This window comes from Spectribacter acetivorans (assembly GCF_031846305.1).
Taxonomy (GTDB): domain Bacteria; phylum Pseudomonadota; class Gammaproteobacteria; order Nevskiales; family Salinisphaeraceae; genus Spectribacter; species Spectribacter acetivorans.
This window is the reverse complement of record NZ_JAVRHY010000008.1, coordinates 1-57,671: the sequence shown is the minus strand read 5'-3', so window position 1 is coordinate 57,671 and position 57,671 is coordinate 1. Positions and strand designations below refer to the sequence as shown.

Sequence of the window (57,671 nt, the reverse complement as noted above, 5' to 3'; positions counted from 1 at the left end):
TCGGCGTGGCCACGCGGATAGAATCGCTGGCGATGATTCCGATTCTGGCCCTCACCGCCGGCATTGCCCCGGTGGTGGGCCAGAACTGGGGCGCGGACCGTACCGAGCGCGTGGCGCGCGTGCTCGCGGTGGCGGCCGGTTTCTGCGTCGTCTGGGGGCTGGCCATGGCGGCCCTGCTGGCGCTGTTCGGGGCGCAACTGGCGTCAGTGTTCGACAGCCAGCCCGAAACCGTCGAGGCGGCGGCGCTTTACCTGTGGATCGTGCCGATCTCGTTCGCCGGCTACGGGCTGCTGATCTGTGTCAACGCCATGCTCAACGCCGCCGGGCGGCCGCTGTCGGCCACCACGCTCAGCCTCACCCGGGCATTCGGCCTGTACGTGCCGCTGGCCTGGATCGGCTCGCTGGTCTTCGGGCTATGGGCGGTGTTCGCGGCGGCGAGTGTTTCCAGTGTCTTGGCGGCGGTATTTGCCTGGTGGCGGGGGCGGCGGTTGGTGCGGATTGCCGCGCCGAGGGGCGATCGTGATGGGGATGAACTGGTTGAGAGTGTCGGGCCTCACTGATTTCCGCCGTAGAAGAATTTCGCCCTGAAGGGCGAGTCTCTTTTCTTTGCGTCGCCAAAGAAAAGAGACTAAAAGAAAGGCGACCCGGACCGCTTGTCCCCCGGTCAGCGAAGGCTGACCGGGGGATTCCCGCCCGACCGCCGGGGCATGAATCGGGCCGTGCCGACAGGACGTCGTGTCCTGAACGGTACTAAACGGGCCATCCGTGGCCCGTTTACCCGATGCCCCGGCGGTCGGGCGGCAAGCGCTAACGGGAGGGAAGAGGCGACCGCACCCGGCCCGCGTCAGCGGGGCGGAATCTTCTTGCTCACTCCGACGCTCCCCCGGTAAAGGGGCATGTCGCCGACCTAATTCGGCCCCGCCGGCGAGTCTCCGCTCTCGTCCCGGCAAAGCGCCGGCCGCATCATGTGGAAATAGGCCTCGCCGTGGACTTCCGCCATGTACTGGCGCTGGATCGAGTAGGCCTCGCGTTCCCGACTTATCTGCTGTGCGCAGGAGTAGTCCTCGAGTTCACCGCTGTGATGCTGCAGGTAGTGCACGAACTCGTGCACCAGCAGGCTGCGGGCGAAGGTGGACTCCAGGTCTTCCAGCCTGGTGTCGAGGTAGACCACGTCGGCATCGTTGTACCAGCCCATGACCCGGCATTCCTGACCCTGGCAGGCGTTTTCCACGAAGAAGGAATGCTCGCGGAATTCCAGCGCGGGCTGGGCGCCCGGATCGGCATATCCCGATAACAGCACCGCCCAGTTGAACAATCCGGCGATCAGTTCGGTCTTCATGGTCCGGCCTTGCTGGCAAACGTCTGCTCCATTACGCGGTCAAGAGCGCGGACGATGCAAGCGGGCATGAAAAAGCCCGCGCCGACGGTTGCCGGCGCGGGCGGAATCAAGCGGATAGCCGGTTGGCTAGCGGCTCTCGGTTGTTTCCGACTCGACAGTCGGGTCGGCCTGCGCCTCGTAGACGCTGCCGCGTGCCCGCCATTCGGTGCGCAGCCCCAGAATCAGGGACCAGCACATCAACAGCAGGATGATGGTGAATGGCAGACCGGCGGTGATCGAGGCCGTCTGAAGCGCGCCCAGACCGCCGGCTACCAGCAGCACTGCCGCCACCACGCCTTCCAGGATCGCCCAGAACACACGTTGGCCCACCGGCGGGTTCTCGTGGCCGCCGGACGAGATGATATCGATCACGAACGAGCCCGAGTCCGAACTGGTGACGAAGAACACGATCACGACGATCATCGCGAGGATCGAGGTCACCACGGCCAGCGGGTAACCCTCGAACAGCACGTAGATGGAGGTGTCGATGTTCTCGCTGACGGCGGCGGCGATGGTGCCGGCCCCGAACAGTTCGTTGTACAGGGCGGTGTCGCCGAACACGGTGAGCCAGAAGAAGCTCACCAGCACCGGTACCAGCAGCACGCCGGTAATGAATTCACGAATGGTGCGGCCGCGCGAGATGCGGGCGATGAACATGCCCACGAAAGGCGACCAGGCAATCCACCAGGCCCAGTAGAAGATGGTCCAGCTGTTCTGCCAGCCGCCGTTGTCGCCCTGGAGCCCTTCCGACCAGAAGGAGATGGACGGTAGCCGCTGCAGGTAGTTGCCCAGGTTCTGCACGAAGTTGTCGAGCAGGAACAGGGTCGGCCCCACCAGCAGCAGGAACAGCATCAGCAGGCCGGCCAGCACGATATTGAGCTTGGACAACTGCTGGATCCCGGCATCCAGACCGAGGACGACGGAAATGGTGGCCATGCCGGTCACCACCGCGATCAGCAGCATCAGCACCAAGCTTGATTGAGGGATGCCGAAAATGTGCTCGAGCCCGGCGGACACCTGCTGCACGCCCAGGCCGAGCGAGGTGGCCACGCCGAACAAGGTGGCCACCACTGCCAGGGTGTCGATGCTGTTGCCCATCCACCCGCGTACCCGGTCGCCGATCAGCGGGTAGAAGGCCGAGCGGATGGTCAATGGCAGATTCAGGGTGAAACCGAAGAAGGCCAGCGACAGTCCCACCAGGGCATAGACGCCCCAGGCGTGCAGCCCCCAGTGGTAGAAGGTGATGGTCATCGCATCCTTGGCGGCCTGCACATTGCCGTCCGGGCCGAGCGGATTGCTGTTGTAGTGGTAGATCGGTTCCGCCACGCCGAAGAACAGCAGGCCAATGCCCATGCCGGCGGAAAACAGCATGGCGAACCAGCCCCAGACGCTGAAATCAGGCTTGGCATCGGGCCCGCCCAGGCGGATCTTGCCGTAGCGCGAGAAGCCCAGGAACACGACGTAGCCCAGGAAGATGTTCATCGCCAGGACGTAGAGCCAGCCGAAGCGGTCCGACATGCCCGACTGGATGGTCGAGAACAGCGATTCCACCTGCTTGGTGTTGAGCACCGTGAGAAAGACGATGCCGATGATGATGGCGGCCGAGGCGTAGAACACGACCGGATGAATGATCATCCCGAGTGCGTTGGTCTCGTCGCGCTTGCCGCCGAAGCGCGCGATCTTGGGCAGCTTGCTCATGCGGTATTCCCCCATCTTTGGCGAGTTTTTCACCGTAACGCATTCCCGCCTACGACGCGAAGCGGCGGGATGATGCGTTATCCTCGGCGGCCGCTTGCCCCGCTTTTCCCCCGATGCGCCAGGATCCCTTCGCCATTACCGCCGTGCCGCCGATGATCAAGTGGCTGCTGATCGCCAACGGCATCGGTTTTCTGCTGCAGCTGAATTTCCTGCAGCCGATGATGGTGTACTTCGCTCTGTGGCCGCTCGGGGCGGGACCGGGCGTGCCGTCATTCGCCCCCTGGCAGCTGCTGACCTACGGCTTTCTGCACGGCAACTTCGCCCATCTGTTCTTCAACATGTTCGGGCTGTGGATGTTCGGGCGGGTGATCGAGGAGGTCTGGGGCCAGCGCCGATTCCTGATCTTCTTCGTGGTCTGCATCGTCGGCGCCGGCATCACGCAGCTGCTTACCCTCGCGCTGTTGTCGCCGGGACAGCCTCACCCCACGGTCGGGGCCTCCGGGGCGGTGTTCGGCATCCTGCTGGCGTTCGGGATGATGTTTCCCAACGCCCGGGTGATGTTGCTGTTTCCGCCCATTCCCATGACCGCGAAGTGGCTGGTGATCGGCTACGGGGGGCTGGAGCTGTTCTTCGGCGTGACCGGGACGGCCAGCGGCGTGGCCCATTTCGCCCATCTGGGCGGCATGGCCTTCGGCTTCGCGCTGATCATGTACTGGCGCAACCAGGGGCCGCGGGCCAGGCTCTAGGTCTGGCGGGGAAACGCGGTCAGCGGATGCCCGGCGGCGATGCTCGTATGCACGGCCGTGCCGGGCGCCAGCACCACCTCGTGATTGACCCGGGCCTTGAGCACCGTGCCCGAGTTCAGCCGCAGCTGGTACAGCCGGGTTTCGCCCTCGTAGCGGCCGTTCAGTACTTCCGCGTTGTGGTCGCCCTGCGTGCTCAGGGTCAGATCGTCCGGGCGCAGCAGCACATCCACGTCATCGGGTAACGACGGGCCGTCGGTGGCGCTGGCCCGGCCCAGCGGGGTGTCCAGCCGGCCCGCGGCATGCCGGCCCGGCAGGAACGCCGCCTCGCCGAGGAATTCCGCCACGAAGCGGCTGGCCGGGTCCCGGAAACAGGTTTCCGGCGGGCCCACCTGTTCCAGTCGGCCGTCGCGCATGATGCCGACGCGGTCGCCCACGGACAGGGCCTCGTCCTGGTCGTGGGTCACCCACAGGGCCGGCACGCCGGCAGCCTTGAGGGCGTCGCGGATCTCCCAGCGCAGGCTGGTCTTGAGCGCGGCGTCGAGATTGGACAGCGGCTCGTCCAGCAGCATCAGTGCCGGGGCGTGGGCCAGCGACCGGGCCAGGGCCACCCGCTGTTTCTGCCCGCCGGACAGGGTATCCGGCATGGCGTGGCGCACCGCGTCCAGCCCCAGCACCGTCAGCCAGTGCTCGGCCGGCGCCGTGTCCCGCAGGCGGAAGGTGACATTGCGATAGACGTCCAGATGCGGAAACAGGGCGAAATCCTGGAACACCAGGCCAGTACGGCGCTTCTCCGGCGGCACTGGATGATGGGCATCGATGGTCAGGCCGCCGATGCGGATACGGCCCTCGCCGGGGGATTCCAGGCCGGCCACCGCCCGCAGCACGGTGGTCTTGCCACAGCCGGTGGGGCCGACCAGGGTCACGATCTCGTTATCGGTCAGGGTCAGATCGATGCCGCGCACCGCCACCGTGTCGCCGTAACGCACCACCAGGCCATCCAGACTCAGCATGACCGCCCCCGCCTCATGCGCCGCGGACCTCCCCGGCCCGCTCCTCGCCGGTGAGCAGGGCCACCAGCGCCCCGGCCGAAATCAGCACCAGCAGCAGCGCCGGCACCGCCCCGCGGCCCAGGTAACCGGCCTCGTAGACCCGCCACAGATAGGTGGCCAGGGTCTCGAAGCCGGTAGGCTGCAGCAGCAGGGTGGCGGGCAGTTCCCGCATGGCTTCCAGAAATACCAGCGCCGCGCCGGCCACGATGCCCGGCAGTGCCAGCGGCAGCGTGATCCGGCGGAAGGCCTCGAACGGTGCAGCGCCCAGGCTGCGGGCGGCCGCGATCTGGTGGTGTTCGATGCGTTCCAGCCGCGTGCGCAGGCTGCCCACCGCCAGCGGCAGGAAGCGCAGGACGTAGCCGATCACCAGCAGCGCCAGGGTCTGGTAGAGCACCGACAGCTGCAGGCCCACGTAGACCAGCGCGGTGGCCAGCACGATGCCGGGCACGCCGAACCCCAGATGGGCGATACGCTCGAGCAGCCGCCCGCCCCGTCCCAGCCCGGCGGCATAGGCCACGGGCAGGGCCACCACCACCGCGGCGACGGCGGCCAGTCCGGCCGCATAGGCCGAGTGCCAGGCCAGCATCGGGTCGAAGTCACCCAGACCCTCGCGCCACAGGTAATGACCGAACACCAGCAGCGGCAGCGCCAGTGCGGCCAGCATCAGTAGCAGGCCGGCGGTCATGGTTGCGGCGCGCCAGCCCGCCCCGAGGTCCAGAGTCGCGGTCCGCGTGGGGCGTTCGCGCTCGGCGCCGAAACGGGTTTCCAGCCACAGGATCACGGCCACCAGCGCCAGCAGCTGCAGGGACAGCAGCGCTGCGCGATCCAGTCCGAAGGCGTTGTATTCCACGAAGATCATCCGCGTGAACGTGTCCAGGCGCAGAATGGCCGGGGTGCCGAAGTCGGAAAGGGTATACAAGGCCACCAGCAATGCGCCAGCGGCAATGCCGTTGCGCGCCCGCGGCAGCACCACGCTGAGCAGGGCCCGCCCGGGCGACAGGCCCAGGGTGCGGGCGGCATCCAGCATGGCGGGATTGAGATGGCGCAGGGCCGATCGCGTGGTTAGTAGCACGAAGGGATAGGTGTACAGCGTCATAACCAGCGTGGCCCCGGCCAGCCCGCGCACGTTCGGGGTGGCAGCGCCGGTCAGCGTTTCCAGCGTGCCGCCCGGGCCGAAGGCCGCGAAATAGGCGAAGGCGCCGAGGTAGCTGGGCATGGCCAGGGGCGCAGCCAGCAGCGCCAGCCACAGAGGGCGGCCGGGCAGCCGGATGTAGGTGGTAGCCAGGGCCAGCGGGACGCCCAGCAGGATGGCGCCGAACACGGTCAGTACCGTGAGCAGCACGCTGTTGATCACGATCGCCGCGTTGCTGGCATCGAATGCCAGGTCCGCCTGCAGGCCCAGCCAGGCCAGTACCGCCAGCGGGGCCAGCACCGCCGCCGCTACCGGCAGACTCAGCCAGTAGGACAGCGGTGTCTTCACAGCACGCCGGTATCGCGCAGCAATGCCAGGGCGGGCTTGAGTTCGGACAGGCGGGCCAAGTCCAGTTCCGGGGGCTGGATGGTATCCATGGACGGCAACCCGGCCGGCGGTGCCACGCCGGTCACCAGCGGAATCTCGTAGGCCTGTTCGGCGAGGAAGGTCTGGACCTCGCGGGTGAGCAGGTAGCGGGTGAAGTCCGCGGGCAGGGCCCGGTCCGACAGCAGTGCGGTGCCGGCGGCGTTGACCAGGCAGCCGGCGTCGTCGCGGGTGAAGCCCAGGGCCACGCTGGCGTCCGGGTCGCCCGATTTCAGCCGCAGGGTGTAATAGTGATTGGCCAGCCCCACGTCGACCTCGCCGCGGGCGGTAGCCAGCACCACGCCGAGTTCGCCGGCGTAGCTCTGCGCTTTCGACTTCATCGCCTCGAGCCAGCGTCGCGTGCGGGCCTCGCCTTCCAGCAGTCGCATCGCCGCGATGAATGCCTGGAACGCGGCGTAGGACGGCGCCCAACCAACGCGCAGGTCGCTGTCGGGCAGGTCCATGATGCGGTCCGGCAGATCCGAGGGCGACAGCCTGGCCGTGTTGTAGGGCAGCGACCGGATGCGCCCGGACAGCGCCGCCCAGCGATCGTAGCGGAACTCGGGCCGGATCTGGCCGCGGATGTCGTCGGGCACCCGGCGGCCCATGCCGGCCCCGTTAACCACCGCGAGCGAGGCCGCATCCACCGACCAGAACAGGTCCGCCCGCGGCCCGCCGGCACCGGCCTCGGCCACCAGCGTGTTGGCCAGGGCACTGGACGGGGCCCGGCGCAGCGCCAGATCCAGCGCCGGGTTGCGCTCGCGGATGGCGCCGACGATATCGGTGTACAGCCCGCCCTCACCGTGGCCGAGGTAGACGGTGAGCTTGCCGCTCAGCGCTGCCAGCGAGTCCGCCGACACGGCCGGGTTGTCGGCGGCCAGCAGCCGCGCCGCGGTGCCCCCCAGGCCCAGGGCCAGGGCGGCTTTCAGCAGCGTACGGCGATCCACTAGAAAACGTCCGGCTTGTCTTTGTCGCTGTCGGTCAGCATCTGCCTGGCGCGGTTCAGGCGTTCGCGCATGGTATCCAGCCGGGCGTTGACCGCCGCCATATCGGCGCCATCGTTCATCAGTGTGGGCAGATGGCCGTTGAAGTCCTCTTCCAGCGCCGCCACCAGCTTGGCGTCCTGCTCGATCAGGTCGCCCTCGAGATATTCGAAGCGCTGCAGGTAGGCCTTCTGGATCAGCGCCTGCGCCTGCTCGAGTTTGTCATCCTCGTACAGGGCGACGGCCTGCTCCAGCTCGTCGACGATGGTGTCCACGGCGGCCGGGCCGGTGGCACCATGCGACTCGTCGTGGCCATGCTCGTCGTCGTGGTGGTCCTCGGACGCCTGCCCGCCGCTGGCGGCGGCCCACTTCAGCGCGCCCAGGCCCTGATTGAGTGCCGCCTTGAGCTGGTCGGCCCGCGCCTCGACGACCGCGTCGTCGGCATCGTTGTCCAGCGCGTTGCGAAGCTGCGAGATACCGGCCCAGACCGGTGGATAAAGCGGCGTGGCCACTTCTTCGACCGCGCCGTGGATCTTCACCGCCTCCCACTGCTCGACCAGCGCTTCCATATTCTTGTCCCCGGCGGCCACGGCATCGATGGTGGCAGCCATGGCCTCGACGTCGGCCGCGTAGGTATCCAGATGGTCCTCGAAATGTTCGACGTGCTCGCCGTATTCGCCGTGGGCGTGGGCGGCGCCGACCAGACTCAGGGCCAGCAGCGGCGTGGCCAGGAAGCGCATGCGCGTGCGAGGTGACATGGATGAAGTCTCCGGTGTTGGGTATCCGTAGAAGATAACGGTTCTCATTTGTGTTTACAAATCAGGCGGGCCGTCTGCCCCGTAGAAGACACCCTGTTGCCGACCGGGTTCGCGGCTACCAGTACTGCTCGGTGGTCACGTGCCCGGTCTGCTTGCGGTTATTGGGCTGCAGGCCCCGCTCGCCCAGCACTCGAGCCGTGTCCTGCACCATGTCGGGGTTGCCGCAGATCATCACCTGAGCCTGATTTGGGGTCAGTGAGGCGCCGGCGGCCTGCTCCAGCTCGCCGCTGGCAATCAGCGCGGGAATGCGGCCCGCCAGCGCCTCGGGGCAGGGCTCGCGCGAGACCACGGGCAGATAGGTCAGCGCGGGCGGCAGGCTCTCGATCAGTTCGCGGTAGGCCAGCTCGGCGCGATGCCGGGCCGCGTGTACCAGCACGATCCGGCGGAATCGCTGCCAGGGTTCGTCGGTGCGCAGGATCGACAGGAACGGCCCCAGGGCCGTCCCGGTGGCCAGCAGCCACAGGCTGGGTGCGTCGGGCACCCGGTCGAGCGTAAAGCAGCCGGCGCCGCGCGGCGCCACCAGAATCGGGTCGCCGGGGGCCAACGCGTGGAGGCGGCTCGAGAACGGGCCTTCGGGCACCACGGTGGAATAGAATTCCAGCACCTCGTCCTGCGGCGGGTTCACGAATGAATAGGGGCGTGCGGTGATGTGGCCGTCGATGGCCTGGGCCAGCCGGCTGAACTGACCGGCCTGGAACGGCACGGCCGGGGCACGGACCCGCAGCGAGTGGTGGGTGTCCGTCCAGTGATGATTGGCGATGACTTCGCCTTCAATCCAGCGGGCCATGGAGACTCGGGCGTTGAAAGAGGCGCGTGGCCTGGAAGCCGCGGGAGTCTAGCATCCGGCCGCCGGGCCGGCTGCGATACCATGTGACTCGGGTATCACGCGAGCCTGTTCATGGTGCAAACGTCCATTCCCACGGCATTCGATGCCCGCGGCCACGATCACGCAGCCTGTGTGAACGCGGCACTGGATCACGCGGACCGTCTGTGCGCCGAGCGCGGCCTGCGGCTGACCCCGATCCGCCGGCGGGTGCTGGAGCTGGTGTGGTCCAACCACAAGCCGAGCAAGGCCTACGATCTGCTCAACCGGATCCGCGACGAACATCATGCCGCGGCACCGCCGACGGTATACCGGGCGCTGGATTTTCTGCTCGATGCCGGGCTGGTCCATCGCATCGAGTCCCTTAACGCCTTCGTCGGCTGTGACGGCGATCACGGCCGCGCCCCGCCCAAGTTTCTGATTTGCCAGGCCTGCGATCATGTGGCCGAGCTGGCAGGTGGCCATGTGGACGAGGCGATAGACCGGGCGACCGAAGCGGTGGGCTTCCAGGTACAGGGCAGCGTGGTGGAGCTGCGCGGCCTGTGCGCCGGCTGTGCGGCGCAACGGTAGTTTTCGACTCGCAAAAGACTCGATTCGCAAAAGACTCGACCCGCAAAAGAAACGGCGCCCGAACGGGCGCCGAAAACAACGGAGCGAACGAAACGCCGTTGTGGAGGGGGCGGGGCGCTAACCGGCGAAGGGCAGCCGGGCGGTCAGCCGGATATCGCGCCCGGGTGACAGGGCGTAGCCCTTGGAGGTGTCGAGAAAATCGCGGTAGTCCCCGTCAAGCAGGTTCGTCATGGCGACGTCCAGCTGGATCTGCGGAACGAGCAGGGTGGTGGGCGGTCACCCCGAGGGGGGCGCTGAGACCGAGCAGTGTGCCGGTCGCGCGCCGGTCGGCGTCTGGTGTCGGCTGCATGGAATGACTCCGTGCGGGCATGTCGGGTGCGTCGTCTCGCAATATGTAATAATATATCATTACATTTATGTCCCGGCCACCCCCATGCCAACCTGTCCCCTGGACAAGCTGGGTAGCGCGTTAAGCGGCCTCTGTCTGCTGCATTGCCTGGCCGGTCCGTTGGTCCTGGGTCTGGCGGCCGGCGCGGCGGTCGACCACCACGCACTGCATGGCCTGCATGCGGGCATGGCTCTGATGGTGGTGCCCGTGAGCGGCTGGGCCCTGATTGCTGGCGTTTGTCGTCATCGGCGCGGGGTGGTGCTGGTCGCCGGTGTGGCCGGGTTGGCCCTGATGCTGATGCCGATTGCGGGGCTGGAGGCCCGGCTCGGCCATGGCCCGGCACTGACCCTGACGGCCCTCGGCAGCGTGCTGTTGATGGCCGCCCACCAGTGGAATATGTGTCTGCGGCCCCTAGAGGCTGATAGCCGCCCTTAGGGTCATTATCAGCGCATCCGGCCGGCCACGGCCGCCCGGGTTGTCAATGAATTGCAGATCCGGCTGCAGCGCCAGCCAGTCGGCGGCCTGCCAGCGGTAGAAGCATTCCACCGCCAGTTCACCGCTGTCGGTGAATCCCGCGCCAGGCGCCTTGCTGAACTGCACAAAGCTGGCCATGAGTCCGGCGCTGTCATCCGGCCGGTCAGTCAGCGGGCCGTACCACTGCAGACCCGCGCCGGCATGGTGCTGCACCGGACTGACGTCGGCGTCGGCATACCCGTACTGGGCGAACAGTCCCAGCCGCGTCCGGCCGGCGGGTCCGGTCACAAGGCTCTGATCCAGCACCAGATAGATGCCTTCGGTACTCCATTGACGGCCACCACCGAAACGGTCGAAATCGCCGCCATGGCGCCAGGCCCCGATGCCCACCCGGCCCGGCCGCCCGGTGACCCGGTGACCCGGTGGTGAACCCCCGTTTCGACCACGCTGAACAGGCCATCCGGCGTTCCGAAAAACGTCGACGGGCCGCGGGTACCCGTGGCGACCCCGGCCTGGGTGGCGCCGTCGTATACGCCAACGCCAGCGTATGCACCTGATTTACCATGGTAGAAGAGGTTTACGCTGGTGGCGGGATCCGGATAGCTGGGAAAGCCCAGGATGGTTGGAGAAAACCCCGGCGAGGATTGGAGGAAGCCGCCGCCGTGCTCGACATAAGCGAACTCGCTGTTGGCATCGACCTTGCCAAACTTCAGCCGGAGTCGGCCGTCCAGCAGGTGATGTTGGTACCAGGCCTCGGTGATCGCGGTGAACCCGGCCGCATCGATGTTGGAAAAGCCCTGGAAATCGCCCACCAGCCGGGTACCGTTGTCGCCGGTCTGATGCATGGCGCTGACATGCAGTCGGCCGCCCGGTTGGTCGAACAGCGTCCGGGAGTCGATTTCGAAACCCGCCGTGAGTAGCAGGCGGGCGGCGGTCGAGGCAGCCGATCCGGCGCCGCTCAGCACGGCGCTATTGCCGCTCTCCAGAGTGCCGAAAACCCGATTCTCGCCTGTGTTCTCGCCCGCTGCCGGGCCGGTGAACAGGCCTGCGGCAAGCATCAGCAGATAATGTCTGCCACGGCGAAAATAAGCCATTGCTATTAAAATAAGCATTGGCTTATTCTAGCACTGGCGGCGGCCGAGTGATTCTTAGTCGATCAGTGCCACCGATTTCACCAGGGCGTAAAGCGATTGTCCGGGTGTGAGGTCGAGTTCGCGCATCGAATAGGCCGTGATCTCGGCCATCAGCATCTGCCCGTCAGTCAGCCGCAGGGTGGCGAGTACCCGATGCTCGTCCAGCGGATGCAGCTGCGTCAGTTGGACCGGTAGCCGGTTGAGCATGCTGATGCCGGCCGGCTCGGTTCGGGCCAGGCTCACATCGCGGGCCAGAATCCGCAGGCGTCGTTGCCGGCCGTCATGGCCGGCGGGGACCAGGCGCAACACCACGCCGCCCGGCGTGGTGAACGGCTGCAGACCATCGGCGCCGGCGGGCCCGAGGGTGCCGGCGAGCACGGATGCCGCGCCGTCCGGCGGCTGGAAAAGGGCGGAATCCGGTCGCGCCAGGGCGTCGGCCAGGCTGTCGATCCGCGTGAGCCGGCCGTCCTGCATGAACGCCACCTGCCGGGCCAGGCGCTCGACCTCCCGGGGATTGTGAGTGACGTAGAGCATGGGCAGATCGGTGCGCCGGGCCAGGTCGTCGATCAGATCGAGCAGGGCCGCGCGGGCCTGCCAGTCCAGCGCGGAGAGGGGTTCGTCCAGGCAGAGTAGGCGGGGCCGGCTGAGCAGCGACCGCGCCAGTGCCGCCCGCTGGCGCTCGCCGCCGGATAGCGTGTGTACCGCGGCGTCCAGCCGATGCTCGATGCCGATCCGGGCGGCGACCGTGGGCACATCGGGGCCGCCGGTCGGCGCCCGTCGGTGGGCGTAGTCGAGATTGCCGCGCAGGGTTTGGTGCGGAAACAGCGCGGCGTCCTGGAACACGAACCCGATGTCCCGCCGCGCTGGCGACCGCCGGCGGCGCCCGTCCTGCCAGGTCTGTCCATCGGCGGTGAGTTGCCCGCGCACATCCGGTTCCAGCCCCGCCAGGCAACGAAGCAGCGTGGTCTTGCCGGAGCCGGAGGGCCCGAACAGCGCGGTTACGCCGTCCAGCGCCAGCGCGAACGGGCCCGTTTCCAGCCGAAAGCCCCGACGCGCCAGCGTGAGATCGCCCTGCAGTTTCACGGGGCGATCAGCCGTCGATCGAAGCGGCGGTTGAGGGTGTAGACCAGCCCGAGCACCAGCATCGCAAAGCCCAGCATCAGGCCGGACAACACATGCGCCTGGGCGTACTCCAGGGTTTCCACATGGTCGAAGATGGCAATCGACACCATGCGGGTAGCGCCGGGGATATTGCCGCCCACCATCAGCACCACGCCGAATTCGCCCACGGTGTGGGCGAACGACAGGGTCGCGGCGGTCAGCAGTCCGCGGCGTGACAGCGGCAGCACCACGGTCACGAAGCGGTCAAGCCGCCCGGCGCGCATGGTGGCGGCGGCATCCAGCAGTGGCCGCGGGATGGCCTCGAACGCGTGCACCAGCGGCTGCACGGCGAACGGCAGGGAATAGATCACCGAGCCGATCACCAACCCGGTGAAACTGAAGCTGAGCTGGCCCTCGAACCCGAACCAGCCCAGGGTTCGGGTCAGGGCACCGTCCGGGTTCATGGCGATCAGCAGGTAGAAACCGAGAACCGTCGGCGGCAGCACCAGCGGTAGCGCCACCACCGCCTCGATCAGCGGCTTGAAGCGCGACCGCCACTGCGCCAGGCCCCAGGCCAGCGGCAGACCCAGCGCCAGCAGCACCAGCGTGGTGACCGTGGCCACCTCCAGCGTCAGCCAGATGGGGCCGGTCTCCACATTGACGCCGGCAATCTCGATCAAGAGGATGTGGCTCCGGGCAGGGTGTAGCCGTAGCGCTCGATGATGGCGCGGCCTGCATCGGAGCGCAGGAAATCGATGAAGCCACGCGCCGCCGGTTTGCGCGGGCTGCGTTCGAGAATCACCGCGGCCTGGTCCAGCGGGGGGTGCATGGACGCCGGCACCCGCCAGACGTGGCCGCGGCCCCGCAACGGGTTGTCCGGATCGCGCAACTGGGACAGCGCCACGAACCCGATTGCCGCGTGCCCGGTGGCCACGTACTGGAAGGTCTGGCCGATGTTCTTGCCGTAGATCAGCCGCGGGGCCACCGGTTCGCGGGCCTCCAGGGCCTCGAGTACCGCCACGGCTGCCGTCCCGTAGGGCGCGGTTTTCGGATCGGCGATGGCCAGGTGGGCGTAGTCGCCCTCGATCAGCGTTCGGGCGGGATCGGGGTCCAGCGGCAGGTCGGCGCTGTAGAGCGCCAGCACCCCGCGTGCGTAGATGAAGCGGCTATCCGCCACCGCCTTGCCCGTCGCCACCAGCTTGTCCGGACGGGCCTGGTCGGCGGCGAAGAATAGATCGAACGGCGCGCCCTGGTTGATCTGGGCATAGAGTGTCCCGGTGGAGGCGCTCGACAGGCCGACCTTGTTGCCAGTTTTTTCCGTGTAGGCGCTGGCGATGTCGCCGAGGGTCCTGGCGAAATTCGTGGCCACGGCCACCCGCAGGTCGTCGTCGGCCAGGCTGATACCCGACATGCTCAGCCACAGCGCAAGCGCCATGGCGACCGGCCCCGCCCAGGGCACGGATCGTCGACGGCGCCTCATTCGTCCACACCTAGAATGATGTGGCTGGCCTTGATCAGGGCGAAGGCCCGGTCCCCTTCGGCCAGGCCCAGCGACTGCCGGCTGCCCTCGGTGACGATTACCGTCAGGCGTGTGCCGCCGGATAGAGCCAGCACCACTTCCGCGTTAACCGCGCCATCGTGAATCCGCTCGATGGTGCCGCAGAGACGGTTGCGGGCCGAGGTCCGGGCCGGTTCATCCCCGGGGGCCAGAATCGGCCAGCTCGCCTTGATCAGCGCCCAGGCGGACTTGCCGGGGGCCAGCGCCAGATCGGCTTCGCTGTCGCGCGTGACGATCGCCACCAGTCGGTCGCCGCCGGGCAGCGCCAGCGTGACCTCGCTGTTGACCGCGCCGGTGCGCACGTCGCTGACCTCGCCCCGCAGGACGTTGCGGGCGCTGGTCTTCATCAGCAGCCTCCCCAGTGTCGACCATTGTTCTTGATCTTCGTCGCTGAACTGGCGTCGAATATCGTCGATCGCGGCAGCAAATCGGCGTTGTGACGCAAGTAACGACTGCCCTGCAACGGTCAGTGACGCCCCGCCCCCCTGCCGACCGCCCTGGCGGGTCTGCACCAGCGGTTCGCCGGCCAGGTTGTTGATGGCGTCGATGGCATCCCAGGCGCCCTTGTAGGTCATCCCGACGTGTCGCGCAGCGCCGCGGATGGATTCGGTGGCCGCGATCCCCTCCAGCAGGCCGAGCCGCCGGGCCGAGATCGACTTCCCGCCGAGTTGCAGCACGATCGGGGCGATGAGGGCGGCGGTGGCGTCCTGCATACGTGATCTATCTGACTAAATAACGAAAATAGAGCGGCAACGGCGGCAGGTCAACATGTCGCGCCTCGCAGCGGCGAGGTTACTCTCGTCGAGGGCAAACTGGCTGCTGCGGGTACGGCGCAGGCGGCAGCACCCGTTCTGATGCGTTACCACCACCCCATTGCCGGCAACACTCGCGATATGCGGTTCGAATTCAGGCGTGTTCCGTGACTAAACGGCTATCCACCGCTTGATCGAAGAGTGGGTGTCGGTTTGTCCGGGCCGCCGCGATCGATGACATCCGGCTCTCGCGTGGCGGGGAACTGTATTAGCCCGCCGTATTGGTGTTCGCCAGGATCATGGAACGACCGAGTCGATGGTGATGACAACTGGTTTCTTGGCTGCAGGGGATACAAGTTGTTCACCCGACGTCAGGTCGCCGGAAGCGGCCGCGGCATTACCACTTCTGGCAACGCGGGCAATCAGCATGACCTGATCGTGGCCCGAAAGGCCGCGATCCGGCACCATCGAGTCTCCGTCGTCCAGCGTCACTGCGAACGGCAGTTGGTTGGCTGACCGTCGAATTACCGCCAACGGCATGGGCGGCCCGTCAACGGCTCTGGCGAAGACGAAAACCGGCTCGCGGCCGGTGATGCGGCCGCTAAGCGTATCGCTGAGACGGACGCTCACTTCGATGGACGCTGATCCCGTTGCCTTATTCGTATTCCGGCTGTCCGCTATTAGTTCGCCGGAAGCACCTTGTGTGCGCTGCTCGATCTCGCGCAGATTGCGCTGAATGATGCGTGCGTCCTCACTTTCGGGGGGTACCTGAGCGAGTAGCGTCCGCCAGTGCCTGGCGGCATCGGTAAAATCGCGCTGCTGCGCAGCGGCGATGCCCGCGAACCAGAGTGCCTGCGGGTGTTGTGGGGCGGCTTGCAGTGCCTGTTCGAGGAGTTCGGCGGGCCGACCGACGAACGATTCCGGAGTACGGCCTCTGGCCAGGGCCCGTGCGTAGGCGACCAGTACCGCCGGATCGTCGGCGCGGAGCTGATAGGCCCGGGAGAGAGCGGCCACGGCTTTCCGGTTATCGCCGAGCGTGGCGTGGGTGCGTCCCAGCATCAGCCAGCCCTCGCCGTCGTCCGGGGCTTCATCCAGTCGTGACCGCAGCTTTTCCACCATGGCCTGGATATCGCGAGTCTCGCCGCCGCCGCCCTCGATGGCGCTATGGTTTGCGCCAATCGCGAGATAAAGGCTGATGGCGATCAGCGGGATGGTCGGAATAGCCACGATCACGGGCCAATACTCGCGCAGACCGGTGCCGGCCAGGCTGTGGTCTTTGTTCAGGTCGGGGGGCGCTGTATCCAGCAGCAACTGCCGGTCGAGTTCCTCGTGGACGCTGGCCAGATCCGCTTCGTCAAGCAGGCCATCTCGATAGTCAGCATGTAGCTCCGCCTGTCGGCGATGGTAGAGCGCCACGTCGACTTCGTCGGCGGACAAGGTCGGCCGGTCTGCGTCCCTGCGCAGCAGTGGCCATGATACGAGGGCGATTGCTGCCAGCGTCATCACCGCCGCGACTGCCCAGAAAACCAGCATCACGAAACGTCGTTCCGATGATCGCTCAGGACGCGCCGCAATTGGGTGCGCTCGTTTGCGTCCAGTCGGCGGGGTGGAAGGTGATGACGGCGATGGACCGTCACGGCGAGCACGATGATGCCGGCCAGGAGCAGCACCGGCGCACTGAACCACAGCACGTAGGTTCGCGCCGTCACCGGGGGGCGGTAAAGGACGAAGTCACCGTACCGCTCGATAAGGTGGGTTTTGATCGCGTCGTTTGTCTGGTCCTCCGCGACCATTTGATGCACGCGCTGGCGCAGGTCACCTGCCAAGCCGGCGTCGGACGATGCCAGCGACTGATTCTGGCAGACCACGCAGCGCAACTGGTGCAGAAGCGCTTCATAGCGGGCCTGCCTGGCTGGGTCGTCAAAGCCGAGTGGCTCCAATCCGGCCACCGGGGCTGCGACAACGATAAGCGCGACGAACGCGCTTAATATGGCCTGCTTTCGATATATTTGTCCCTTCATGAGCACGCTAAGTGCCCTCGCTCGGATGCATGGTCGGGGACTGTTTGATCCGGACCCGATAGCGCCGGTCCGCGACGGCCAGCAAACCCGCCAGCGCCATCATGAGTGCCCCGCCCCAGATCCAGCGGATCATGGGCTTGTACTGTAATCGCACGCTCCAGGCACCTTCATCCAGCGGTTCGCCGAGTGCCACGAAGAGATCGCGGAACAGACCCGCGTCGATCGCGGGCTCGGTCATGCTCGAGCGACGCACCGGATAGTTGCGCTTTTCGGGCAGCAAGTCCGCAACCGGGCCGCCACCCTGTGTCACGGTGAAATAGCCCTGCGTACCCGTGTAATTGGGTCCCTGAACGTCGCGCACATCCTGGAAGGTAAAGCGGTAGCCAGCCACGGTAGCGCTGTCTCCGGGCCCGAGCCGCACGGTGCGCTCAATGCCGTAGGTTTCCACTGCGCCGGCGCCTATGATGAATACGGCCATGCCGAGATGCGCGAGGTTCATCGCGTAAACGCTGGGACTGATGGCGGCCAACCCGCGTAACCCGCCGCGCAACTGCAGTCTGCTCCGGATGTTGACGGCGACGGTGGTAATGATCCAGCACGCCATGAACATGCCGACGGCCATACCCAGGGTGGTGCCATTCCAGTACACGGCTATCAGCACGCCGGTAGCGGTAAGCGAGACCAGCAGGGCCCAGCGTATGCGATGCGCCAGATTGGTCGGCGTCATCCGCCGCCAGCTCGTCAACGGGCCAAGGCCGATCAAGCCGGCGAGCACCAGCATCAATGGTACGAATACGGCGTTGAAGTAAGGGGGGCCAACGGAAATTCGTCCCAGGCCCAGGGCTTCCATGGCCAGTGGATAGAGTGTGCCGATGAGTACGGATGCGCAGGCCACCATCAGCAGCACGTTATTGGCCATGAGCAGGGTTTCCCGCGACAGCAGCGCAAAGGTACCCACGTTGCGGATGGCGGGGGCCCGCCAAGCGTACAGCGTCAGCGAGCCGACAACCGTTACCGACAGGAAGCCGAGGATAAATACGCCGCGGGCTGGATCGGAGGCGAATGAATGCACCGACGTCAGTACCCCGGAGCGCACGAGGAACGCGCCGAGCAAGCTCAACGAGAAGGTCATGATCGCCAGCAGGACGACCCATGCCTTGAAACTGCCTCGTTTCTCGGCAACAGCAAGTGAGTGGATCAATGCGGTGCCTGCCAGCCATGGCATGAACGACGCATTTTCCACCGGGTCCCAGAACCACCAGCCGCCCCAGCCGAGTTCGTAGTAGGCCCAGAAGCTGCCCAGCAGGATGCCGATGGTCAGGAACAACCACGCGACGGTAGCCCAGGGCCGTGACCAGCGGACCCAGGCCGAGTCCATCCGGCCGCCCATCAGTGCCGCAACGGCCAGGCTGAAAACCACCGCGAAGCCCACATAGCCGACGTACAGCATGGGCGGGTGGATGGCCATGGCCGGGTCCTGCAGCAGCGGGTTCAGATCCTGGCCGTCGGCCGGTGCCGGCAGCAGGCGATCAAACGGGCTGGAGGTGAGCAGGATGAACAGCAGGAACCCCACGCTTATAAGCCCCAGTACCCCCAGCGTACGGGCGCGCAGAACACTTGGGAGGCTACGGCTGAAACCGGCCATCGCCAGCGTCCAGCCGGCCAGCACGAATACCCACAGCAGCATCGAGCCTTCGTGTCCGCCCCAGACGGCGGCCACCTTGTACATGACCGGCAGATTGCTGTTGGCGTTCTCGGCCACGTAGCGCACCGAGAAATCGTCGGCAATGAAGGCATGGGTCAGGCAGCCGAGCGCGAGTGCGACGAAGATGAACTGGCCCGCTGCTGCCGGGCTGGCTGCCAGCATCCATCGCGGCGTGCGGGTTTGGGCACCGGCTAGAGCGAAGATAGCTTGGACGGTCGCGAGACAAAACGCGAGTGTCAGTGAGAAAAGGCCAATTTCGGGGATCACGGCATCGTGCTCTGGGGATAGTGAGGTGTCGATGGGCGTTCGATGGAACGAGCTGCCGTTACTCGACCTAATACGGGATCAGGCCCCAGTGATAAGAGTTAGACGACGACTTGATCGTGGGCCTTAGTCGTGCGACATCCACGTATCAGAACACGGCGACGGCGGTTGTCGCCTTATAACTCCAGCCGTGCTCCCAGCGTAATGGTGTGGTTCTCCCGGTTTTCGCGGGACAAGTCGGCTTCGTATCGGAAGAACAGGTTTCGACCATGTGTAAGCACGGCACTTGCGCCGACCGATATGCGATAGAAATCGCTGTCACGAGCATCGACCGGCACGGTTAGAAACGCGCCGCTTGCAATCGATTGCGCGGTTACCAAGCGTGGGTCGTCGTCGAACTCGTGCACCCACTCGACCGCCGCCTGAGGTACTACGACGCCGAACCCCGTGTTGATGGCGTAAGTTGCGTTGCCGCCCACGGCTGTCCGCAGGGACTCGACATCCTGATTGCCGTAACGAAGCGGATTGCCGCCCCCGGCCTCCATGTAGCCGTCGAGAAACAAATCGATATAAGTCACGCGAACCTGTGGGCCGAAACTCAGAGGGCCTCGATGGAACTCATAGCCGCTACTGGTGCTGATTGCATACTCGAAACCAGTCGTATCGCCCAGAGCGATGCCGCCGCCAGCCACCTGACGAATAGCATCAAACTCCAGCGCGGCGATGCGGCCAACCGCATCCACATACAAATTCTGCCAGACATACCAGGAGGCCAGCGCGGAAATGCTGTAGTTGTAATGCTCAAGCTGGCCGAAGTTGCCGCTGGTAAAATCGGTTTCGTTGGCCACGTAACCAACCGTCGCACCCAATACCAAGTCCGGATTCACCCGATAATCCGCGCCCAGGACCAGTCCGAGCATGTCCGATTCGTTGGCCGGCGCATTGACGGTGCGATCTTGCTCGCTTGCGCGATAATCCGCGCTGCCGAAAACGTTGAAACGGTCGAATTCGGCACCGGTTTCCGCATCTAAAGTGCTACCAGCAACCGCGCTGCCGCTCAGCCAGGCGGCCCCGAGCCCGGCAGCAGGCGACAGCGGCAAGCTGTTGCCGGCTGACGTCTCGCTATCTTCCTCGTCTTCCAGGCGCTGTCTGCGCTGTTCCCGCCGCAGCGACTCGGACAGAAGCTTAAGACTGCGCAGCTGTAGCGTGGAGCTAGCAAGAGCCGCCGAGCCCTGCGCCGTGACCTGACGTTGTGATTGCGACAGTCCCTGTTGCGGCGGCGGTTGGGCGGATTCAGGAACGACACTGACGTCAAAGGAATCGCTACTCTGGGCGTCAGCCGAGATTGGCGCGAACCAGGGCAAGGCCAGCAAGAGGATGGCTACCGGCCTATGCCGCATTCTCGACGATGCCGTTCGCGTTGTTGGTGGCTCCAGCTCGGCATGGTTGCGCACCCCGTCCGATGCATCTTCATTTCTCACCAACATGGCCGGTTCCCCCCGAATGCTTTGAATTCAGCGCATGTCTGATCGAATGTAGCAGTCTGGCGCAATGCGTGCCAGCGGCAAATGTTCTCCTTATGGTTTTTCGAATCCGAGGTGGGCAGTCGGCCCTGAAATATGAGCCGAAATCTTGACATGCTCCGGTAAATGCACGAACGTGATTTTCATGTCAGGGGGACTGGAACAAAGCCATGAATTCAGTGTGTGTCAGAGGGTTTCGCCGGGAAGCACGTAAGCTTCTGCCGCTCTCACTCTGGTTGTCGATTCTGTCGGCCGCCACATTTGGTGGCGCGGCACACGCTGCGCTCATCACGGTCGACACCAAGTCCGACACAGTTGGCCAGGCTGACGATTGCAGCTTGCGTGAAGCCGTGGAAGCGGCGAATACCAATTCCCCGATCGATGGCTGTCCCGCTGGCGACGACCAAGGCGAGTTCAGTGGCGATGTGATCCGATTTGCCGAGGAACTGGCAGGGGAAACCATCACCCTGACGCAAGGCGCCCTCGATATCGGCCTGGGTCAGGGGGGCGAAACCTTGCCTTCACTGGCCATTGAAGGGCCGGCGACAGGCGAAGCAGGCGATATCATCATTGACGGGGACGGCCAGGATCGCGTCTTCGACGTTTCCAGTGACGCCCTCTTAAGCAACTTCTTCATATCCAACCTCACTGTCACCGGCGGTCTCGTTGAAACCGGAGAAGTGCCCGCGGAGGGTGGTGGAATCCGAGTGGTTCCGGCGGTATCGCTGGTGCTCGATAGCGTGCGGGTCACTGGTAATGCGGTGGATGCCGAGTTCGCTCCGGCTCGAGGCGGCGGCATTTTCGCTGGTGGGCCGTTAACGATCAGGTTTAGCACAATCTCCGGCAATTCGGCGACTTCCGATACCTCCAGCGTCGAAGGTGGAGGCCTCCACTACGCACCGAGCTTCCCGACCGGTGTGCCGGGTCAGATTCTCGCCACGGAAATTTCCGATAACGACGCCGTGTCCGTGAACGGTAATGCCCTCGGCGGCGGTATTTTCCTACGCGCAGCGTTCAACAGTTCGGGCGTCGAGGATGTGGTCCGAATTGGCAACAGTACAATCAGCGGCAACGACGCCAGCGCGAACGGCGTCGAGTCCAGTGCACTAGGCGGCGGTCTTTATGGTGAACGTCTGGGGCTGACGGTCTCGTTAAACAACGCCACCATTGCCGACAACTATGCGGGCACTGCCACAGGCGCCTCCGAGGCGGGCGGCGGCTTTGCCGTGGCAGATGCAGCTTTTGAGTTGGTCAACACGCTGGTGGCCGATAACTTGGCTGGCGATGGGTCATCGGATTGCGCAGTTGCGCCATTCGACGAGTCGGCCACCATTGCCTCGCTTGGTTTCAATCTCATCGGTGACGGCAACGGCTGTCCACTGATGGCGATGGCTGGCGATCAGGTCGGTGGCGCTGGCGATATGGGATCCATCGATGCCTTGCTCGGTGCATTGGGTGACAATGGTGGCCCGACGCGGACGCACGCCTTGTTGCCGGGCAGCCCGGCCATCGATGCCGCCAATCCGCAGGGGGCAGAGACTGGCTGCCCGGAAACGGATCAGCGCGGCGAACCGCGTCCTCGGGACGGCGATAATAGTGGGACCGCGGAGTGCGATATCGGGGCCGTCGAGGCCGCGGCGGTGAATCAGCCGCCGACGGTCGTGCAAGAGATTGCTGATCAGGTTCTTAATCCGGGGGACCAGATTACAATCGATTTATCGCTTGTGTTCGAGGACCCGGAAGGACAGCCGCTGACCTTTACGGCCGAGTCCAGCAATCCAGAGGTAGCGACGGCCTCGGTCGAGGAAGCCATCCTCACTGTTGCGGCAGTTTCGGTCGGCGCCACCACCATTGTCGTGACAGCAACAGATTCGATGGCGGCAGCCCGCCGTATTGAAATACCGATTGCGGAAAGTAATGCGTCACTGGCGCCATCCAGCGGTGGCGGCTGCGCCGTGGTATCGCCAGGCAGGGCGGCGCCGGATCCGTTGCTTTGGTTGCTGGTATTCGTCGCATTGTTTCGGTTATGGCGCCCCGGACCGATCTGGACAGTCGTAATCGCCGCAATGGGTCAAGGCGGTGATTGTGGCAGTGAGGCACGCAAGTCGTGATGAGCAAGTGCCGCACACAAGCTAAAGGGTGTTTGGGTGCATGGGTGCTGTCGTTCGCGCTCATGTTGATGCTGGCCGGCTGCGCGGCCGGATTGCCGAAAACCACCTCGGATACTGGGGAACCAGCCAGCGAATCCGAACAGATTGCCAAGATGCAGATCGTCGACTGTCTGCTTCCCGGGCAGTTGCGGCGACTTGGCGACACCACTTATATGACTCAGCGCCGACCCATCAAGACCACCGCCGCCGACTGCAACATTCGCGGCGGTGAATACACTGCTTACGACCGGGCCGACTACAAAACCGCGCTGAAGGTCTGGTTGCCGGAGGCCAAGGCCGGCGACGCCGAGGCCCAGGTCAACGTGGGCGAGATATTCGAGAAGGGACTGGGATCCGAACCCAACTACGAAGCCGCGGTGATCTGGTATGAGAAAGCCGCCAAGCAGGGCAACGAGCGCGGCCTGTTCAACCTCGGCACGATGTATGAACAGGGCAAGGGCGTGGAGGAAAGTCGGGTCAAGGCGTTGAACCTGTATCGGCAGGCCTGGGGGCTTTCCGAGGATAGTGTGATCTTTCAGGAGACGGCGCGGGCCGAACAACGGAAGCTTGAGGCGAAGCTGAGCAAGCAGCTCGAGCAGAAGCAGTCTCAGATACGCGCCCTGCAGCGCCAGATCGAGTCGCTGCAGGGCAAGCTGGAGGCCCGATCCCGGGCCGCGCAGACCAGCGCCGAGGACAGACAGGCGATGGCGGCTGAAATCCAGTCGCTGAAGGATGTCGTGAGCTCGTTGAACGACTCGCGTGATGAAGTTGAGCAACAACTGGCGTCGCTGGAAGACGAGGCTGCTAAGGCCAACGCGGAGCCGGAGCCATCGCAGCAGGTGGCAGACGCATCGTCGTCCGGGCCCGCGGCCGAGGCAGACACCGGCGCCGCCAAGATGCGCGAACCCGCATCGGCCGATGCCGAAACGGCGGATCAGGCCGATGGCGCCAGTGGTGCCCCGGCCGGTATCCGCGTCGATGACATGGATTTCGGGCAGTACTATGCACTGGTGATCGGCAATCGGGATTACGTCAGTATCCAGGATCTGGATACGCCGATTACCGACGCTCAGGCCATCGCCAGTCTGCTCGAGTCCAAGTACGGCTTCCAGGTGGAGCGGCTGATCGACGCCGACCGGCTGACCATCATGAAGACGATCAACAGCCTGCATGGCAAGCTCGACGATAACGACAACCTGCTGATTTATTACGCCGGGCATGGCAGCCTGGTGGATCTGGGTCAGCGGGATGTCGGCTACTGGTTGCCGACCAATGCGGACCCCCCGCCGGATGATTCCCGCTGGGTGCCTAACGAGTTCATCACCGGCCACCTTGGCCGCTTCAACGCCAAGCGGGTGCTGGTGATCGCGGACTCCTGCTACGGCGGGCTGCTGTCTTCCGCACCGGGGCATCTGATGCTGGGTGACAACACGAAGGATGCCGGCCGTGAATACATGCGTTACAAGCTGCCGCGGCGTTCGCGCCTGCTGCTGTCGTCCGGAGGCGATAAACCGGTCATCGACAGCGTGGGCGATGAGCACTCGATCTTCGCCGGGGAATTGATAAAGACCCTGCGCAGCAACCAGGAAATCATGACCGTGGCGGAATTGTTCGAAACGCTGAACAGCGCTGTCAGCCAGCGGGCCCGGGCCAGCAACATCAGTCAGCAGCCGGAGCTCAAGAGCATCAAGGGTGCGGGGCACGAGGTGGGTGACTTCTTCTTCGTGCCGCAACAGGTCAGCAGCCCGGTTGCGCAACGCTAGGCGAGCGTTGCTGATCGTGCTTCGTACGATCGGCCTCCGCGGTTCGGTAAACCGGTGAGTGAACATGATGACAAGGCTGACGAGCCCGGCCGCAAGCACCGGGATGGCGACGGCAGCCAGCCTACCGACGAAGATGCGTCGACCGAATTCACCGGTAGCACCTGGGACACCCCTACTGAAATTACAACGAGCGATCCATCGGCCCCTGACGCGCCGACAGAATTAGCCGTTGACGCCGGGGGCCAGGCTACGGAAGTCACTTCCGCACCCACGTCAGGCCGCAATCCGCTGGCGGCCATGCGTCCCGGCTATGTTCTCAAGGATCGCTTCAAGCTCGAGGCAAAGCTGGGTTCCGGCGCCATGGGGGCCGTATTCCGAGCGGTCGACCAGCGCCGCGTGGAAGCCGGTCACCACCATACCCATGTTGCGCTCAAGCTGATCGCCAGCGCTTTCGCTCAGGACTCGCGAGCCTTCGTGGCACTCCAGCGGGAGGCGGACAAGTCCCAGACGCTGGCCCATCCGAATATCATCACCGTCTACGACTTCGACCGGGACGGCGACATCTTCTACATGACGATGGAGTCCCTGGTCGGCATGACCCTGGACGGCGTCATCGCGGAGGACGGGCTGAGCCGGGTGGAGCGGTTGAGCCACATCGTGGACATGGCGAACGCGATCGCTTACGCGCATCGGCGCAATATCGTCCATTCGGATCTCAAACCGCCGAACGTGTTCGTTACCGAAGATGGCACTCTCAAAGTACTGGATTTCGGCATAGCGCGCGCGTTTGCCGGCATGGACGAACAGGGTGAGCCAACCCGGGACACCGGTGAGATTGTCGGCCTGACGCCGGCCTACGCCAGCTGCGAGATGTTCGAGGGTCAGGAGCCGCATCCAGCAGATGATGTTTATGCCATCGGGCTTATCGCCTATGAGCTGCTGACCGGCGAGCATCCATTCGGCCGCAGGCGCGCCACGGATGCCCGCACTGAGGGATTGAAGCCGAAACGCATCCGTGGCCTCAAGCGCTACCAGTGGCAGGCTATTGCGACGTCTCTCGCCTTCGATCGCGCGGACCGCTGGGCCGACGCCGAGGTCTTCCGGCGCAAGTTCGTCGGCGTCGGGCGGACCGTTCGTCAGCTGTCGGCGGCGCTGCTTCTGGCGTTGGCCGGCTTTGGCGCCTATCTGCTGTTGTACGAGCCGGCCGCCGGCCCGGACATTCCGTTCGAGGAGCTGTCTCCCGAGAAACAGGAGGCATTCAACGAGTTCATGTCGGAGGGCCAGACCGCAGCGAAGTTCGGTGATGTCAACGGCGCGTTATTCTACTTCGACAAGGCCTATCGCGTGCACCCGCGGAATCCGCGGGTCGTGGACGAGATCGACGCTTTGCTGGATCGCGTTTTCGAGCGGATGGATGCTGAATCCGGACCCGACGCCCGCGCCCGCCATATCGAGCAACTCCAGGAACTGCAGAAATACGAGGCGCTGGAACAGAACGCGCGCCTGCAGGACAAGCTTGAAGCGCTCGCGAACGGCGCGGGCGTCGGCGACGGTTGAGGCGTCTTATCAGCCCCTGCCGAACAGGCGACGCAGGAAACTCATCACCCCCCCCGAGCTGCCACCGGCGGAAGCCCCGCCGCCGGAGGGCAATTCAAACGCAAGTTCCGCGCTGCCGATACGGATAACGTCGCCATGGCTCAGGTAGGTGGATAAGCCCTTGTGCCCATTCACGAAGGTCCCGTTGGTGGACATCCAGTTCACCACTTTCCAGCGAGCCCCCTCGTTCAGGATCTGTGCGTGTTGACCGGAAACGCTGGCGTCGGGGATCACCAGATCCACGCTATCGGCATCGCGGCCCAGCTTCCAGACGGCGCCACTGTCGTCACGGGCCTTGAGTTCAATGACCGTGCCGGCGCGGTCCCCGGTTAGCGCGACCAGACGCGGTAAGCTGCCCAGCGGCGGCAGGTCCAGTAGGCCCGCCCGATAGCTGTCGACCGCTTCCGAGGTGTCGGCCTCTGCGAAGAACTGGGTGCCTGACGCATTTTCCAGACCGACGCCCTCCGACCACACCGAAGGAATCTCGGCGTCGCCGCCGGCACCGGGGGCGGCCAGCTGTGTGGCGTCATCGTCCGCCGGTGTTTCGGCGCCGCCGGAGGCCCCGTCATGGGTGACCTCGAAACGGAAATCCCCGAGCAGAAGCGTGTCACCAGGATGCAGGTGGACCGTGGTCTTGACCGGCTGGTCGTTGACGAAAGAGCCGTTGCTGGAGCCGAGATCGGAAAACGTCAGGGTGTCGTCGGTAACCTCCACCATAGCGTGCTTGCGGGAAACGCTGGAACTCATTAGCCGGATGTCAGCATCGGCACTGCGGCCGAGAACGGTTTTCCCGGCAGACAGTTCATGGTCGATGCTGTTGGTGGTATCGAAAAGGTGAAAGCCTGACATGGTATTGCCCGTTGTTGGGATCCGCTCAGTATCCGGGTGGGAAGTATTCCGAATGGCCGTCATCGCGGGCGATGGTGACTGCAGGCAGCAGGGGCAGGTTGTCGGGTGCCGGGCCGTTGTCATCGGCGGTGGCCAGAACGGCGGTAATGTTATCGGCGCCGCCGGCGTCGACTGCCTTTGTGACCAATATCTCGAGCGCCTGATCGGAATCGGGTTCGGTTGCCAGTACGGCAGCGATTTCCGGCCCGCTCAGCATGTCGGTGAGCCCGTCGCTGCACAGCAGGAGCCGCTGGCCGCGACCAAGCGTACCTTGCAGCATCGGTACGTCGGCGGCCGGGATCTGATCTCTTCCCATGGCTCTCGTGATGATGTTCTTCTGGTGGCTTTCGCGCGCCTCGGTTAGTGACATTTTGCCTCTCGCCAGCAGTCGTTCAACCTGCGAGTGATCGCGCGTGAGCTGGCGCAGTTCCCCGTTCCAGAGATAGGCCCGGCTGTCTCCGATCCAGGACAGCTCGAAATCGTAGCCGTCGAACCATGCCACCACCAGGGTGGCGCCCATGCCGGGTTTGCCGTTGCCGTTCTCTGCTGCATCTACAACGGCCCGGTGTGTATTGGCAATGGCATCCGGGAGCGACTCGCCTGCGTCGAGGCGGTCAATCATGCCGGTTGTCACGATAGTCGCGGCGACTTCGCCCATGGCTGGCCCGCCCATACCGTCCGAGACCAGCGCGACGCCCCAGCCGGCATCCGCGACAAATCGATCCTCGTTGAGCTGGCGCTTGCCTATATGTGTCCTGCCCTTTATTTCAACCAAAGCACGGGTCCTCGATTGTCATCGGCTGTCGCGAAGCAAGCGGCCTGCCTCGGCAGCCACTTTCTCCGGTTCGAAGGCCTGCTCGTCATCCAGCAACCGGAACAACGCGTCATAGCGCCGGGACGTCGTGGTGGGCACTTGCGCGGCCAGGGACTGCAGGCCGAGAAACAGCTGCTCGGCGTCGGCGTAATCTCGGAACCAGCCGTCCGCCGCCCTCTGCAGCAACGTCGTTTCCAGCGAGTGCCGGTCGTCAGCTGACAGAGGCTGGCCGCGAAACAGTTCAGCGGCTCGCACGACATTCTCACGTAGCTGCATTGCGCGGCTGCGGAAGTCAGAGGCGGTTTGCGCGGCAGCCGCATGCAGGCTTCGGTTGCCCCTCCGTATCACCTGTGCCAGGTCCGGATCGCGCAGTTCGACGATGATGCCGAGCATGCGCAGGGCGTGGTCGTTCGGGCGCAGACTGCCGGCCGGTATCAGCCGCCGTTCTCCGACTGAACGGCGTATCGCCGTATCCATGGGTCGATGGCAGGCATGGCAATCGAACAGTGACAGCTCCGGCGACAGCGACTTGCTGCCAATGTGATCCGCCAGCCGTGACAGGTATTCCTCGGATGCCGCAAGGTTGCTGGCCACCCAGCGTTCCACGCTTCCGGCATCGTTCTTTCGCCGGCTGTAGTCGGCATCGACGACATGGTGTGGCGGCATGTTCGCCAGCCAGGTGTCCAGCTCGAAGCGCAATCTGGGATGGCCGGCGGCCATCATTTCGTGCGTGATCTGGCGTTCGTCGTCGCCCAGGTGGCAGGACTGGCACATCCGTGCCTGGAACAGGGACTCCTCGGTGGGCGCCATGCCCTGTCGGAGGTTGTCGGCATGGCTGGTGTCGGGACCGTAATGCGAGTCGATCCAGGTTTCGGCGCCACCGTGGCAGGACTCACAGCCGATACCGTCACTGAGGTGAAAACGTTCTCCCCGTTGACGCGCTGGTACGTAGTCCGTGTGGCAGGCCAGGCACGCCTCGGCGCTGGCGGCATTCTCCAGCCCCATGTTGGTCGCGATCCGCTGCGACCACTCGTCTTTGAGGACTTCGAAGGCGTTGGCGTGGCTGTCGTACTTTGACCAGATGAAGTATTCGTTGAGCGCGACCGGGGAATCCTCGGCAGCTTCGACGCGTCCGTGGCAGGTGCTGGAGGCACAAGTGGCCACACCCAGGTGTATTTGTTGCTCTCCCGGTTTGTCGGTTGCCCATGCCCCGCCTGCCACTACCGCCAGAGCGGTCGCAAGACACGTCAGCAGGCTGCCGAAGCCAGTGCGGTGATGAACCATGGGTTACTCGCCCTCCCCCCGGGCATCGGTGGGCACTTCGTCCTCGACGTACCAGGGCTGACCTTCCTCATCCAGATATAGCTCGTGCATCTCCGATTGGCTCAGCGGGCGCGAGCCGCGTCGCCCGAATACTGCAATCTGCTCGCCGGTCTCATCCACGGCGCGATCGCGGACCAGCCCCCCCGACAGGCTGAGTGCCGGGCTGCTTGTCTCGCGACCGGCGATCCAGTGCGGTTTCGGCGTGGGTGTATAGCCGTAGAACTTGGGCTGGATCTCGGGCGAGGTCAGCTGGACGACATGCACCCCCGTGCTGGCATCGGCCACGTACGCGAACAGCGATGCGTTGGTGGTGCCGACCACCACGTCACGACTGTCCCCAAGCCGGCCGTCGGCGTCGTAAGTCTGGACGATCCGCATGTTGCGCGGCCTGGCGATATCCACGATCGCCAGGCCGTCGCTACCGGCGGCGACGTAGGCAAACGTGCGCGCCAGGTGCAGCTTGTGTGCGTCGGCCATTGGCACGGTCGCATCCGGTACGAGCGCCGCGTCGGCGGGATCGGTGACATCGATCACCTTGAGCCCATCGGCGTCGGTCACGAACAGGTAGCGGAACTGCAGGGCGGAGGCCCGTCCGTCGTTGAGAGGGACCACGTCGACCGTCTGCGGCGACATCGGATCATCGATGTCCAGGATCACCAGTCCTGCATCCGCGACCACATAGAGATAGTGTCCGCCAACGGTGATATGGCGTGCACCGTCGAGGATGCCGTCCGCGTTCCAGGTCAGGGATCGCTCCAGGAAATTGTTGCGCGGTTCGCCGTCGGCGAAGGTATTGACGTTGACCAGGATCAGCCCTTCCTCGGCGTCGGTGATGTAGGCGTAGTTGTAGAGCGGGTGGAAGGGCTGCTCCTTGTTGGTCTCGCGCATCAGCTCGCCCTGATTGCGCGGCGGATGTATCGGCTGCGTCGTGGGCAGCGCCATGCAGGTGGCGTTCTCTGTATCGACGTTGGCGTCGTGGCCGAGTGGACTGAATGGTGCGGTGATGATGCGGTGCGAAAACCCCTTGTTGTCGATCGACGCCACATCGAACACGCGGAAACCGTCGGTGCCGGCGGCGGCGAACAGATATTCGCCGCGAAGCTGCAGGCAGCCGATCTTGCCGCTACCGTGGTCGAAGCTGGTGTCGAGACGGCGCTCCTGCGCTTCGTGCTTGGCGAACCAGTCGGGGTAGGCGTAGCGATGCAGATAACTGCCGATCACCGCCTGTGGTTCCGCCCACTCGGTCACGCGCACGGCTTCGACGTGCTCGCTTTCGCCCACCCAAAGGTGGCGACCCACGAAATCGATGAATTCGGTGCCCAGCCCCAGCGTCTGGGCCATGGTCGTGTTGTTGCCGCCATCCGCGGACAGATGGCAATCGCTGCAGCCCTTGGTTTCGGTCTTGCGAACCGTGTGCGGGAAATGCGGATTGAACGCCTGGGAACTGAAGCCGCTGGATGCAATGGGTGGTTGCTGGATGTAGATGCGTTCGCGGTTGGCATTGGTCGAGGACAGCACCAGCGCCGAGGATGAGCGCACGGGGGCGTACTTACCGCCCTTGTAGGGTGCACGCTTGCCCAGCATGAATATCTGGTCGCGTGCGACCTGTGGATTGTAGGTGGCGTAGTTGCGGGTGATGCCGCCCTCGTAATGGTGACGTTCGGTATTTTCGTTGGCGTTGATCGGCAGGTGACAGCCGCCGCAGCTGGTGGTCCAGGAGGTGTGACAGGCGTAGCACTCCATTTCCTCGTTCTTGTGCGCCTGGTCCTCGGGTGCGACATCGGCCCCCCAGTACTGGCTGTCGGTATCTTCGGACATCAGCTTGGCGCGTGCCGCCTTGGGGTTGTAGGCCCCATGCTTGCTGTCCACCGAGTCCTTGACCAGGGATAGTTCCCATTCCAGGTCCGGGTCTACCACCGAACGCTGGATGAGCTTGCCGTCCTGCCAGGCGAAGCGCAGTTTGCCGTCGGGATTGCGCAGCACGCTCATATCCGTACCTCCGGTCACGCTGCTCGCCGGGCCGGATGTACGCAGGTCTGGGTACTCGCTGGCGGTACCGTGGCAGTCGACACACTGCACCTCCACTGCGGCGGCAACCTCCCCGTACAGATGACCGTTGCCGTGATTGTCCTGCTCGAAGTGACAGTCCACGCAGTGCATGCCGACCTCGGCATGTATCGATTTCATGTGCACTGCCTTGTCGAACTTGTCGGGATCGTCCCGCGAGACGATGTCGCCCTCCTCGTCCAGCAGGTTGCCTTCCCTGTCCTTCTTGAAAACGGCCCGGAAATTCCAGCCATGCCCGTGGTAGTCGGCGAACTGCGTATCGTCGAGTTCAGGGTTGAGCTTCCACACATCCTTGAGGAAATCGAGCTCGCCCCATTTGCCGCGCGGCGCCGCCCCCTCCGGATTGCGATCGAGCACTTCGCGCCGCTGTTCGTGGGATGGGTACTTCTGCTTCTCGGGCCACATGTGCGGGGCATCCGACTCGTAGTCCCACATGGTGTAGCCCAGGTAGGAATTCATGAACATGTTCGGCTGATGCATGTGGCAGACCATGCACTGGCTGGTAGGCACCGCCCGGGTGAAGCGGTGCTCGATCGGATGCCCCGAGTCGTTCTTGTCGATCGTCGGATCGGCGGTCCGGCTCTTGCCCATGTTACCGGCGCCGGCATACGGCCCGGAGTGGGTGGGTTGCCGGTCGTTGGCGTACACCACGTGACAGGCGCTGCAGCCCGAGCTGCGGTAGTCGCCGGGCTGATCGTTGGTGCCCAGGAACCACAGCAGGGGATCGTTGAGTCGCGTCTTGGTCAGGTTGATCAATGGCACCGAGATGCGCGCGCCCGTCCCGGGCCCCCGGTTGGACTGACGGATATCGGGGCGGCCCGGTTCTTCCAGCTGCTGAATCCGCCCCAGCGGATTGGGTAGCCCGGTTTCGGGAAACAGGTTGGTGATGTTGCGGCCGCCGCGCTCGAATACCCGGAATATGTCGCCGGGCTTGACTGTTTCCCAGGCGGGCAGCGGCAGGATGTAATCCAGAATGCCGTGTTCACGCATTTCCGGTGTCGGCTCGATCGGTGCCTCCAGCTTTGCGGCGGTGCCGTCGGGCGTGTAGGCCTCGCCGAAGAACGAGCGCTTGTAAGGCAGAATGCCATTGTTGTACGCGGCGGCTGCCCAGAACATGGCGCCGGTGCTGTGCAGACTGCGCACGGATTTCTCGATGATCTCGGCGTGGCAGCTGCCGCAGGCCTCGCGAGCGGCCCGGAAATCGCCCGGATTGACGAAGCGTACGTATTCCCTGGCCTCGCGATTGAGTAGCGTATAGCTGCGCTCGGGGTTGGCCGAGTCGGGCCAGTGCCAGGTTTCCGGATAACGCGGGAGGACGTGGGCCTCACGCATGCGTGCCTGGGCCTGGGGATCATCCATCGGCACATCCGCTTCAAGCCGGACCGACGCGTCGCCGCCGTGGCAATCGGTGCATCCGAGACGCACGGCCGGGTTGTCGTGCATGGTGTGGCGGTCGGTTTCGGTGTGGCAGCTCATGCAGCCGGCACTCTTGCCTTCCACGGCATCGAGGCCCTGATGTGCGGGGGCTGGTGGGTGTGCGCGGTAGTCGCGCTCGACTGCCTGTTCCTTCTCGGCGGCCTGGACGCCACCGAGGACGAACGCGAGCAGCGCCCAGGCCAGCGGCAGACGCCGGGCCGTGGCCGGCACGATGTGCTTGTTAGTAGGTGAGTGTGGCATTGAACAACAGGTATCTCTGGTTGCCTCCATCGAACAGTTCCTCGTAGCCGTCCCCCGGCTGCAACTCGGCATAGGAAAGCCGCAGCACGATGTTCTGGCTCATCAGCGGCCGGTAGATCACGGACGCTGACAGGTCCAGGCCGATATCTTCGTCGATGTTCGCCTGCTGGCGGGCCACTTCCAGCACCTCGGCATGGTCGAAGCGCAGATGGTTGGCATTGAGGCTGAGACGCAGCTCCGGGAGGAGGTCGAAGTCGGCGCCCAGGCCGAACAGCAGGATGCCGGGGTTGGTGAAGTTGGACTGCCCGTGCTCCCGCGAGCTTCGCAGGTTGTTGAGCACGCCGTTGCGCTGCGAAAGCGTCACCCGTCCGCCGCCGATCAGCGGCACCGCCTGGCGGATCCAGTAACTGGTGTCGGCGCCGGCGAACAATGGATTTTCCAGCACCGCGTCGAAGCCGGTTTCCTCGTCGTCGAATGGATCGTCGTCGCCGGAGCCGTAGAGCAGGGACGCCCGCCAGCGCACCCAGTCCTGGTCGAAGGACAGTTCAGCCGCCCCGAACCAGGCGTTGATATCGCTTTTTTTGCCGGTAAACGGTGCCCTGTCTTGCTCGCCGAAGGCGTAGTACAGCGAGGTGGTCAGGTTGAGCCGGCCGATATGGCCGTCGGTGTTGAAGCCGAAGTAGCCGACATCGTATCCGCGCGGGACCTCGAAGCCGATCGACGCCGGCCGCTGGATGAAGCCGTTCTTGTCGAAGAAGAAATCATCCTCCCGATTGCGGTTGTACAGAGCCGTGAACTGCAAGAAGTGTCCAAGTTTGATCGCGTCCTGCCAGTAAAGGTTGGCCACGAAGACGTCGTCCTCGCGCAACGAGGTGGTCGGGTCGTTGAGGCCGCTGTTGGTGTCTTTCTCCATTCGCCGGAACCAGGCGAGGTTGTACTGGAAGATGTTGTTGTCGCGGGTGCCGAAAAGGCGCACGCCAAATGGCTGATCCTGGAACAGGAAACCGCGGAAGTCGGCGTTGAAGGGCTGGATGCCTACCCGGATGCTGTCGAAGTCATAGCGCGTCGAGACGTTGCGCAGATGCACGTCGATGAAGGCCGTCTGCAGGCCCGCGAAGCCGTCGTTGCGGGTCGTGCCGTTGGCGGGATCCACGTTGGTATTCAGGATCTCGTCCAACCGCGTGTAGTTGTAGTTGAACACCGGGGTAAAACGGAACTCGTAGTCCGGCGGTTTGAACACCGTATTGCCCTTGTAATAGACGAGCTCCACGGCGAGATTCTGCAGCAGTTGCTGCTGGCTGGTGCCACCGAGCAGGTCGAGGTCGCCCGCGCTGCGCGAGCTTTGCACGCCCACCGGAGTGGGCACCTCGCGGTCCTCGTAGACCGTGTCCGAGATGACGGTGATGTTGAAGAACCAGTCGTCGTGGATCGGGGCGTCGGCCTTGAGCGTGTTGCGGTTGTACGGGTCCCACCAGTTCTGCTCGTAGCCCAGCGAATCCACGATGCGCCAGCGGTCGGGTACGGCTACTGCGGTGGTGTAGTCGTCCTCGCCCGGTGCCGGCAGGCAGGGATCGCGCTCGCCCGGTTGCTGCGGCTCGGCCTCCGGCGACTTGCCCGGTACCCGGCGTTGCGGCTCCTTCTGGCCATCCGGGCGCCTGCATTCGGGTTTCGACCCCTCCTGCGCCACCGCCGGGAGGGCGCCGGCCGCGACCAGTGCCAGAAGAGTGCCGGCGGTCGCGAAGTACCGGCGCATGTTATTTGCCCTCGCAGACACGTTGCGCATCGCTGTCGTTGAACGGGGTGAACGGGCAGTTCACGTAGCGCAGGCGCTCGTTGTCCGGACCGACTTCAAGCCTGTCGGCACGGATTGCCGGCGGTGCGTTATTGACCGTAGCCAGTTGTTGAGCCGCCCGGTGCAAGCCCAGGAAGGCAATCATGTCGTCCTGGTCGATGCCGTCGCCGGAGACGCCGATGCCGCCGATCAATGTGTCACCACGGTAAATGGGCACGCTGCCGGGAAAGATCTGCGCACCGTTGGCAACGCGCGGTGCGGCGCCGCTGGCGGTGCCGGCGAACGGTACGCCGACGCAGTTTCGTTCAATGTCGTCGGCGGCCAGCCCGAACTCGAATAGCAGGTGCGATGCCATCGCGTTAAAGCTGAGATCCAGCTGCAGGCCGGTGGAGAACGGACTCCAGCGCCCGGGCGGCTTGCTGAACGGCCCCGGCGGCCGGCGGCCGGCCGGCGGCTCGTTGATGCCGTCGGGGAAGTTGGGGCGCGAAAGATTGCCGCCGGCGCGGTCGGAGAACGCCGTGCCGTCGCTGAGCGCCCCGGGGCCGATAAGATCTCTTGCGGCCGTCACGTAGTCACCCAGGGCGATGGCTCTGGCCGGCGCCGGCATGCGCAGGTCGGGCTGCACGTACTGCGCATCGGGCAACGCGCTGATGTAGGCGCCAGCGTCGGTGGAAGAGAACAGCGCCGCGGTACGAGCCTTCTGCAGCGATACGTCGGCGCCGAATACCGGGGCGTCGCGTCCGCGTACCATTCCCCGGATGTTGCCCTGCTCATCGACGATGGCAATGGTGACGCGGGCTGGCGAGCCCAGCGGCCGACGGATCTGTGCTCGGGCGCTGTTGGCCACCCCGAGTGCCTGCTGCAGGATGACCTGCACTTCATTGGCCGTAAGACCGCCGCCGGCGGTTGGCGGGTAGCGCTCGGTGCCAGTCTCGTCGACGAACACGAAGGCGTCCTGGCCAGCGAAGGGACTGCCGCTGCCGGCGGCTCGGATGCCGGATTCGGGCTGGCCGAAGGCGGTGCCCGCGACAATGCCGCCGGTCGCATCGAAGTAGTCCGGCAACGTAATCAGGTTGCCGCCGCCCGCCGCCAGGTTGCGGGCCTGCCGTGCCGTGTCCGACATGCTGTCGAATCCGGCATCGCTGAAGCGCAGCACCTTGCCTTCCACCGTGATCCGCTCGGCCTGACGGTCGGTCGGGGCGGCAAAACCGAACGTTCCAGCAAGCGCGATGATCTCGTCCGGATCGCGGTCAACGTCGGTGACCATCGGATCGAGGCCGTAGACAAAATTGCTGGAGATCACCCCGACGCCGCCGACAGGCGTGCCGTTCTTGTACAGCGGAAAGCCGCCGGGATCGGCCGACAGGCCCAGGGGTGAGCGCTTCGGGCCGGGCCTGTTCGCGGCGGCGTCACCGGGCTGGCGGCGCGAGAAGTCCGAACAGGGCAGCTGGCTGAACTGGACGCCGAACAGCGGCCCGCCGGGTTGATTGTTTTCGCCGGGATTGAAATGGCGCTGCACGATCTGGTTGGCGGTGCGGGTGGAGAATGCGTTGCCCTCGCTGGACAGGAAGGCGCCGGTGATTGCCTTGGCAAGTGCGGCAAGGCCGTCGCCGGGCAAGCCGGCATCGACGGGTATCTCCAGGCCGTCCACGCCGCTGACATCGACGTCGAGCAGGCCGCTGGTGACGGACACGGACCGATTGCCGCTGGCGGGGACCACGCCGTCCATGCGGTACACCGCCAGTACGTTGCCCACCCGGTCGACCACGGCGATGGTGGCGACCGTGCCCATGGCCTGGGCCTGGGCCACGGTCTGGGCGAGCACGCGCTCGACATCGGCGTCGGTCAGGCGTACGTCGTCCACGGACGCGAAACTGGTGGCACAGCTGCCTGTGCAGTCAGTGCCGGCGTTGGACCCCAGCGCCGCCTGCGGTGCGTCATCGCCACCGCCGCCGCCGCACGCGGCGAGTGTCGCGAGTGCCAGTGCCGATACCAGAGGCCGCGGAATCCGGGCCATGTCACTGTGCCCCCATCGTGGTCATGCCGGGACGGTGGAACGAGTGGCAGTCGATGCACTGCAACGCGACGCCGGCGCTGCGGGTGTTGCCGTGACACTCGACGCAGGTCTCGAGGCCGGGCATCAGCACGTCGTGCGCCTCGTCGGAGGCCTCGGCCTTGTGGCAGCCGAGGCAGACCTCGTCGTCTTCGTCGTTTCCGGGCTCGAGGTGCGGTACGTGATCGAAGCGTGCGGACGGGAACCAGTCGGATACCAGGCGCACCGGTCGCACATGCCATTCCTCGTCGCGTTGTTCCACGGTGTGGCAGCTCACGCAACCAGCCTTGGTGAAAAGCTTGTCCATCTCCTGGTCGGCCCAGGCCAGGCCGCAATCCAGCGGATCACCCTCGCAGCGCCGGTTTTCCGGCTGCGAAGCAGGCACCCGCCGTGCCGGTGCCGGCGGAGGGTCGCGTTTTTGCAGGGCTGCCTGCCGTACGTAGAACTCCTCCAGGTAAGTACGCAACGTCTCCGGCTCGCCGTGCGGTAGCTGGCGGTCGGGCATGGCGTCATCGAAGGCCAGGCTGTGGCAGCCGGAGCAGGTTGCCTCCATGCTCACGGCCTGGAAGTGTTCGCCGTCGCGCTCGAGCGTGTGGCAATCCGCGCAGATCAATGCCCGGTCCTCGTGGCCGGGGCCATCGGCCAGCGAGACTTTTTCGTGATCGCGGTGCAGGTCGTGCGGGAATTTGAGGTTCGAGGCAGATTCCGTGACGCCGTCGTCCAGTGGTTCCCGATGCACGCGCCAGCCATCTTCGGACCGCCGCAACAGCGAGACCAGGAAGCGCGGATGCTGTTCACTGGTGAGCGCGGTGGCGGCTGGCAGCGTCGCCGGAGCGTCGGCAACCGGTGTCGAACCCACCTGTGCGGCGTCTGCCAGCCGCCGCTCCTGCTCCTGAGCGTGACAGTCGGTGCACAGGCTGTTCTCCCGCATCACCAGAGTAGTCGGCTCGTTGTGCTCGGCGTGGCAGTCGCGGCAGGCGCCCCGGAATTCCTCGACGACCGGATGCTGTGGCGAGAAGTGGGCGGTGGTCTCGTTGTGGCAATCCAGGCAGGCGTCGTTGCGTACCCGCTCGAACGGCTCGACGTGGCAGACGTTACAGTCTTCGGTGATCGACGGCAGGTGGTGGGCGTTGGCCAGCTTGCCGCTGGACCAGATCTGATCGGTGGGTGCCCCGTAGCGGGCCATCTGCTCGCTGACATCCTCGTGGTAGAAAGCGAGCAGCGGCAGCCCGATACCCACAGCAGCAACCACCGCGGCCAGAAGATAGCTGTAGCGGCGTGTGCCCGGCAGCCGGAGCCGGAGCTCGTCACGCAGTCGTTCCTGCACCGGCGGAACCGCGTCGGCATCGATGCGCACCTCGATGGCGGCGTCAAAGCCGGGCGGTGCCGCGATGCGCGCGACGCGATGCGGCCCGATCCAGGCCCATTCGTCCTGCGTCAGCGTCGCGCGCCGGACTTCGCCCTCGTCCAGCCGGATGTGGTTGGATCCCAGGCAGCCGATCTTCAGCCGGCCGTCGCGCTTGGGCCGCAGCCAGGCGTGCTCGGCCCCGATGCCATCGCCGAACAGCTGCAGATGCTGGGCCTTGCCGCGACCGGTGTACAGCGTGCGACGCGTCAACTCCACGTCGCGCTGGTCAAGCACCTGCTCGCCGCGTACCCGGATCTTGCGAACCAGAATCAGCATGGCGCTACCAGTAGAAGAAGACCGAGAGCACGTGCGCGCTCAGGGCGACGAGCAGGCCGACGGTCAGCGGGATGTGGAAACAGAGCCAGAGCTTCAGCCGTAGCTGCAGACTCAGTTCGCGGCGGATGCGCTGAAGAATCTCGGCCCGGCGTCCGAACACGTAGAGCAGATGACGCAGTCGCTCGGCCTCGCCCTGCTTGCTGGTTTCCGGAATCTTTCTTACCAGGTAGTCGATGACCGCCTGCTGGTTATCGTTTCGGCGCGGGGCCGCACCTCCTTTGCGCTTGCCGGTGTCGGGCAGCAGCACCCGGGAGCGGTCCCGGGCGACGAGCTGGTCTCGGAAACCCCTGCCAAGGGCGGTGCGTTCGAGCGCGCTGTTGACCACGGCGTGCACATCCTCATCGCATCTTGATGCGGTTTCCAGCGCTTCCCGGTCGATTCGGTCCAGTTCGTCGAAGCGCTGGTCGGGCGACTGGTTGCCGCGGTTGCGGACCAGCAGCCCGGGGAAGCGCAGGTAGCTGTAGAGCCCGTAAAAGCCGCTCAGCACGACCCCGGCCAGTAGCACGTAGGCCAGGGTGTGGACGTTGGCGCCGAACTGGAACGCGCAGTGAAGGGTGGCTACCACCGGCAGCGTCAGACCCAGATAAACGTGCGCGGAGGCCCAGCCTTCCAGGCTGCCGCGGTGGCTGCGGTAGTTGCGCTTGCGAATACCCAGCCATGCCAGCCAGAGGATCAGGGCTGCGCCTACGCCGCCCAGGGTGTAGCCCTGCCAGGAGCCGCCGTTACGTGGCAGCCCGGGATCCTGGCTCAGATACACCGCAACGCTGGTGGCCACCAGTATCAGTGCCCACCAGAGGTAGCGGCGCCCCCCGTACTGAAGAATGCTGACGTGCAGGGCATTGCCCTCCTACTTGTTGCCTACCAGATCGGTGAAATCCTCCGGGCCGATCCGGATGGCAGCCCCGGTCGGACAGGCCTCGACACAGGCCGGTCCCCCCTTGCGCCCGACGCAGGCGTCGCACTTGACGGCCTTCTTGCCGGCTTCCTTGGACTTGGCGGTGGGCACGGCCTGCGGATCCTCCCCCGGCCCGGGGCCGCGTCCGAAAAGCAGCCACTGAATCAGTCCCGGTTTCTTGGGTGCCTCGTAACTCATCTTGATGACGTTGTACGGGCAGTTGCTCTCGCAGTTGCCGCAACCGATGCAGGTGTCGTCGATGAACACCTCGCCGCTTGGCTCACGGTGAATAGCGTCCGGCGGGCACTCCTTCATGCAGTGGGGCTGCTCGCAGTGCCGGCATGCCATCGGCAGGTTGACGTGCGCGAATCGCGCTCCCGACTTGCGGTCGAGCCGGGAAATGCCGTCATGGGTCTCCGCGCAGGCCACCTCGCAGTTATCGCAGCCGATGCACAGGCCCTCGTCGATCACCAGCGCGTCGGTTGCTTCGCCCACCCCCTGTTCCATCAGGAACGAGATGATGCCGCTGCTTTCCGGCATCGACTCCATCCGTGAAGCATGCTGCAACTGTTCGGCGGTCTGGTGTTGCAACGCCGGAACGGAGTCCGGCGATTTGCGCAGCAGCTCCAGGAATTCGGGCCGCTCGATCTCGATGATCTCGGTGCGTACGGCGGCAACGGCCGTCTCCCGGCGTTCGGGGTCGCCCATCAGGGCCATCTGCCCGAAGATCTGCCCCGACTGGGGCTGACCCACCGCAATGTCGTGACCGTTCCGTCGGCTGGTTAGCGCCACGGTGCCGCTGCGGATGAGATAGAGGCGATCACCGGTGTCTCCTTCGCTGTAAATGGTGCCGCCCTTGCTGAAGCGACTGGTTTTCACGCGTCCGGCAATGTCACGCAGCGCGCTGTAGGAAACGGAAGGCGCGAAGAACTGCTGCAGGGTGCGTTGCAGGAAAACCGTCTCGATGCCCTCCGCCACCTCGTTGTTGGCGGCCATGAGCTTGACCATGGTCCGGCGGGGCGTCTCGATCAGGATGGTGTCGGCGGATACCCTGGCGTCGCCGATCCGTGGACGCCCCGAGAGCAGGCTCATCTCGCCGAAGAACTGGCCGGCCGTAAGCGTGGTCTCCGGCCCCGATTCCGAGGTCAGGGTGACTTCGCCCTCCACGATGGTGAAGAACGTGCTGGTGTACTCGCCGTCGCGGAAGGCATGGTCGCCCCCGCGCATCAGCTTGGTGATATCCGGCTCCTGGATTGGCTGCCGCGATTTCGGTGGTTTGCCGGCTTCCGCACGTCGCTGGTCCTCGCCTTCGCGCGCTGCCCGGATCTCCGCGATACGTTTGTCGCGTATCTCCCGGCGGCGTTTCCCCAGCGACCTGAATTCCCCCTTGTCGCCGACCGCATAACGGATTTCGCTTTCGAGGATCAGTTCACGGAAGGCGAGCGCATTCATGCGCGCGAACATCGGCACCCGTTGCTGGTAGAGCGAGAGCACTTCGTCCACATCCGCCTGGTAGGGCAGCAGACCGAATTGCAATTGCAGCAACGGGTGCTCGACCGGCTTGACCTCGTTTCCCCTGATGTACTCGATGACATCGTGGCCCTGGTTCATGGCCTGCTTGATCAGCGGATAGCCGGCCAGCGCGCCGATCACGTGCAGGCCCGGCACGTTGCACTGATAGTGGCCGTCGAGTTCTGGCAGGGCTTCGGGCGATTCGCTGGGCAGCTCGATCCCGCAGCTTTCCAGAAACTTGCGCGGCGGGATGGAACCCAGGCGTGCGATCACCCGGTGGCAGGGCAGTTCTTCCACTCCGTCCGGGGTTTCGAGCACGACCGCCCCCGGTTGACCCGGCTGGTCGGGCAGATGCAGAGACTTGACCTGGCTGTTGTAGCGGCAGGACAGGGCTGTGTCGCGACTGTTGAGGGCCGCCAGGATGGAGTCCAGATTGCCCTGCTTGGCACGGCTGAATTCGCCGCGCCGGTTGACGATGACCACCCGGTTCTTGCGGGTGAGGCCGATGGCGTTCTCGATCGCGGCGTCGCCGGCTCCGACCACCAGGATGTCCTCATCGCCATACTCGTCGGGATCGTCGAGCTGGTACTGGACGAACGACGAAGTATCGCCCTCGACACCCAGCCGGCGCGGGTTGCCCTGGGTGCCGATGGCCAGCACTACGTGCTCGGCTTCGATGGTGGTGCCGTCGGCGCAGCGAATGATGAAGTCCCCGCGCTGACCGCTGATGCCGACAACCTCGGCGTCACCCCGCAGGTTGATGCCGACCGCGCGTGCGTCCTCCGCCCAGTTGTCCAGGATGGCCTCGCGGGTGCCGGCGCTGAAGTCCAACGGGCTCCTCAGGTCGAGGTAGCCCGGTTCGTCCATGACGTGCTTACCCTTCTGGTACTTCTGGATCGTGTTGGCGAGAAAAGGGCTGCCTTCAAGGAGGATGTGGCTGGGTTCAGCGGATTCGCGGTCGTACTCTGCCGCGCGCCCGGCTGCGCTGAGTCCGGCCGGACCTGCCCCAATGACCGCTATGGTGTAGCGCGTCCCCATCAATGTCCCCCAACGCCTCAGCGTAGTAATAATACTGGCGTGTCGAGTACAGAGTACAGATTTCGCGGTTCAAGCAAAACCCGCATAGCTGGCGCTGCGTTGATACGGGATCGCTTCCATTAGCCGATTGCGCTAGGTTGGGAGTCGCCAGTCAGGCAGCCAACAGGGGGCGATCATGGCGATATCCGATCATGTGAATCTCGAGCAGTTCATGGCCGGCGTGCAGCGCCGCAATCCGGGGGAGACGGAATTCCACCAGGCGGTCTACGAGGTAGCCGTCGATATCTTCGATTTCATCCAGGACAAGGAGATCTACCACGAGGCACAGATTCTCCGCCGCATCGCCGAGCCCGACCGCGTGGTCTCGTTCCGCGTGTGCTGGGAGGACGACAACGGCAACGTCCGGGTTCAGCGCGGCTACCGGGTGCAGAATAACAATGCGATCGGCCCCTACAAGGGCGGCCTCCGCTTCCACAAGAGCGTGGACCAGAGCATTCTCAAGTTCCTGGCCTTCGAGCAGACCTTCAAGAACAGCCTCACCGGACTGCCCATGGGCGGCGCCAAGGGCGGGGCGGACTTCAACCCCAAGGGCAAGTCCGATAACGAGGTCATGCGCTTCTGCCAGTCGTTCATGACCGAACTCTACCGCCACGTGGGCGAAGATACCGATATTCCCGCCGGTGACATCGGCACCGGGGCGCGCGAGATCGGCTACATGTTCGGTCAGTACAAGCGCATCACCAATCGCTACGTGGGCGTGCTTACCGGCAAGGGTCTGGAATGGGGCGGCAGCCTGGTGCGCACCGAATCCACCGGCTACGGTGTGGTCTATTTCGCCGAGGACATGCTGGCCCAGGCGGGCGACGACCTGGAGGGCAAGCAGGTGGCGGTATCCGGCTCCGGCAACGTTGCCACCTTCGCCGCCGAGAAGGCTACCCAGCTGGGTGCGCGCGTGGTCACCATGTCCGATTCCGATGGCTTCGTGCACGACCCCGATGGCTTCACGCAGGAGAAGATCGATTGGGTGAAGCGGCACAAGACCCACTACCGCGGGCGCCTGTCGGCCTATGTCGATCAGTTCAAGGGCGCGACCTTCCACGCCGGCGAGCGGCCCTGGTCGGTGCCCTGTGACATCGCGCTGCCCTGCGCGACCCAGAACGAACTGGGGCCCGATGACGCCCGGCAACTGGTCGCGAATGGTGCGCGCATGGTCGTCGAGGGCGCCAACATGCCGACCACCAATGACGCCGTGAAGCTGCTACGGGAAGCCCGGGTGCTGTTCGGGCCGGCCAAGGCGGCCAACGCGGGCGGGGTGGCCGTCTCCGGGCTGGAGATGAGCCAGAACCAGACCCGCATGGCGTTGCGCGAAGATGAGCTGCAGAAGCTGCTGCGCGAGATCATGCGCAATATCCACAGTCGTTGTCTGGCGTATGCGGACCCGCGTAGTGACTATATCGATTACGCCAAGGCCGCCAACATCGCTGGCTTCAAGAAAGTGGCCGACGCCATGCTGGCATTCGGTGTGGTTTAGCGTCGGCCTTCCGGTTACCGCGTCACCGCATGACGGGTTCCCGCATTGCGGACGCGACCGCCGTCAGGGGGTGTCGAGCCCCCAGGACACGTGATGCAGACTGCCGTCCCAGCGTTCCACGGTGAGCCACAGTTCGGCGTTCGTTGGCATGGCTGCCGGCACCGGCACATGGGCCTCGCGCAGGACTTCGCCGCCGTGGAGCAGGCCCGCGGTCGGGGACAGCAGATCGGTCGCTGCCGGTGCCTGATCGCCGATGGTGAGCACGGCGGTGCGAATCTGCGCCACCGGCCCACCGTCGAAACGCACGGTCATGTCCAGTTCCTGACCGGGGCGTGGTGGCCAGTGACCGGCGGCCTTCGGCGCCACCTGCCAGGGACCGACGGATTTCGGCGCCAGTGAGGTGGCGCTGCCTTCGGCCTCGGTTCCCATCAGTGTCGTGACCAGGAAATACAGCGGCAGAAGCAGTAGCGCGGCGTTGACGTGGTACTTGAAGCGGGCCCAGCGCATGGTCATTCCGTCCCCGCGGCCAGACCGGCGTCGGCGGCACGGCGCGGGGCGCGGGCCTTCACCGGTGCGGTGCGCTTGTGCCAGACCAGCATGCCGCTGAAGATCATCAGGCTGAGCACAGCGCCGAAGATGAACCAGATGAGCTTCGAGATCAGCCCGGCGAAATCGCCGAAGTGCAGCGGGTCGGTCAGCCCTTCCAGCCACATCAGGGCGGTCATGTCGCCCACGTCACGGCTGCCGCCGAGTTCCCCCGTATACGGGTTGATGAACGCGGCCACGCTGAAGTCACTCTGCAGCGGGAAACCGGCCTGCCCGTAGACCTCGGTATGGTGATAGCCGCTTTCCGGCAGGCTGATCCAGCGCAGGTCCAGGCCCGGTATGGCGTCGCGTGCCCGGGCCACGGCGGTATCGATCCCAACCTGCTCGGGTGCGCCGCCCTCCACCACCGGCAGCGCCTCGCGCTCGATCATCGGGGCCGGCGGCAGGACGGCTATGTTGTTGTCCCACAGCACGCCCTGCACGAAATAGAACCCGCCGGTCAGGCCGATCACCGCCACGAACCAGATCGACCAGGTGCCGATCACCCGGTGCAGGTCACTCCAGAAGATGCGCCGGGTCAGCCGCGTGCGGATGTAGGGCCGGTAGAAGGACCGCCAGAAGCGCTTGTCCACGACCAGGGCGGTAACCAGTGAGAACAGCAGTGGCAGAGCCAGCAGCCCGACCAGGTAATAGCCCCAACTGCGGCCGTTGTGCCAGGGCACCAGCAGCCAGCCGTGCAGCGCCCGCATGAAATCGGGGAAGGTCACGCCCCGGCTCAGGCCCTGGATTTCGCCCGAATACGGATTGACATAGACGGTGGCGTGGCCGCCTTCGGGCAGCGACACCGACACCCGCGTGGCCAGATACGGTTCGCTTTCCTGTATGAAGTGGATCGCGGCCTGCGGCCAGCGGTCGGTGACCGCGCCGGCAATACGGTCATACCCGACATGGGCCGCGGTTTCTCCCTGGCTGGCGCGCACGTCGGGATTGATCAGCCAGGTGATCTCGTGGCTCACGGTGGCCAGCGTGCCGGTCACGCAGACGAAGAACAGCAGGATCCACAGCGGCAGCGACGCCCAGCGGTGCAGCGAGAACCACAGACCGCCGCGGATGGCGCGGTCGCTCTTGGCGGTCTGGGGGTCGGGCGGTCGCAGGCAGGGGCCGGCTTGCCGACCCCGGGGTGTGTCAGTGGACATGCGGGATCAGGGTGAAAGGTTGTAGTTGAAGCCCACCTGGAATACCTGCGGCAGCCCCGGTCGGGCTCCGAACGGGCGGCGGGCCACGATGTAATCGCTGTCGAACATGTTATCGATGCGACCGATTATGCGCAGGGCCGGCGTAGCCTGCCAGCCGGCGGCCAGGTTCACCACGGTGAACTCGTCGGTGCCGGTGTCGTCGGGGATCGAGCCGCTGCCGGCCACGTCGCGCATGGCCGACTGATAGGTGGCGGACAGGTTGACGTCCCAGTTGCTGCCGGCCAGCCCGATGCGGGCGTTGGCCCGGTGTTCCGGGATATAGGGCAGTTCATCCCCGGGCTGGACGTTGCCGAACTGCGGATTGGGCGAGGTAAAGCTGGTCTGGAACTCGGTGTCGGTATAGGTGTAGGTCAGGCCCAGTGGCAGCCGCCAGCCGTTGCCCAGACCGACGCTGCGATTCCAGCCGGTCTCGATGCCCTGGATGTCGACGCTGCCGGCGTTGATCTGCTGGTCCAGGTTGGCCGCGCCGCAGCCGGCCGAGAAGGTGCACACCGCGGTGAGGTTGCTGTAGTCGCTGTAGAAGGCCACCGCCTCCAGCCGGCCCACGCGTGCGCTGTTCCAGCGGGCGCCGGCCTCGTAGTTGATCGCCTCTTCCGGTTCCACGTTGTCCTGCGGGCCGGGGGTGGCCGGCGAGAAGCCCTTGTGCACCCCGCCCAGCAGAGTCAGCGAGTCGTTCCAGGCGTAGCTCACGCCCAGGCCGGGCAGGACCTCGGTGTAGTCGTCCTCGCTGGATACCTGATTAAGGCGGTCGGTGAACTTCACCGAGATGGTTTCCACGCGCACGCCGGGCACCAGCGTCCAGTTGCCGATCAGAATCTCGTCGCGTACCCAGAAGGCCACGGCGTCGGCGTAGCCCGTGTTGTTGGCGGTGATGGCGCGGGTGCTGTCCTTGCGCTGCGGGCGGCCGCCGACCATTTCGTAGGCGAACTCGTCGTGGTCCCGCCGAATACGGTCGGAGTGCACTCGCATGCCCACTTCCAGCAGGTGCAGCAGGGCGTCGTCCCCGCCCGTGAAGAACTCCCAGTTCAGGTTGCCCTGCACGCCGGTGGACACGAACTCCCGGGCGTTGGTGCCGATCAGCAGGTCGTCGGCGTCGACGTTGGGATCGCTGTCACGCTGGCCGGTGAGGGTTTCGTACAGCAGGCGGTTGTTGGGGTCGTCCGGGTTGGCCAGCACATTGCGCACGTCGGCGCTGCGGAAGTTGTTGAACTTGCGCCAGGCGCGGTCGAACTGCTGCCAGTAGCCCACCACGTCGAGGTCGCCCCCGAACAGCGGCTGGGCCCAGCCGATGCGCGCACCCTGCCAGTCCCAGTCGAACCGGCCCTCGGCGCTGCCGGCATAGCGGCGGTTGGGGGTTTCCTCGAAATCCTCGTTGGTCAGGCCGAGATAGGTTTCGTCGGACACTTCGTCGGCGTAGCCCACCCGCATCCGCAGGGTGCCGGGGCCGATCTCGTAGCGGCCCTTGATCAGGGCCTCGTTCTTGTCGAAGCCGGTGTCGCCGCCGCCGTCCAGCTCCTTGAAGCCGTCGCTGGCCAGATGCACGAATTCGGCAGACACCCCGAGCGGCCCGCTACTGGTGCCGCCGCGGGCATGCACGCGGCGATAGGCATCGCTGCCGCCGGCCACTTCCAGCATGGCGGACGGGTCTTCAGGAATCGGCTGGGAGACCAGATTGATCGCCCCGCCGATGGTCTGCGGGCCGTACTGGATGGCCGACGGGCCCTTGAACACCTCCACGCCGCTCATGCGGGTGGTCAGCGGGAAGTAGTAGGCCGCCGGGGCGGAATACGGCGCCGGGGCGATCAGCACGCCGTCCTCCATCAGGGTGATCTTCTGGCTGCGGTCGGAGCTGCCGCCGCGCAGGCCGATGTTGGGCCGCAGGCCGTAGCCGTCCTCTTCGCGCACGTACACGCCGGGCACCTGGTTGAGCACGCGGTTGATGTCGTCGTACTGGTATTCCTTCAGCGTTTCCTCGTCCACCTTGTGGGCCGAGCCGGAAACCCGCCCCAGTTCCTCCTCGGAACCGAAGATGCTGATGGACTCCAGCGAGGCGGCGTCGTCCTCGTTGTCCTGGGCCCAGGCAGCCGGTCCGGCAACCGCCAGGCACAGCGCGAATATCCAGTGGCGTCGGGTCATGGGCATGGTGCGTCCTGTGGCAATCGTCATCGCGCCGCGGTGAGTTGCAGGCGACGATGGAGCGTGGGTGGCCCCGATGGGGCGTCGGTAATCCATCCGGCGTCGGCGAGGCCCGGTTCGACCGCGGCCAGGTTGGCCTGTGGGTCGATCATCGGCTTCAAGGGCCGGCCGTTAAGCGACACCAGCGAATCGGCATACACTTCGACCGGGCCGTGCCCGCGCCGGTTGAAATCGTTCCGGATGTGGTGCGCCAGTTGCAGCACCAGATCCGGCTGTCCCGCCATCTCGCGATACTGCAGTTCGGTGAGGTACTCGTGGGGCGGCACCAGCACGGTCCGGCCAGCGTCGGTCACGACACGATAATTCAGCGAACCGGATTTCTCCCGCAGCATCACCCGCCAGGAAAAGCGCATGCCCTGCTCGTGCCAGAGCACCGTGCCCGGATACGCCCAGTGCCGCAGCGGCAGCAGGAACTGCACCAGGCAGAAGCCGGCCACCGCCAGGGCGAACGCCGCGCTCGCCGGCCGCCAGCCACCGCGTTGCCCCCCTCTCCCGCTCGCGGGAGAGGGGCCGCTGACCAGCCTCGTGATGGATGCCGGCAACAGGCGCCGGAAAAACGCCATCCACCGCCGCGGCCAGTCCGGCTCGAAGAACACCAGCACCGCGAAGACCATGATGAACGGGAACAGCCCGATCTGGAAAAACAGGTGCGTGAACAGGTGGAACACCAGTACCACTGCGAACGCGTAGGGTCGGGTCACCCGCCACAGCAGGAACGCAATGATGGTGGTGTCGAAAGCGAACGCGAACCACGAAAACGCGTAATGCACCCAGGGTTCGGCCAGCAACGGCCCCAGCAGTGGCATGCCCGACAGCGGCGGCAGCCAGATGTTGAGCGGCTGGGCGTGCAGCAGCCAGTCCGGTTCGGCCTTGGCCAGCCCGGCGTAGAAATACAGCAGCCCTACCTGGAAGCGCAGCCACCAGGTCTGCCAGGCCGGCAGCGTGTCGCGGGCGAGGCCGGGCCGGCGCCAGGCATCCACCGACCAGGCCCGGTGCGGCGACAGGAAACACAGAATCAGCGCCAGCAGGCTGACGAAGTAGTAGTGGTTCAGGTAATAGGTGACATCCATCAGTTCCGCGTAGGTGAACAGGCACCAGAAGCCGATGATGGCAACGCGGTAGAAGGCCCCCAGTGCCACCATCGCGGCAGTGGCGGCAATGCCGCTGTAGAGCAAGTACAGCCCGGCCTCGCCCGGCACCTGGACCCACGCGAAGCCCCAGTACTTGAAGTGGAAATCCGGGGCCACGTACAGCTGCTCGATCCAGCCGCAGGCCATGAAGCGCAGCGTGCCCGCGAACATCAGCGCCCCGAACAGCATCCGGAACACCGCCAGGGCGGCGATGTCCAGCGGCTGGTTCAGGCGATGGTAGAGCGCGTTCATGGGCCGCGTTGTCATCGGGTGACGTCGGTCGAGTTCAGTCGTTGTCGCCGGCCGCGGCGTTCGGCGTGGCCAGCGACAGCGCGGACACGATCGGGCCGCGGAAGATGTCCATCGCCGCCTTGATGTCGCCGTGCAGCTTGCACACCGGCAGCCCGGTGCGGTTGGCGCTGGCATTCATGCACTGGGTGGCGTCCGGAATGGCCGCCACCGCGGTGTCGAAATCGGGGTCGAGCGCGGCGAGCTGGTCGAGGGTGGCGTCGAGTTCGGTGACCAGGTCATCGGCCAACTCGTCACGGCCGATGCCGCGCAGCAGGTCGTTCACGCCCATGCCGTCGTCCACACCCGTGAACATGTCGCGGAAGGCCTGCACGTTGGCGCGAATGTTGGCGCCGGAATTCATCGACAGCCGCGACTCCAGCCGTTCCGGGCAGCTGGCGGTGGGGCACGGGGTGAGCCCGGTGGCGCCGATGCCGGTGGGGTCGGCGATCTTGTCGTCCTTCGTGATCTTTTCGGCGTAGAACAGCGCCACCGACAGGGCGTCGAGTGCCTGCTGCGGGCGCATGTAGACGTCGCTGCCGGCGCCGGCGGTCGACCACTCGGCCAGGAAGTTGCCGCCCGAGGGTGACCAGCGGTTGACCAGATCATCGGCCACGCTGGCAATGAAATCCGCCAGGCGGCTGGCGTACTGGGCGCGCTTGGTCACCAGATCGGCGCTGGATGGCGGCGGACAATCGGGGTTGGCGCCATCGAAGAACAGCAGGTACTCAATGGCGCCCAGGCCCTTGATGTTGATGGCGGTGTTCGCGTTGACCTCGCGGTCCTCCAGCGCGGCCAGATCGATCTGGCAGGGCGTGCGGAACGGGAAGGTGTAGATCTGACCGCGCAGATCGGCGCCGCCGGGCGTGGTGTCCAGTCCGGTCGAGCGGCCTGCCGGTCCGACCTGCAGTACCTCGTTGCGCTGCCAGCTGACCATCGCGTCGCGCCAGGCGTCGCGGGCCGCCATGAGTGCCTGATCGTCGTTCGGAGCCGCCGCATGGGCCGACATTGCGCTCTGCAACGCGTCGGCCTTGGTCGCGAAGTCCTCCAGCGCCGGCAGGATGATGTCGCTGCCGATATCGGCCAGAACGGCGCGTCGGGCATCGTCACCGATCAGGCCGCCGTTGCCACCGCCGCCGCTGCCGCCGCTGTTACCGAAATTCTCGAAGTCATCGGACGGGCAGCCGGCCAGCGCGAGGCAGGCCAGCAGGCCGGGCAGGAACGCAAGGCGGCGCAGCGTCATGGCGGGTCTCCGGGCAAGTGGACGGCGGGCGTACCCCGCTGAGTGAACGCAATGTAAATGATAACAAATCGCAAACGCAAATAGATGCGTATGCGTCGGTATACCGGTGGTCACCGGCCGGATGACGAAAGGTTGACAGGAGAATGCGAATCAGTCACAACTTAGTCGCTCATACATCTGATAAGCATTCGCATCCACTATGAACATGACACATCTCGGCCGAGGGGCGGCGGCCATCGTCCTGCCCACTTTCCTTTTCGCCTGCGGCGGCAGCAGCGGTGGCGGCGGTAATGGCGGCGGCGATGATATGCCGCAGGATCCGCCAGAGCAGTTCACCGTCATCGACAACGACACCACTCGGGCCAACGGCATCAACGGCATCGTTCACGCCAGCAATGGCGGCGTCTACGCCATCGGGTTCAGCGATCAGCAGGATCAGCGCACCGTCATCCTCGCCTACGATGCCGACGGCGACGTCGACGAGACCTTTGGTGACAATGGCGTGATGTCGCTCAACGTGCGCGTCGCTGGCCAGGGCATGGGCAGCGTTTCCTCGGGCGACGAGCAGGGCTTCGGCATCGTGCAGACCGCCGAAGGCGATCTGGTGATCGCCGTCAATGCCGCCGACGGCAATGGCGAAGCAGAGCTCGACGAGGGACAGAGTGTCTACCTGTTCCGTCTGGATTCGAGCAGTGACTTCGCCGTGGACACCGAATTCGGTGATGACGGCGGCTCCAACGGCCTGCTGGAGGGTGCCCAGGAAGTGGTATTTGCCACGCCCAATACGGACAACAGCAGCTATCAATCGACCGTCGGCGTTTTCCCGGTGGATGCTGCCTCTGATCTACTGCTTGATACGAGCCAGGCGCCCGATGAGCGTCTTGTAGTGCTCGGCGCCGGTTCGGCGCCTGTTTCGGCCGGCGCTACTGACCAGGACCGGTACGTGGCCCGCCTGATGGCGGACACCGGCATGGCCGACAACAGCTTCCGTGGCGGCTCGGCGCATCAATACACCACGCCGCGCGGGCCCAACTCGGGCGACAACGTTCGTCGTGGCTTCGTGGAAGCCGACGGCAGCATCATGAGCGCCGGTTATACCGATCTTGGCGATGGGTTCGGCAACCACATCATCCTGATCAAGCTGCAGGAGAACGGCCAGCCGGATCCCGGGTTCGGTGATTTCATCGATCCTTCGATGGACTCAATCGCCGGTGTTTCCGGCCCCGGTATTGCCGCGTTCAATCCCTTCCGCGATGTTGGCGGCTTTGCCGAGGCCTATGGCGCAGTGCCCCAGAGCAATGGTGAATACATCACCACCGGCTATGGCGCGGCCAATAACGGGACGCGGCCGCCCAGCGACGACCCGCTGTCGGAATATCTGGCCACGGACGGGCCGGACGTGGTGACGTTCCGCGTTGCCGGCGACACCATGGTTGACGAGGGATACGGAAACCCCAATGCGTCCGGCACCCAGGCCTTCCAGAGCGAAACCACCAACGATTTCACCGACGATCAGGAAGTCAGTGGCGAGGATCGCGGCCGTGACATGGTGGTGCTGCCCGACGACACCTCGGTGCATGTGGGCTACTACGGTGGCGTGCCGGCGATCTATGTGGTGACGCCCGATGGCCAGCTGGACACGACCGTGGATGACGACGGTCTGATTCTGCTGCCGCATGATGACATCCAGAACACCTCTGGCCCGGTCACGCAGCAGTTCTTCACTGTCGAGGCAACTGCTGACGGGTCTCGCCTTGCCATGGGCACCCGCGGCAACGATGACGCCGGCGCGCGCGTTGTCATTGTTGACCTGGAGCCGGAAGAGTAATTGCCAATCCTGTTCGGCTAAGTGGCCGCCCGGGCTTCCCGGGCGGCCTTTTTCGGTGGGGGATTGCCGCCGTTCAACCCTTCGCCAGCAATCGCTCGATCACCCGCTGCGACTCGGCGGCATAATGCCCGCCGAACAGGGCGTCGTGATTGAGCAGGTGATAGAGCTGGTAGAGGTCCCGGCGGATTTCCCGATAGCCGGCCTCGAGCGGCCAGGCGCCGTGATAGGCCTCGAAGAACAGCGGCGAGAAGCCGCCGAACAATTCGGTCATGGCCAGGTCGGTTTCGCGGTCACCGTAATAGACCGCCGGATCGAAGATCACCGGCCGGCCGGCGTCGTCCATGGCGGCGTTGCCACCCCAGAGATCCCCGTGCAGCAGCGAGGCTTCGGGCCGGTGGCCGGCCAGCAGATCGGGCAGTGTTGCCAGCAGCCGGTCGCCGGCGCGGGCCAGCTCGCGGTTGCCGCGTTCCGCGGCCAGTTCCAGTTGATAGCCGAGGCGGTTCTCCCGCCAGAACTCCAGCCATTGGCCGGTGCGGGCGTTGCGCTGCGGGGTGGTGCCGATGGTGTTGTCCCGGTCCCAGCCGAAGCGGGGTGCGGCGATGCCGTGCAGTTCGGCCAGCCCCTCGCCCAGGGCGGTCATGGCCTCGGCGTCCAGCGGTCGCAGGGCCAGATGCTCGATCGCCAGAAATGCCGCCGGCCCGGCCCGTCCCCGGGCTAGCACGCCGGGCACCCGCAGGCCGTGGGCCTGGCCCAGTTCCGTGAGCCCCGCCGCTTCGGCGACAAAGTCCGCTTCGCGTTCGGGGCGTCCGATCTTGAGGAACAGCGTTCCGTCGGTGGTGGCGACGCGGTAGGCCCGGTCCATGCTGGCGCCGCTGACCGGCTGCGCCTCGCCCAGGCGGAAGGATTCTCCCAGCGCCGCGCGCAGCGCCTGCTCGATGGCCGGCCAGATGTCGTCGTTATCGTTCATGCGGGGCACACAGGTCGGTGAGCCGCTGGCGCAGTCGCGAACCCAGGCCGAGTTGATCGCACCACTCGACCAGGGCGGCGGTATCGGTACCTTCCCAACGGATGTCTTCGGGGCCGACGTCCAGCGGCACATCGGTGACGATACGGGCCAGTTCCCGCGATCGGAACGCGGCTTCGCGCCCGGCCTCGAGCTTGCGCCGGGCCGCTGTGGCGCCGCGAATCGGCATGGCGGCGACAGCGTCCAGATTCGCGTACAGGCTATCGAGATCACGACCATCGGCCAGCAGGGCGGCGGCGGTTTTCGCGCCGATGCCGGCGACGCCGGGAATGTTGTCGACCGCATCGCCTACCAGGCCCAGGTAGTCCGGCATCTGCGCGCAGCGCACGCCGAAGCGCTCGATGATGGCGGCAGGGTCCAGTCGCGCACCGCGGGCGTAGTCGTACAGGCAGTCCCCGTCGACCAGAAGCTGGGCCAGGTCCTTGTCGGTGGACACGATGGTGACGGCCCGGCCCTGCTGCCGCGCCCGCGCGGCCAGCGTGCCGATCAGGTCATCCGCCTCATAGCGCGGGCTCGACAGGGTTGCCAGGCCCAGCGCCCGGCACAGGGCCATGCAGACGGTGATCTGGGCCTTGAGCGACGGCGGGGCCGGCTCGCGGTTGGCCTTGTAGTCGGGATCGATCTCGTTGCGGAAGGAACTGTCCAGCGATTCGTCGAATGCAATGGCGGCGTGGGTAGGCTGCGTTTCGCCCAGCAGTCCGGCCAGGAAATCGGCGAAGCCGTAGGCGGCGTTCACCGGCTCGCCGTCCGGGCCGGTCATGGTGGCCGGCAGGGAAAACCAGGCGCGAAAGATGTAGACGCTGGCATCGACCAGGAGCATCGGATTACAGTGCCGGCCTTGTCATCACCAATTCCCGGTCGCGCTCATGTCCATGGCGTCGAAAGTCTATCTCACCGCGGTGCTGGCCCTGGTCGCGGCCACGGCCGCGGCCGACGTGACGCTGGTATACGACGAGGGCGACGATCCGTTCAAGCTACGCGTGCGCGCCGGCGAGATCCGCATCGACGATGGCAGCGATAGCTGGCAACTCTACCGCCGGGCCGATAACGCTATCTATTCGGTGAACCCGGACCGGAATCGCTACACCCGCATGGATGAGGACGCGGCCGCCCGCATCCGCGATCGCATCCGGACGTTGCGGGAGCGCATGGAAACCAGGCTGGCCGAGCTGCCGGCGGCTGAGCGCGAGATCGCCCGCGCCGCACTGGCCGATCAGGTGCCGGGTTTCGGCGCTTCGCCGGAGGTCGACGTGACTGCCACCGACACCCGGGAAGAGATTGCCGGCCGGGCCTGTACCGTGTTCCAGGTCCGCCGCGGCGGCAAGGCCGAGGATCAACTCTGTGTGGCCAGCCGCGATGCGCTGGGGATGACAGCGGACGAATTCGATACCGTGGCGGTGATGTTCGAACTGATGCAGACGCTGCTGGCCGGCACCGGCATGGAGTACGTCGGGTTGCCGTACCTGGAACTCGACGGTGTGCCGATCCGCTATCAGGACGGGCGCGAAGGCCGGCGGCGCACGCTGTCACGCGTGTCGCACGATACTATCCCGGGCCTGATGTTCGAGATTCCGCCGCATTACGAGGCGGCCTCGCCGCAGCTGGAAAGCGGCCGGTGAGCGGCCAGGATTACGTATCGGCCGCGCGTATCGGTTAGACTGCTACCGTCTGGCGCTCGCCGGGGAGAAACCGTTCCACCATGGGACAGTCGAGCGGGCAACAACCACTGAACAAGGTCTGGAACCAGAACATGAGCGTAAAAATCGCAGTGCCGAAAGAGGCGGCGAGCGGGGAGACCCGCGTCGCGATGGTGCCCAAGGTGGCGGACAAGCTGACCAAGCTGGGCGTCGAATTGCGGGTTCAGAAAGGCGCCGGCGATGGCTCGCGCATTCCCGACGATGCCTATGGCGAAGACACCAAGATCGCCGGCCGCGCGGCCGACATCTACGGCGCCGACGTGGTGCTGGCAGTGAATGCGCCGTCGGCCACCAATCTGGCCAAGATGAAGAAGGGCTCGATACTGCTCAGCTTCGTCCAGGCCCATCAGAATGCGGACGCCGTGGAAGCCATGTGCAAGGCCGGCGTGACCTGCTTCGCGATGGAGCTGGTGCCGCGCATCACTCGCGCCCAGAGCATGGACGCGCTGTCCTCGCAGGCCTCGGCGGCCGGCTACAAGGCCGCGCTGATGGCGGCGAGCAATCTCGAGCGCTTCCTGCCCATGCTCACCACCGCCGCCGGCACCATCCGCCCGGCCAAGGTTCTGGTGATCGGCGCCGGCGTTGCTGGCCTGCAGGCCATCGCCACGGCCAAGCGGCTGGGCGCCAAGGTCGAGGCCTATGACGTGCGCACCGACACCAAGGAACAGGTCGAGTCGCTGGGTGCCGAGTTCCTGGTGGCCGAAGGCGTCAAGGCCGAGGCCGAGGGCGGTTACGCCCGCGAACTGACCGATGACGAGAAGGCCAAGCAGCAGGAAATGCTGGCCAAGCACGTGGGCCAGGCGGATGCGGTGATCACCACCGCCGCCGTGCCCGGCCGGCCGGCGCCCAAGATCATCTCCAAGGCGATGGTCGACGGCATGAAGGCCGGCTCGGTGCTGGTCGATCTGGGTGCCGCCGGCGGCGGCAACTGCGAGCTGACCAAGCCCGGCGAGACGGTCAAGCACGGGTCGGTCACCATTCTCGGCCCGACCAACATGGCCGGCGAGCTGGCCGAACACGCCAGCGAGATGTACGCGCAGAACCTGTTCAACTTCCTCAGCCTGATCCTGGTCGAGGAAGACGACGAGGGCGAGGACGACAAGTCCAAGGGCCCCAAGCCGCGCAAGCTGGCGATCAACTGGGACGACGAGGTCCTCGCCAAGTCCGTGCTCACGCGCGACGGCGAGATCGTGAACGAGGCTGCCAAGGAAGCGCTCAAGAAATAGGCATCGGCGATGCCGGGCGCGGCCGTCGGCGGCGCCCCGCAACGTGCGACACGTCCAGGGAGACTGCTCAATGATTACCGGATTCGTTGCCCTCTACATCTTCATGCTCGCGGCCTTTACCGGCTACGAGATCATCGGCCGCGTGCCGGTGATTCTGCACACGCCGCTGATGTCGGGCTCCAACTTCGTGCACGGCATCGTGCTGGTGGGCGCGATGGTGGCGCTGGGCCACGCCCATGGTTTCTGGGAGACGCTGATCGGCTTTGTCGGCGTGGTGCTGGCGGCGGGTAACGCCGTGGGCGGCTACGTCGTGACCGAGCGCATGCTGGAAATGTTCAAGTCTTCCAAGGACTAGGGCCGGCGACCAACGCCGATCACGCGCCACCGAGCTCCGAATAAAGGTCAACCGCTATGGATTTCTGGTCATTCACCGTCGAGGCGAGCTACTTCATTGCCGCCGTCCTGTTCATCATGGGCCTCAAGCGCATGGGCTCGCCCAAGACTGCCCGCGGAGGCATTGTCTGGGCGGGTGCCGGTATGGTCCTGGCCACCGTGGTTACGCTGTGGCATCCGGCGATGGAAGCCGGCGTCGGCCGCTACTTCCTGATCCTGCTGGCCATCGGCATCGGTGGCATCGGCGCCTGGATCTCCGGCAAGCGGGTGCAGATGACCGCCATGCCGCAGATGGTGGCGCTGTACAACGGAATGGGCGGCGGTGCCGCGGCCGCGATTGCGCTGGTAGAAATGTATTCCGGCGCGGCCTGGACGCACGGCACCACGGTGCTGATTCTCGCGGTGGCCGGCGCCATCATCGGCGCGGTGTCCTTCTCCGGCAGTCTGGTGGCCTGGGCCAAGCTGGAAGGTGTGCAGAAGAAGACCATCCGCCTGCCGCAACAGCACCTGATCAACGGCGGTGTGGCCCTGGCGGCCGTGGTGCTTGGCGTGATGATCGTGATGGCCGAATCCAGCGCCCCGGTGCTGGTGACGCTGCTGCTGATCACCACGCTGGTGCTCGGTCTGGTGATCACCAACCCGATCGGCGGTGCCGACATGCCGGTGGTGATTTCGCTCTATAACGCGCTCACCGGCCTGGCCGTTGCGTTCGAGGGCTTCGTGCTGTCCAACCCGGCCATGATCATCGCCGGCACCGTGGTCGGCTCGGCCGGCACGCTGCTGACCTTCCTGATGGCCAATGCCATGAACCGGTCGATCACCAACGTCCTGTTCGCCGGTTTCGGCGTGGACGATGGCGCCGAAGCGGAAGGTCCCGAGGGCGAGATGAAATCGGTGGAAGCGTTCGACGCATCCGCCAGCTTCGCCTACTCCGACTCCCTGATCATCGTGCCCGGCTACGGCCTGGCCGTGGCCCAGGCCCAGCACAAGCTGTGGGAATTCGTGCAGATGCTCCAGAAGGAGCACGGCGTGGACGTGAAGTTCGCCATCCACCCGGTTGCCGGCCGTATGCCGGGTCATATGAACGTACTGCTGGCCGAGGCCGGCGTGCCCTACGACATGATCTACGATCTCGAGGACATCAACGCCGAGTTCCCGACCGCTGATGCGGCACTGGTGATCGGCGCCAATGACGTGGTCAACCCGGCCGCCCGCACCGACGAATCCAGCCCCATCTACGGCATGCCGATTCTCGATGTGGACAAGGCCCGCGAGGTGTACGTGATCAAGCGCGGCAAGGGCACCGGCTTCTCCGGCGTGCAGAACGCTCTGTTCTTTGGCGACAACACCCGCATGATCTTCGGCGACGCCAAGCAGGTCTGCAGCGACCTGGCCGGCGGGCTCAAGCAGCTCTGATCGGCTACTTCCGTGCGTAAGCAAGAGGCCGCCCTGTGGGGCGGCC

Annotated in this window: 46 protein-coding genes (1 of these 46 running past the window's edge); 13 read left to right on the top strand and 33 right to left on the bottom strand. The window is 65.4% G+C overall.

The genetic code is table 11. The annotated features are described in order from the left end of the window. Window positions 1-560: the 3' end of an MATE family efflux transporter gene (locus RM531_RS10080; RefSeq protein WP_311659032.1), read on the top strand. 850 nt of this gene lie to the left of the window's left edge; 560 of the gene's 1,410 nt are visible here — the last part of the coding sequence; its start codon lies off the left edge, out of view; its stop codon occupies window positions 558-560. Window positions 561-907: 347 nt separating this feature from the next. Here RM531_RS10080 and RM531_RS10075 read toward each other — a convergent pair whose 3' ends face one another. Both RM531_RS10075 and RM531_RS10070 read right to left on the bottom strand, forming a co-directional pair. Continuing rightward, window positions 908-1,339, bottom strand: coding sequence for a hypothetical protein (locus RM531_RS10075; protein ID WP_311659030.1), 432 nt, complete (start codon window positions 1,337-1,339; stop codon window positions 908-910). A 126-nt stretch (window positions 1,340-1,465) separates the two neighbouring features. Then, window positions 1,466-3,076 carry a BCCT family transporter gene (locus RM531_RS10070; protein WP_311659028.1) on the bottom strand — a complete coding sequence of 537 codons (1,611 nt, stop codon included), beginning with the start codon at window positions 3,074-3,076 and terminating at the stop codon, window positions 1,466-1,468. 113 nt (window positions 3,077-3,189) lie between these two features. On the opposite strand from RM531_RS10070, the gene RM531_RS10065 reads away from it, so the two are divergent. Continuing rightward, window positions 3,190-3,822 carry a rhomboid family intramembrane serine protease gene (locus RM531_RS10065; RefSeq protein ID WP_311659025.1) on the top strand — a complete coding sequence of 211 codons (633 nt, stop codon included), beginning with the start codon at window positions 3,190-3,192 and terminating at the stop codon, window positions 3,820-3,822. On the opposite strand, the gene RM531_RS10060 is transcribed toward RM531_RS10065, so the two are convergent. From RM531_RS10060 to RM531_RS10040, 5 genes are all read right to left on the bottom strand, one after another. Continuing rightward, window positions 3,819-4,832 (bottom strand): ABC transporter ATP-binding protein, encoded by a 1,014-nt coding sequence (locus RM531_RS10060; protein ID WP_311659023.1) that lies wholly within the window; start codon window positions 4,830-4,832, stop codon window positions 3,819-3,821. The two genes, RM531_RS10065 and RM531_RS10060, sit on opposite strands and share 4 nt — an antisense overlap. Window positions 4,833-4,845: 13 nt before the next feature. Further along, window positions 4,846-6,351: an ABC transporter permease gene (locus RM531_RS10055; protein WP_311659021.1), complete on the bottom strand. Its 1,506-nt coding sequence runs from the start codon at window positions 6,349-6,351 to the stop codon at window positions 4,846-4,848. Further along, window positions 6,348-7,373, bottom strand: coding sequence for a substrate-binding domain-containing protein (locus RM531_RS10050; RefSeq protein ID WP_311659020.1), 1,026 nt, complete (start codon window positions 7,371-7,373; stop codon window positions 6,348-6,350). The genes RM531_RS10055 and RM531_RS10050 overlap by 4 nt, the downstream gene beginning before the upstream one ends. Beyond that, entirely contained in the window at window positions 7,373-8,167 is a 795-nt protein-coding gene (locus RM531_RS10045; protein ID WP_311659019.1) for a hypothetical protein, read from the bottom strand. Before RM531_RS10045 ends, RM531_RS10050 begins: the two co-directional genes overlap by 1 nt. Before the next feature lie 115 nt (window positions 8,168-8,282). Next, complete coding sequence (locus RM531_RS10040) at window positions 8,283-9,014, bottom strand: ferredoxin--NADP reductase (protein ID WP_311659018.1); 732 nt, start codon at window positions 9,012-9,014, stop codon at window positions 8,283-8,285. A gap of 111 nt (window positions 9,015-9,125) precedes the next feature. On the opposite strand from RM531_RS10040, the gene RM531_RS10035 reads away from it, so the two are divergent. Both RM531_RS10035 and RM531_RS10030 read left to right on the top strand, forming a co-directional pair. Beyond that, complete coding sequence (locus RM531_RS10035) at window positions 9,126-9,620, top strand: Fur family transcriptional regulator (protein WP_311659016.1); 495 nt, start codon at window positions 9,126-9,128, stop codon at window positions 9,618-9,620. A 433-nt stretch (window positions 9,621-10,053) separates the two neighbouring features. Next, window positions 10,054-10,443 carry a MerC domain-containing protein gene (locus RM531_RS10030; protein ID WP_311659015.1) on the top strand — a complete coding sequence of 130 codons (390 nt, stop codon included), beginning with the start codon at window positions 10,054-10,056 and terminating at the stop codon, window positions 10,441-10,443. Here the strand turns inward: RM531_RS10030 and RM531_RS10025 are convergent. From RM531_RS10025 to RM531_RS09980, 10 genes are all read right to left on the bottom strand, one after another. Continuing rightward, on the bottom strand, window positions 10,420-10,770 hold the full coding sequence (locus tag RM531_RS10025) for a carbohydrate porin (RefSeq protein WP_489753840.1): 351 nt from the start codon (window positions 10,768-10,770) through the stop codon (window positions 10,420-10,422). The two genes, RM531_RS10030 and RM531_RS10025, sit on opposite strands and share 24 nt — an antisense overlap. Next, the gene (locus RM531_RS10020) at window positions 10,767-11,447 is read right to left on the bottom strand and encodes a carbohydrate porin (protein ID WP_311659012.1); all 681 of its coding nucleotides are present in this window, start codon (window positions 11,445-11,447) and stop codon (window positions 10,767-10,769) included. Before RM531_RS10020 ends, RM531_RS10025 begins: the two co-directional genes overlap by 4 nt. A gap of 183 nt (window positions 11,448-11,630) precedes the next feature. Then, window positions 11,631-12,698 carry a molybdenum ABC transporter ATP-binding protein gene (modC, locus tag RM531_RS10015; RefSeq protein WP_311659011.1) on the bottom strand — a complete coding sequence of 356 codons (1,068 nt, stop codon included), beginning with the start codon at window positions 12,696-12,698 and terminating at the stop codon, window positions 11,631-11,633. Continuing rightward, window positions 12,695-13,387, bottom strand: a complete 693-nt coding sequence (modB, locus tag RM531_RS10010) for a molybdate ABC transporter permease subunit (RefSeq protein WP_423246875.1) — start codon at window positions 13,385-13,387, stop codon at window positions 12,695-12,697. Before modB ends, modC begins: the two co-directional genes overlap by 4 nt. A 5-nt stretch (window positions 13,388-13,392) precedes the next feature. Continuing rightward, window positions 13,393-14,196 (bottom strand): molybdate ABC transporter substrate-binding protein, encoded by an 804-nt coding sequence (gene modA / locus RM531_RS10005; protein ID WP_311659010.1) that lies wholly within the window; start codon window positions 14,194-14,196, stop codon window positions 13,393-13,395. Further along, complete coding sequence (locus RM531_RS10000; RefSeq protein ID WP_311659009.1) at window positions 14,193-14,987, bottom strand: TOBE domain-containing protein; 795 nt, start codon at window positions 14,985-14,987, stop codon at window positions 14,193-14,195. Before RM531_RS10000 ends, modA begins: the two co-directional genes overlap by 4 nt. Before the next feature lie 336 nt (window positions 14,988-15,323). Then, window positions 15,324-16,559, bottom strand: a complete 1,236-nt coding sequence (ccmI, locus tag RM531_RS09995; RefSeq protein WP_311659109.1) for a c-type cytochrome biogenesis protein CcmI — start codon at window positions 16,557-16,559, stop codon at window positions 15,324-15,326. Next, complete coding sequence (locus RM531_RS09990) at window positions 16,559-17,047, bottom strand: cytochrome c-type biogenesis protein (RefSeq protein WP_311659108.1); 489 nt, start codon at window positions 17,045-17,047, stop codon at window positions 16,559-16,561. The genes ccmI and RM531_RS09990 overlap by 1 nt, the downstream gene beginning before the upstream one ends. A 7-nt stretch (window positions 17,048-17,054) precedes the next feature. Beyond that, a complete protein-coding gene (locus RM531_RS09985; protein ID WP_311659007.1) occupies window positions 17,055-19,019 on the bottom strand; it encodes a heme lyase CcmF/NrfE family subunit in 1,965 nt (654 codons plus the stop codon). 173 nt (window positions 19,020-19,192) lie between these two features. Next, window positions 19,193-20,503, bottom strand: a complete 1,311-nt coding sequence (locus tag RM531_RS09980; protein WP_311659006.1) for an autotransporter outer membrane beta-barrel domain-containing protein — start codon at window positions 20,501-20,503, stop codon at window positions 19,193-19,195. A gap of 206 nt (window positions 20,504-20,709) precedes the next feature. Here RM531_RS09980 and RM531_RS09975 point away from each other — a divergent pair, with 206 nt between their 5' ends. From RM531_RS09975 to RM531_RS09965, 3 genes are all read left to right on the top strand, one after another. Beyond that, on the top strand, window positions 20,710-22,650 hold the full coding sequence (locus tag RM531_RS09975; protein WP_311659005.1) for a choice-of-anchor Q domain-containing protein: 1,941 nt from the start codon (window positions 20,710-20,712) through the stop codon (window positions 22,648-22,650). 62 nt (window positions 22,651-22,712) lie between these two features. Continuing rightward, on the top strand, window positions 22,713-24,452 hold the full coding sequence (locus RM531_RS09970; RefSeq protein WP_311659004.1) for a caspase family protein: 1,740 nt from the start codon (window positions 22,713-22,715) through the stop codon (window positions 24,450-24,452). Window positions 24,453-24,506: 54 nt separating this feature from the next. After that, on the top strand, window positions 24,507-26,009 hold the full coding sequence (locus RM531_RS09965) for a serine/threonine-protein kinase (RefSeq protein WP_311659003.1): 1,503 nt from the start codon (window positions 24,507-24,509) through the stop codon (window positions 26,007-26,009). A gap of 9 nt (window positions 26,010-26,018) precedes the next feature. Here the strand turns inward: RM531_RS09965 and RM531_RS09960 are convergent, their stop codons facing one another. The 9 genes from RM531_RS09960 to RM531_RS09920 form a co-directional block, all read right to left on the bottom strand. Then, window positions 26,019-26,897 carry an FHA domain-containing protein gene (locus tag RM531_RS09960; RefSeq protein WP_311659002.1) on the bottom strand — a complete coding sequence of 293 codons (879 nt, stop codon included), beginning with the start codon at window positions 26,895-26,897 and terminating at the stop codon, window positions 26,019-26,021. A gap of 25 nt (window positions 26,898-26,922) precedes the next feature. Then, complete coding sequence (locus tag RM531_RS09955) at window positions 26,923-27,711, bottom strand: PP2C family protein-serine/threonine phosphatase (protein WP_311659001.1); 789 nt, start codon at window positions 27,709-27,711, stop codon at window positions 26,923-26,925. Between the two features lie 18 nt (window positions 27,712-27,729). After that, window positions 27,730-29,034, bottom strand: coding sequence for a multiheme c-type cytochrome (locus RM531_RS09950; protein WP_311659000.1), 1,305 nt, complete (start codon window positions 29,032-29,034; stop codon window positions 27,730-27,732). A 3-nt stretch (window positions 29,035-29,037) separates the two neighbouring features. Beyond that, window positions 29,038-32,817, bottom strand: a complete 3,780-nt coding sequence (locus RM531_RS09945; protein ID WP_311658999.1) for a hypothetical protein — start codon at window positions 32,815-32,817, stop codon at window positions 29,038-29,040. Continuing rightward, complete coding sequence (locus RM531_RS09940) at window positions 32,798-34,570, bottom strand: hypothetical protein (RefSeq protein ID WP_311658998.1); 1,773 nt, start codon at window positions 34,568-34,570, stop codon at window positions 32,798-32,800. Before RM531_RS09940 ends, RM531_RS09945 begins: the two co-directional genes overlap by 20 nt. Before the next feature lies 1 nt (window position 34,571). Then, window positions 34,572-36,626: a heme-binding protein gene (locus tag RM531_RS09935; RefSeq protein ID WP_311658997.1), complete on the bottom strand. Its 2,055-nt coding sequence runs from the start codon at window positions 36,624-36,626 to the stop codon at window positions 34,572-34,574. A 1-nt stretch (window position 36,627) separates the two neighbouring features. Continuing rightward, entirely contained in the window at window positions 36,628-38,346 is a 1,719-nt protein-coding gene (locus tag RM531_RS09930; protein WP_311651205.1) for a cytochrome c3 family protein, read from the bottom strand. A gap of 4 nt (window positions 38,347-38,350) precedes the next feature. Then, window positions 38,351-39,181 (bottom strand): hypothetical protein, encoded by an 831-nt coding sequence (locus RM531_RS09925; protein ID WP_311658996.1) that lies wholly within the window; start codon window positions 39,179-39,181, stop codon window positions 38,351-38,353. A 72-nt stretch (window positions 39,182-39,253) separates the two neighbouring features. Next, entirely contained in the window at window positions 39,254-41,851 is a 2,598-nt protein-coding gene (locus RM531_RS09920) for a cyclic nucleotide-binding domain-containing protein (protein ID WP_311658995.1), read from the bottom strand. Window positions 41,852-42,026: 175 nt separating this feature from the next. Between RM531_RS09920 and gdhA the strand changes: the two genes are divergently transcribed. Continuing rightward, a complete protein-coding gene (gene gdhA / locus RM531_RS09915) occupies window positions 42,027-43,382 on the top strand; it encodes an NADP-specific glutamate dehydrogenase (RefSeq protein ID WP_311658994.1) in 1,356 nt (451 codons plus the stop codon). Between the two features lie 63 nt (window positions 43,383-43,445). On the opposite strand, the gene RM531_RS09910 is transcribed toward gdhA, so the two are convergent. From RM531_RS09910 to RM531_RS09890, 5 genes are read right to left on the bottom strand one after another with little or no spacing between them, the layout of a single operon-like run. Beyond that, a complete protein-coding gene (locus RM531_RS09910; RefSeq protein ID WP_311658993.1) occupies window positions 43,446-43,895 on the bottom strand; it encodes a hypothetical protein in 450 nt (149 codons plus the stop codon). Then, window positions 43,892-45,124 (bottom strand): PepSY-associated TM helix domain-containing protein, encoded by a 1,233-nt coding sequence (locus RM531_RS09905; RefSeq protein ID WP_311658992.1) that lies wholly within the window; start codon window positions 45,122-45,124, stop codon window positions 43,892-43,894. The genes RM531_RS09910 and RM531_RS09905 overlap by 4 nt, the downstream gene beginning before the upstream one ends. 6 nt (window positions 45,125-45,130) lie before the next feature. Continuing rightward, a complete protein-coding gene (locus tag RM531_RS09900; RefSeq protein WP_311658991.1) occupies window positions 45,131-47,326 on the bottom strand; it encodes a TonB-dependent receptor family protein in 2,196 nt (731 codons plus the stop codon). A 20-nt stretch (window positions 47,327-47,346) separates the two neighbouring features. Further along, window positions 47,347-48,762 (bottom strand): HTTM domain-containing protein, encoded by a 1,416-nt coding sequence (locus RM531_RS09895; protein ID WP_311658990.1) that lies wholly within the window; start codon window positions 48,760-48,762, stop codon window positions 47,347-47,349. Between the two features lie 34 nt (window positions 48,763-48,796). Then, complete coding sequence (locus RM531_RS09890) at window positions 48,797-50,041, bottom strand: imelysin family protein (protein WP_311658989.1); 1,245 nt, start codon at window positions 50,039-50,041, stop codon at window positions 48,797-48,799. Window positions 50,042-50,240: 199 nt separating this feature from the next. Between RM531_RS09890 and RM531_RS09885 the strand changes: the two genes are divergently transcribed. Beyond that, window positions 50,241-51,869: a hypothetical protein gene (locus tag RM531_RS09885; RefSeq protein ID WP_311658988.1), complete on the top strand. Its 1,629-nt coding sequence runs from the start codon at window positions 50,241-50,243 to the stop codon at window positions 51,867-51,869. A 73-nt stretch (window positions 51,870-51,942) separates the two neighbouring features. Here the strand turns inward: RM531_RS09885 and RM531_RS09880 are convergent, their stop codons facing one another. Together RM531_RS09880 and RM531_RS09875 are read right to left on the bottom strand one after the other, a co-directional pair. After that, window positions 51,943-52,836, bottom strand: a complete 894-nt coding sequence (locus RM531_RS09880; RefSeq protein WP_311658987.1) for a fructosamine kinase family protein — start codon at window positions 52,834-52,836, stop codon at window positions 51,943-51,945. Further along, window positions 52,826-53,713 carry a 5'-3' exonuclease gene (locus tag RM531_RS09875; protein WP_311658985.1) on the bottom strand — a complete coding sequence of 296 codons (888 nt, stop codon included), beginning with the start codon at window positions 53,711-53,713 and terminating at the stop codon, window positions 52,826-52,828. The genes RM531_RS09880 and RM531_RS09875 overlap by 11 nt, the downstream gene beginning before the upstream one ends. A gap of 52 nt (window positions 53,714-53,765) precedes the next feature. Between RM531_RS09875 and RM531_RS09870 the strand changes: the two genes are divergently transcribed. The 4 genes from RM531_RS09870 to RM531_RS09855 all read left to right on the top strand — a co-directional run bounded on the left by RM531_RS09870 (window position 53,766) and on the right by RM531_RS09855 (window position 57,625). Then, window positions 53,766-54,512 (top strand): hypothetical protein, encoded by a 747-nt coding sequence (locus RM531_RS09870; RefSeq protein ID WP_311658984.1) that lies wholly within the window; start codon window positions 53,766-53,768, stop codon window positions 54,510-54,512. A 131-nt stretch (window positions 54,513-54,643) separates the two neighbouring features. Continuing rightward, window positions 54,644-55,816 carry a Re/Si-specific NAD(P)(+) transhydrogenase subunit alpha gene (locus RM531_RS09865; protein ID WP_311658982.1) on the top strand — a complete coding sequence of 391 codons (1,173 nt, stop codon included), beginning with the start codon at window positions 54,644-54,646 and terminating at the stop codon, window positions 55,814-55,816. 70 nt (window positions 55,817-55,886) lie between these two features. Further along, entirely contained in the window at window positions 55,887-56,171 is a 285-nt protein-coding gene (locus RM531_RS09860) for an NAD(P) transhydrogenase subunit alpha part 2 (RefSeq protein ID WP_311651191.1), read from the top strand. Between the two features lie 56 nt (window positions 56,172-56,227). Next, on the top strand, window positions 56,228-57,625 hold the full coding sequence (locus RM531_RS09855) for an NAD(P)(+) transhydrogenase (Re/Si-specific) subunit beta (protein ID WP_311658980.1): 1,398 nt from the start codon (window positions 56,228-56,230) through the stop codon (window positions 57,623-57,625). Window positions 57,626-57,671: the final 46 nt, after the last annotated feature.

Coding starts and splice junctions, on each gene's coding strand:
- RM531_RS09990 (WP_311659108.1), bottom strand. CDS start 17,047: ATGAAGGGACAAATATATCGAAAGCAGGCCATATTAAGCGCGTTCGTC.
- RM531_RS10030 (WP_311659015.1), top strand. CDS start 10,054: ATGCCAACCTGTCCCCTGGACAAGCTGGGTAGCGCGTTAAGCGGCCTC.
- RM531_RS09940 (WP_311658998.1), bottom strand. CDS start 34,570: ATGCGCCGGTACTTCGCGACCGCCGGCACTCTTCTGGCACTGGTCGCG.
- RM531_RS10045 (WP_311659019.1), bottom strand. CDS start 8,167: ATGTCACCTCGCACGCGCATGCGCTTCCTGGCCACGCCGCTGCTGGCC.
- RM531_RS09860 (WP_311651191.1), top strand. CDS start 55,887: ATGATTACCGGATTCGTTGCCCTCTACATCTTCATGCTCGCGGCCTTT.
- modA (WP_311659010.1), bottom strand. CDS start 14,196: ATGAGGCGCCGTCGACGATCCGTGCCCTGGGCGGGGCCGGTCGCCATG.
- RM531_RS09875 (WP_311658985.1), bottom strand. CDS start 53,713: ATGCTCCTGGTCGATGCCAGCGTCTACATCTTTCGCGCCTGGTTTTCC.
- RM531_RS10065 (WP_311659025.1), top strand. CDS start 3,190: ATGCGCCAGGATCCCTTCGCCATTACCGCCGTGCCGCCGATGATCAAG.
- ccmI (WP_311659109.1), bottom strand. CDS start 16,559: ATGCTGGTTTTCTGGGCAGTCGCGGCGGTGATGACGCTGGCAGCAATC.
- RM531_RS09920 (WP_311658995.1), bottom strand. CDS start 41,851: ATGGGGACGCGCTACACCATAGCGGTCATTGGGGCAGGTCCGGCCGGA.
- RM531_RS09870 (WP_311658984.1), top strand. CDS start 53,766: ATGGCGTCGAAAGTCTATCTCACCGCGGTGCTGGCCCTGGTCGCGGCC.
- RM531_RS09910 (WP_311658993.1), bottom strand. CDS start 43,895: ATGACCATGCGCTGGGCCCGCTTCAAGTACCACGTCAACGCCGCGCTA.
- RM531_RS10075 (WP_311659030.1), bottom strand. CDS start 1,339: ATGAAGACCGAACTGATCGCCGGATTGTTCAACTGGGCGGTGCTGTTA.
- RM531_RS09950 (WP_311659000.1), bottom strand. CDS start 29,034: ATGGTTCATCACCGCACTGGCTTCGGCAGCCTGCTGACGTGTCTTGCG.
- RM531_RS09970 (WP_311659004.1), top strand. CDS start 22,713: ATGTTGATGCTGGCCGGCTGCGCGGCCGGATTGCCGAAAACCACCTCG.
- RM531_RS09945 (WP_311658999.1), bottom strand. CDS start 32,817: ATGCCACACTCACCTACTAACAAGCACATCGTGCCGGCCACGGCCCGG.
- RM531_RS09855 (WP_311658980.1), top strand. CDS start 56,228: ATGGATTTCTGGTCATTCACCGTCGAGGCGAGCTACTTCATTGCCGCC.
- RM531_RS09900 (WP_311658991.1), bottom strand. CDS start 47,326: ATGCCCATGACCCGACGCCACTGGATATTCGCGCTGTGCCTGGCGGTT.
- RM531_RS09930 (WP_311651205.1), bottom strand. CDS start 38,346: ATGCTGATTCTGGTTCGCAAGATCCGGGTACGCGGCGAGCAGGTGCTT.
- RM531_RS10060 (WP_311659023.1), bottom strand. CDS start 4,832: ATGCTGAGTCTGGATGGCCTGGTGGTGCGTTACGGCGACACGGTGGCG.
- RM531_RS10070 (WP_311659028.1), bottom strand. CDS start 3,076: ATGAGCAAGCTGCCCAAGATCGCGCGCTTCGGCGGCAAGCGCGACGAG.
- RM531_RS09865 (WP_311658982.1), top strand. CDS start 54,644: ATGAGCGTAAAAATCGCAGTGCCGAAAGAGGCGGCGAGCGGGGAGACC.
- RM531_RS09905 (WP_311658992.1), bottom strand. CDS start 45,124: ATGTCCACTGACACACCCCGGGGTCGGCAAGCCGGCCCCTGCCTGCGA.
- RM531_RS09890 (WP_311658989.1), bottom strand. CDS start 50,041: ATGACGCTGCGCCGCCTTGCGTTCCTGCCCGGCCTGCTGGCCTGCCTC.
- RM531_RS09980 (WP_311659006.1), bottom strand. CDS start 20,503: ATGTTGGTGAGAAATGAAGATGCATCGGACGGGGTGCGCAACCATGCC.
- RM531_RS09880 (WP_311658987.1), bottom strand. CDS start 52,836: ATGAACGATAACGACGACATCTGGCCGGCCATCGAGCAGGCGCTGCGC.
- RM531_RS09885 (WP_311658988.1), top strand. CDS start 50,241: ATGAACATGACACATCTCGGCCGAGGGGCGGCGGCCATCGTCCTGCCC.
- RM531_RS09935 (WP_311658997.1), bottom strand. CDS start 36,626: ATGGCCCGGATTCCGCGGCCTCTGGTATCGGCACTGGCACTCGCGACA.
- gdhA (WP_311658994.1), top strand. CDS start 42,027: ATGGCGATATCCGATCATGTGAATCTCGAGCAGTTCATGGCCGGCGTG.
- RM531_RS10040 (WP_311659018.1), bottom strand. CDS start 9,014: ATGGCCCGCTGGATTGAAGGCGAAGTCATCGCCAATCATCACTGGACG.
- RM531_RS10035 (WP_311659016.1), top strand. CDS start 9,126: ATGGTGCAAACGTCCATTCCCACGGCATTCGATGCCCGCGGCCACGAT.
- RM531_RS09895 (WP_311658990.1), bottom strand. CDS start 48,762: ATGAACGCGCTCTACCATCGCCTGAACCAGCCGCTGGACATCGCCGCC.
- RM531_RS09960 (WP_311659002.1), bottom strand. CDS start 26,897: ATGTCAGGCTTTCACCTTTTCGATACCACCAACAGCATCGACCATGAA.
- RM531_RS09975 (WP_311659005.1), top strand. CDS start 20,710: ATGAATTCAGTGTGTGTCAGAGGGTTTCGCCGGGAAGCACGTAAGCTT.
- RM531_RS10000 (WP_311659009.1), bottom strand. CDS start 14,987: ATGCAGGACGCCACCGCCGCCCTCATCGCCCCGATCGTGCTGCAACTC.